The 55198-nt window shown below is 54.1% G+C and carries 57 protein-coding genes and 1 pseudogene (1 of these 58 running past the window's edge); 30 read left to right on the top strand and 28 right to left on the bottom strand.

Annotation, left to right across the window (positions count from 1 at the left end):
* Positions 1–736, top strand: the end of a protein-coding gene (locus ACN0V1_RS03995; RefSeq protein ID WP_417543760.1) for a glycosyltransferase. Its footprint begins 1502 nt before the window's first position; the window shows 736 of its 2238 coding nt (coding positions 1503–2238); its start codon lies beyond the left edge, outside the window; it ends in the stop codon at positions 734–736.
* On the top strand, positions 733–1680 hold the full coding sequence (locus ACN0V1_RS03990) for a YbgA family protein (protein ID WP_417543759.1): 948 nt from the start codon (positions 733–735) through the stop codon (positions 1678–1680). Before ACN0V1_RS03995 ends, ACN0V1_RS03990 begins: the two co-directional genes overlap by 4 nt.
* A gap of 16 nt (positions 1681–1696) precedes the next feature.
* On the opposite strand, the gene ACN0V1_RS03985 is transcribed toward ACN0V1_RS03990, so the two are convergent.
* The 3 genes from ACN0V1_RS03985 to ACN0V1_RS03975 all read right to left on the bottom strand — a co-directional run bounded on the left by ACN0V1_RS03985 (position 1697) and on the right by ACN0V1_RS03975 (position 4370).
* Positions 1697–2446, bottom strand: a complete 750-nt coding sequence (locus ACN0V1_RS03985) for a DUF481 domain-containing protein (protein WP_417543758.1) — start codon at positions 2444–2446, stop codon at positions 1697–1699.
* Between the two features lie 40 nt (positions 2447–2486).
* Positions 2487–3500 (bottom strand): rhodanese-related sulfurtransferase, encoded by a 1014-nt coding sequence (locus tag ACN0V1_RS03980; RefSeq protein WP_417543757.1) that lies wholly within the window; start codon positions 3498–3500, stop codon positions 2487–2489.
* Positions 3501–3638: 138 nt separating this feature from the next.
* Positions 3639–4370, bottom strand: a complete 732-nt coding sequence (locus ACN0V1_RS03975) for a DsbA family protein (protein ID WP_417543756.1) — start codon at positions 4368–4370, stop codon at positions 3639–3641.
* Positions 4371–4498: 128 nt separating this feature from the next.
* On the opposite strand from ACN0V1_RS03975, the gene ACN0V1_RS03970 reads away from it, so the two are divergent.
* Positions 4499–5464: an NAD(P)H-dependent flavin oxidoreductase gene (locus ACN0V1_RS03970; protein ID WP_417543755.1), complete on the top strand. Its 966-nt coding sequence runs from the start codon at positions 4499–4501 to the stop codon at positions 5462–5464.
* On the opposite strand, the gene ACN0V1_RS03965 is transcribed toward ACN0V1_RS03970, so the two are convergent.
* The 3 genes from ACN0V1_RS03965 to ACN0V1_RS03955 form a co-directional block, all read right to left on the bottom strand.
* Positions 5394–5699: a HAMP domain-containing protein gene (locus ACN0V1_RS03965; protein ID WP_417544041.1), complete on the bottom strand. Its 306-nt coding sequence runs from the start codon at positions 5697–5699 to the stop codon at positions 5394–5396. The two genes, ACN0V1_RS03970 and ACN0V1_RS03965, sit on opposite strands and share 71 nt — an antisense overlap.
* A gap of 366 nt (positions 5700–6065) precedes the next feature.
* Positions 6066–6467, bottom strand: coding sequence for a DUF6502 family protein (locus ACN0V1_RS03960; protein WP_417543754.1), 402 nt, complete (start codon positions 6465–6467; stop codon positions 6066–6068).
* Positions 6445–6756 carry a hypothetical protein gene (locus ACN0V1_RS03955; RefSeq protein WP_417543753.1) on the bottom strand — a complete coding sequence of 104 codons (312 nt, stop codon included), beginning with the start codon at positions 6754–6756 and terminating at the stop codon, positions 6445–6447. Before ACN0V1_RS03955 ends, ACN0V1_RS03960 begins: the two co-directional genes overlap by 23 nt.
* Positions 6757–7023: 267 nt before the next feature.
* Between ACN0V1_RS03955 and ACN0V1_RS03950 the strand changes: the two genes are divergently transcribed.
* Positions 7024–7197, top strand: a complete 174-nt coding sequence (locus ACN0V1_RS03950) for a DUF6435 family protein (protein WP_417543752.1) — start codon at positions 7024–7026, stop codon at positions 7195–7197.
* 24 nt (positions 7198–7221) lie between these two features.
* Here ACN0V1_RS03950 and ACN0V1_RS03945 read toward each other — a convergent pair whose 3' ends face one another.
* Together ACN0V1_RS03945 and ACN0V1_RS03940 are read right to left on the bottom strand one after the other, a co-directional pair.
* Complete coding sequence (locus ACN0V1_RS03945) at positions 7222–7566, bottom strand: chaperone modulator CbpM (RefSeq protein WP_417543751.1); 345 nt, start codon at positions 7564–7566, stop codon at positions 7222–7224.
* 15 nt (positions 7567–7581) lie between these two features.
* The gene (locus ACN0V1_RS03940) at positions 7582–8544 is read right to left on the bottom strand and encodes a DnaJ C-terminal domain-containing protein (protein ID WP_417543750.1); all 963 of its coding nucleotides are present in this window, start codon (positions 8542–8544) and stop codon (positions 7582–7584) included.
* Between the two features lie 147 nt (positions 8545–8691).
* On the opposite strand from ACN0V1_RS03940, the gene ACN0V1_RS03935 reads away from it, so the two are divergent.
* Positions 8692–9201, top strand: coding sequence for an acyl-CoA thioesterase (locus tag ACN0V1_RS03935; protein ID WP_417543749.1), 510 nt, complete (start codon positions 8692–8694; stop codon positions 9199–9201).
* An 87-nt stretch (positions 9202–9288) separates the two neighbouring features.
* Positions 9289–9732 (top strand): YtoQ family protein, encoded by a 444-nt coding sequence (locus ACN0V1_RS03930; protein ID WP_144775306.1) that lies wholly within the window; start codon positions 9289–9291, stop codon positions 9730–9732.
* Between the two features lie 36 nt (positions 9733–9768).
* Here ACN0V1_RS03930 and ACN0V1_RS03925 read toward each other — a convergent pair whose 3' ends face one another.
* Both ACN0V1_RS03925 and ACN0V1_RS03920 read right to left on the bottom strand, forming a co-directional pair.
* Positions 9769–10200 carry a DUF3010 family protein gene (locus ACN0V1_RS03925; protein ID WP_417544040.1) on the bottom strand — a complete coding sequence of 144 codons (432 nt, stop codon included), beginning with the start codon at positions 10198–10200 and terminating at the stop codon, positions 9769–9771.
* 20 nt (positions 10201–10220) lie between these two features.
* Entirely contained in the window at positions 10221–10565 is a 345-nt protein-coding gene (locus ACN0V1_RS03920; RefSeq protein WP_417543748.1) for a PBPRA1643 family SWIM/SEC-C metal-binding motif protein, read from the bottom strand.
* 428 nt (positions 10566–10993) lie between these two features.
* Here ACN0V1_RS03920 and ACN0V1_RS03915 point away from each other — a divergent pair, with 428 nt between their 5' ends.
* Positions 10994–12136 (top strand): cytochrome P450, encoded by a 1143-nt coding sequence (locus ACN0V1_RS03915; RefSeq protein WP_417543747.1) that lies wholly within the window; start codon positions 10994–10996, stop codon positions 12134–12136.
* On the opposite strand, the gene ACN0V1_RS03910 is transcribed toward ACN0V1_RS03915, so the two are convergent.
* Entirely contained in the window at positions 12128–12496 is a 369-nt protein-coding gene (locus ACN0V1_RS03910; protein ID WP_417543746.1) for a hypothetical protein, read from the bottom strand. The two genes, ACN0V1_RS03915 and ACN0V1_RS03910, sit on opposite strands and share 9 nt — an antisense overlap.
* Positions 12497–12876: 380 nt before the next feature.
* Between ACN0V1_RS03910 and ACN0V1_RS03905 the strand changes: the two genes are divergently transcribed.
* The 4 genes from ACN0V1_RS03905 to ACN0V1_RS03890 all read left to right on the top strand — a co-directional run bounded on the left by ACN0V1_RS03905 (position 12877) and on the right by ACN0V1_RS03890 (position 17411).
* Positions 12877–14373, top strand: coding sequence for a M17 family metallopeptidase (locus tag ACN0V1_RS03905; RefSeq protein ID WP_417543745.1), 1497 nt, complete (start codon positions 12877–12879; stop codon positions 14371–14373).
* Between the two features lie 82 nt (positions 14374–14455).
* Positions 14456–15463 carry an NAD(P)-dependent alcohol dehydrogenase gene (locus tag ACN0V1_RS03900; protein WP_339782668.1) on the top strand — a complete coding sequence of 336 codons (1008 nt, stop codon included), beginning with the start codon at positions 14456–14458 and terminating at the stop codon, positions 15461–15463.
* A gap of 57 nt (positions 15464–15520) precedes the next feature.
* Complete coding sequence (locus ACN0V1_RS03895) at positions 15521–16141, top strand: flavin reductase family protein (RefSeq protein WP_339782669.1); 621 nt, start codon at positions 15521–15523, stop codon at positions 16139–16141.
* A 61-nt stretch (positions 16142–16202) separates the two neighbouring features.
* Positions 16203–17411, top strand: a complete 1209-nt coding sequence (locus tag ACN0V1_RS03890; protein ID WP_417543744.1) for an MFS transporter — start codon at positions 16203–16205, stop codon at positions 17409–17411.
* A 35-nt stretch (positions 17412–17446) separates the two neighbouring features.
* On the opposite strand, the gene ACN0V1_RS03885 is transcribed toward ACN0V1_RS03890, so the two are convergent.
* The 3 genes from ACN0V1_RS03885 to ACN0V1_RS03875 all read right to left on the bottom strand — a co-directional run bounded on the left by ACN0V1_RS03885 (position 17447) and on the right by ACN0V1_RS03875 (position 20705).
* Positions 17447–19333 carry a monovalent cation:proton antiporter-2 (CPA2) family protein gene (locus ACN0V1_RS03885; protein WP_417543743.1) on the bottom strand — a complete coding sequence of 629 codons (1887 nt, stop codon included), beginning with the start codon at positions 19331–19333 and terminating at the stop codon, positions 17447–17449.
* Between the two features lie 5 nt (positions 19334–19338).
* Complete coding sequence (locus tag ACN0V1_RS03880) at positions 19339–19542, bottom strand: hypothetical protein (RefSeq protein ID WP_417543742.1); 204 nt, start codon at positions 19540–19542, stop codon at positions 19339–19341.
* A 62-nt stretch (positions 19543–19604) separates the two neighbouring features.
* Positions 19605–20705, bottom strand: a complete 1101-nt coding sequence (locus tag ACN0V1_RS03875; protein WP_417543741.1) for a mandelate racemase/muconate lactonizing enzyme family protein — start codon at positions 20703–20705, stop codon at positions 19605–19607.
* Between the two features lie 182 nt (positions 20706–20887).
* On the opposite strand from ACN0V1_RS03875, the gene ACN0V1_RS03870 reads away from it, so the two are divergent.
* The 3 genes from ACN0V1_RS03870 (at position 20888) to ACN0V1_RS03860 (ending at position 24891) form a co-directional block, all read left to right on the top strand.
* Positions 20888–22105: a polyhydroxyalkanoate depolymerase gene (locus ACN0V1_RS03870; RefSeq protein WP_417543740.1), complete on the top strand. Its 1218-nt coding sequence runs from the start codon at positions 20888–20890 to the stop codon at positions 22103–22105.
* Positions 22106–22260: 155 nt separating this feature from the next.
* Positions 22261–23004, top strand: a complete 744-nt coding sequence (fabG, locus tag ACN0V1_RS03865) for a 3-oxoacyl-[acyl-carrier-protein] reductase (protein ID WP_417543739.1) — start codon at positions 22261–22263, stop codon at positions 23002–23004.
* Positions 23005–23097: 93 nt separating this feature from the next.
* Positions 23098–24891: a PHA/PHB synthase family protein gene (locus tag ACN0V1_RS03860; RefSeq protein WP_417543738.1), complete on the top strand. Its 1794-nt coding sequence runs from the start codon at positions 23098–23100 to the stop codon at positions 24889–24891.
* On the opposite strand, the gene ACN0V1_RS03855 is transcribed toward ACN0V1_RS03860, so the two are convergent.
* The 5 genes from ACN0V1_RS03855 to ACN0V1_RS03835 are packed head-to-tail and all read right to left on the bottom strand — an operon-like array spanning position 24888 to position 30157.
* Positions 24888–26138, bottom strand: a complete 1251-nt coding sequence (locus ACN0V1_RS03855) for a diguanylate cyclase domain-containing protein (protein ID WP_417543737.1) — start codon at positions 26136–26138, stop codon at positions 24888–24890. The genes ACN0V1_RS03860 and ACN0V1_RS03855 overlap by 4 nt on opposite strands.
* A gap of 40 nt (positions 26139–26178) precedes the next feature.
* Complete coding sequence (locus tag ACN0V1_RS03850; RefSeq protein ID WP_417543736.1) at positions 26179–27036, bottom strand: ABC transporter permease; 858 nt, start codon at positions 27034–27036, stop codon at positions 26179–26181.
* A complete protein-coding gene (locus tag ACN0V1_RS03845) occupies positions 27033–27914 on the bottom strand; it encodes an ABC transporter permease (protein ID WP_417543735.1) in 882 nt (293 codons plus the stop codon). The genes ACN0V1_RS03850 and ACN0V1_RS03845 overlap by 4 nt, the downstream gene beginning before the upstream one ends.
* Positions 27911–29062, bottom strand: a complete 1152-nt coding sequence (locus ACN0V1_RS03840) for an ABC transporter ATP-binding protein (protein ID WP_417543734.1) — start codon at positions 29060–29062, stop codon at positions 27911–27913. Before ACN0V1_RS03840 ends, ACN0V1_RS03845 begins: the two co-directional genes overlap by 4 nt.
* Positions 29063–29083: 21 nt before the next feature.
* Entirely contained in the window at positions 29084–30157 is a 1074-nt protein-coding gene (locus tag ACN0V1_RS03835; protein WP_417543733.1) for an extracellular solute-binding protein, read from the bottom strand.
* A 212-nt stretch (positions 30158–30369) separates the two neighbouring features.
* Between ACN0V1_RS03835 and ACN0V1_RS03830 the strand changes: the two are divergent.
* The 3 genes and pseudogenes from ACN0V1_RS03830 to ACN0V1_RS03820 form a co-directional block, all read left to right on the top strand.
* Positions 30370–30588: pseudogene (locus ACN0V1_RS03830) on the top strand (hypothetical protein); the annotation flags it as partial.
* Between the two features lie 82 nt (positions 30589–30670).
* On the top strand, positions 30671–31135 hold the full coding sequence (locus ACN0V1_RS03825) for a KUP/HAK/KT family potassium transporter (RefSeq protein WP_417543732.1): 465 nt from the start codon (positions 30671–30673) through the stop codon (positions 31133–31135).
* Positions 31117–31491, top strand: coding sequence for a KUP/HAK/KT family potassium transporter (locus ACN0V1_RS03820; RefSeq protein WP_417544039.1), 375 nt, complete (start codon positions 31117–31119; stop codon positions 31489–31491). Before ACN0V1_RS03825 ends, ACN0V1_RS03820 begins: the two co-directional genes overlap by 19 nt.
* 16 nt (positions 31492–31507) lie before the next feature.
* Here ACN0V1_RS03820 and ACN0V1_RS03815 read toward each other — a convergent pair whose 3' ends face one another.
* A complete protein-coding gene (locus tag ACN0V1_RS03815) occupies positions 31508–33388 on the bottom strand; it encodes a methyl-accepting chemotaxis protein (RefSeq protein WP_417543731.1) in 1881 nt (626 codons plus the stop codon).
* Between the two features lie 382 nt (positions 33389–33770).
* On the opposite strand from ACN0V1_RS03815, the gene ACN0V1_RS03810 reads away from it, so the two are divergent.
* Positions 33771–36203, top strand: coding sequence for a response regulator (locus ACN0V1_RS03810; RefSeq protein WP_417543730.1), 2433 nt, complete (start codon positions 33771–33773; stop codon positions 36201–36203).
* Positions 36204–36247: 44 nt separating this feature from the next.
* Here ACN0V1_RS03810 and ACN0V1_RS03805 read toward each other — a convergent pair whose 3' ends face one another.
* The 3 genes from ACN0V1_RS03805 to ACN0V1_RS03795 form a co-directional block, all read right to left on the bottom strand.
* A complete protein-coding gene (locus tag ACN0V1_RS03805) occupies positions 36248–37366 on the bottom strand; it encodes a hypothetical protein (RefSeq protein ID WP_417543729.1) in 1119 nt (372 codons plus the stop codon).
* Between the two features lie 170 nt (positions 37367–37536).
* Positions 37537–38004 carry a redoxin family protein gene (locus ACN0V1_RS03800; RefSeq protein WP_417543728.1) on the bottom strand — a complete coding sequence of 156 codons (468 nt, stop codon included), beginning with the start codon at positions 38002–38004 and terminating at the stop codon, positions 37537–37539.
* Between the two features lie 50 nt (positions 38005–38054).
* Positions 38055–38816: a hypothetical protein gene (locus ACN0V1_RS03795; protein WP_417543727.1), complete on the bottom strand. Its 762-nt coding sequence runs from the start codon at positions 38814–38816 to the stop codon at positions 38055–38057.
* 93 nt (positions 38817–38909) lie between these two features.
* Between ACN0V1_RS03795 and ACN0V1_RS03790 the strand changes: the two genes are divergently transcribed.
* Complete coding sequence (locus ACN0V1_RS03790; protein WP_417543726.1) at positions 38910–39494, top strand: MarR family winged helix-turn-helix transcriptional regulator; 585 nt, start codon at positions 38910–38912, stop codon at positions 39492–39494.
* A gap of 1 nt (position 39495) precedes the next feature.
* Here the strand turns inward: ACN0V1_RS03790 and ACN0V1_RS03785 are convergent, their stop codons facing one another.
* Together ACN0V1_RS03785 and ACN0V1_RS03780 are read right to left on the bottom strand one after the other, a co-directional pair.
* Positions 39496–40710: a serine hydrolase domain-containing protein gene (locus ACN0V1_RS03785; protein ID WP_417543725.1), complete on the bottom strand. Its 1215-nt coding sequence runs from the start codon at positions 40708–40710 to the stop codon at positions 39496–39498.
* A gap of 43 nt (positions 40711–40753) precedes the next feature.
* Positions 40754–41401 (bottom strand): DsbA family oxidoreductase, encoded by a 648-nt coding sequence (locus tag ACN0V1_RS03780; RefSeq protein ID WP_417543724.1) that lies wholly within the window; start codon positions 41399–41401, stop codon positions 40754–40756.
* 177 nt (positions 41402–41578) lie between these two features.
* Here ACN0V1_RS03780 and ACN0V1_RS03775 point away from each other — a divergent pair, with 177 nt between their 5' ends.
* The 9 genes from ACN0V1_RS03775 (at position 41579) to ACN0V1_RS03735 (ending at position 51491) form a co-directional block, all read left to right on the top strand.
* Entirely contained in the window at positions 41579–41983 is a 405-nt protein-coding gene (locus ACN0V1_RS03775; RefSeq protein ID WP_417543723.1) for a hypothetical protein, read from the top strand.
* 91 nt (positions 41984–42074) lie between these two features.
* Positions 42075–44627 (top strand): hypothetical protein, encoded by a 2553-nt coding sequence (locus tag ACN0V1_RS03770; RefSeq protein ID WP_417543722.1) that lies wholly within the window; start codon positions 42075–42077, stop codon positions 44625–44627.
* Positions 44628–44659: 32 nt separating this feature from the next.
* Entirely contained in the window at positions 44660–45085 is a 426-nt protein-coding gene (locus ACN0V1_RS03765; RefSeq protein WP_417543721.1) for a hypothetical protein, read from the top strand.
* Positions 45086–45428: 343 nt separating this feature from the next.
* Entirely contained in the window at positions 45429–48326 is a 2898-nt protein-coding gene (locus tag ACN0V1_RS03760; RefSeq protein WP_417543720.1) for an EAL domain-containing protein, read from the top strand.
* A gap of 78 nt (positions 48327–48404) precedes the next feature.
* The gene (locus ACN0V1_RS03755) at positions 48405–49298 is read left to right on the top strand and encodes a patatin-like phospholipase family protein (protein ID WP_417543719.1); all 894 of its coding nucleotides are present in this window, start codon (positions 48405–48407) and stop codon (positions 49296–49298) included.
* A 91-nt stretch (positions 49299–49389) separates the two neighbouring features.
* Positions 49390–50058, top strand: coding sequence for a glutathione S-transferase family protein (locus ACN0V1_RS03750; protein WP_417543718.1), 669 nt, complete (start codon positions 49390–49392; stop codon positions 50056–50058).
* Between the two features lie 210 nt (positions 50059–50268).
* Positions 50269–50766 carry a DUF2780 domain-containing protein gene (locus tag ACN0V1_RS03745; RefSeq protein ID WP_417543717.1) on the top strand — a complete coding sequence of 166 codons (498 nt, stop codon included), beginning with the start codon at positions 50269–50271 and terminating at the stop codon, positions 50764–50766.
* A gap of 84 nt (positions 50767–50850) precedes the next feature.
* Entirely contained in the window at positions 50851–51132 is a 282-nt protein-coding gene (locus tag ACN0V1_RS03740) for an alpha/beta hydrolase (protein WP_417543716.1), read from the top strand.
* 161 nt (positions 51133–51293) lie between these two features.
* Positions 51294–51491, top strand: a complete 198-nt coding sequence (locus ACN0V1_RS03735; RefSeq protein WP_417543715.1) for a hypothetical protein — start codon at positions 51294–51296, stop codon at positions 51489–51491.
* A gap of 20 nt (positions 51492–51511) precedes the next feature.
* Here the strand turns inward: ACN0V1_RS03735 and ACN0V1_RS03730 are convergent, their stop codons facing one another.
* Together ACN0V1_RS03730 and ACN0V1_RS03725 are read right to left on the bottom strand one after the other, a co-directional pair.
* Entirely contained in the window at positions 51512–51967 is a 456-nt protein-coding gene (locus ACN0V1_RS03730; protein WP_417543714.1) for a DUF4112 domain-containing protein, read from the bottom strand.
* Positions 51968–51988: 21 nt separating this feature from the next.
* Positions 51989–52447 (bottom strand): GatB/YqeY domain-containing protein, encoded by a 459-nt coding sequence (locus ACN0V1_RS03725; RefSeq protein ID WP_417543713.1) that lies wholly within the window; start codon positions 52445–52447, stop codon positions 51989–51991.
* 303 nt (positions 52448–52750) lie between these two features.
* On the opposite strand from ACN0V1_RS03725, the gene ACN0V1_RS03720 reads away from it, so the two are divergent.
* Both ACN0V1_RS03720 and ACN0V1_RS03715 read left to right on the top strand, forming a co-directional pair.
* Positions 52751–53023, top strand: coding sequence for a CDGSH iron-sulfur domain-containing protein (locus ACN0V1_RS03720; RefSeq protein ID WP_417543712.1), 273 nt, complete (start codon positions 52751–52753; stop codon positions 53021–53023).
* A gap of 67 nt (positions 53024–53090) precedes the next feature.
* Complete coding sequence (locus tag ACN0V1_RS03715; RefSeq protein ID WP_417543711.1) at positions 53091–53684, top strand: NUDIX hydrolase; 594 nt, start codon at positions 53091–53093, stop codon at positions 53682–53684.
* On the opposite strand, the gene ACN0V1_RS03710 is transcribed toward ACN0V1_RS03715, so the two are convergent.
* The gene (locus tag ACN0V1_RS03710) at positions 53659–55125 is read right to left on the bottom strand and encodes a hypothetical protein (protein ID WP_417543710.1); all 1467 of its coding nucleotides are present in this window, start codon (positions 55123–55125) and stop codon (positions 53659–53661) included. The genes ACN0V1_RS03715 and ACN0V1_RS03710 overlap by 26 nt on opposite strands.
* Positions 55126–55198: the final 73 nt, after the last annotated feature.

Raw genomic sequence — 55198 nt, 5'->3', positions numbered from 1 at the left:
TGGCGTTATCGTGCCGACCTACTCAACCGAGGAGTACCTCCGGATGATCGGCGTGAAAACACCCACCTTCGTGCAACCCACAGGGATTGAGTACAAGCGTTTTCAAAGGGTAACGGACGACGAAGTTGCAGAGCTTCGCAAGACTCTGAAGCTGAACGATGAGGTGGTTTTCATCAGCGTGTCGCGGCTGTCGAACGAGAAAAATATTGATTTCATGATCGAAGCGATCAGCGCATTACGCCAGCGCACGAACAAACCCTTTCACGTCCTGGTGATCGGTGACGGCCACCAGAAAGATCGCCTTCAAAACAAGATTCAGGAACTCGACCTTGAAACCTGCATCACTCTGGCTGGCGCGGTACCGCCAGATGACATGGCTGTCTGGTATCGCCTGGGCGACGCCTTTCTGTTTGCTTCCAAATCCGAAACCCAGGGCATGGTTATTCTGGAAGCCATGGCAGCAGGCCTGCCTGTGGTCGCCGTGCGCTCCAGTGGTATCGACGACGTGATACGCCACGGTTTTAATGGTTTCAAAACTCCGGAAAGGCAGGATCAGTGGTGCGCAAAGGTAAAGCACTTGCTGGAAGATGATGACCTGAGGAATACGCTTTCCGCACAGGCTCTGGCATTCGCCAAAGACTTTTCAGTGGAACAGTTTGCCAGTGATGTTCGCGAGATTTACGCTACTACTCTGGCACTCAACGATAAAAAGCTAAGAAAACGGAGAGAAGCGTGAACGGCATTCCTGTGGGAATCAGCACTTGTCTGCTGGGCAAAGAAGTTCGTCACGACGGCGGCCATAAACATTCCCGTTATTGCACGCAGGTGTTATCACAGCACTTTGATTTCCAACCCATTTGCCCGGAACTGGAAGCCGGCTTGGGCGTACCCCGACCGGCCATTCATTTGCGGGAACATCCAGACGGTATGCGCCTGACAGAAGCCAAAGGCACTGCCGACCACACGGGCGCCATGCAGGAGTTCACAAGCCGGATTTTGCCTGAGCTGGCCCACCTGCGCGGTTACATACTGATGGCTAAATCCCCAAGCTGCGGCATGGAGCGCATCAAGGTTCACAACCCGGAAGGCCAGGTGGTTCGGCGTGACGGGCAAGGAATGTTTGCCGAGGCGCTGATGCGGGCTTACCCGTTACTGCCGGTTGAAGAGGAAGGCCGGCTGAACGATGACGCACTCCGGGAGAATTTTATTGAGCGGGTGTTTGCCTATGAGGACTGGATGCAAAATGTTGCTGGCGCGAACCTCTCTGCAAAAGCACTGATCGAGTTTCACACCCGTCACAAGTTCCAGTTACTGGCGCACTCCGAGAAAATCTACCGACAGCTTGGCCCAATGCTGGGTGATCTCAAAGCGGATGCCCTTGAAACCATTGCGAGCCGCTACATTCAGGCGTTTACGGATGCGATGACTCAAAAGGTAAGCCGTGGCTCACACATGAATGTGATGCAACACCTGATGGGTTATCTGCGGGATGCCATGGGGAACGAGGATCGCAAGGTTCTGGTAGAGCAGATTGAAGCTTATGGCCGAGGCGAGGTGCCGCTGGTTGTACCTATGACGTTACTGAGAATGGCACAACGCAGGGAGCCGGTGGATTACCTGCGCCTGCAACAGTACCTGAGCCCCTATCCGGACGAGTTGGGGCTCAGGAACAAGGTCTGAGGCCGTGCGTGAGGGCTCAGAAACCGTATAGCAGTGTGATCGACGTCTCCGTATCCTTAGAGTTTTTGCCCGCCGGCGCGTCGGATACGTGCTTCACTCGGTAGGCCGCTTTCATGGAAAGGCTGCCAACAATATTGGCCTTGATCGCGGTCTCTGACTGGCTGATAGCATTGTTGTCATCCAACCCGATTTCCGTACTCAATTTCTGCTGAAACAGCGCGTTCTCGGAAAGCGCGTAGTTGAGCTGGGCCGCCAGGCGCCCGATCGGCTCCTTTTCAACGTCTTCACCGTCGGAATTCACAACTTCCAGCTTGTTATAGCGATAACCGGCACCGACCGACAGATCAAGGAATGAGCGCTCGCCACGTTGCCAGACACGGTTGCCGTAACCGGTGGTGGCTGTAGATTCAAAATCGTAGCCGGAGAAACGATCTTTCTCGTAGGTGCCGCGCAGAAACCAGTACTGGCTTTCATCAAACTTGTAATTGGTTTCAAGAGCCGCTTTGTACTTCTCAGCTGTGGTTTGGTCCTCGCCCGTCGTGTCATCTTGAGCTTCAGAGTAGTTCGAGCTGAAATCTGCAATATTGCGCCAGTCGACTACCTCATGAATCAGCCCAAGGCGCCCGTTTATATTGGTTTCTTCAGTGTTGCCGGAGGTCATGAGCACACCTAGCTCTGCCTCGCCTTCCCAGTCTTTCGCACCTTGGCCGTAAGCCAGTGGTGCAGCTGAAATAGCAATAATGGCCACTGTTTTCTTAAAACTCATGAACACTCCTTGATAACGGGGTCAGGCCGATTGATTCTGGTTACCGGGCGGTATTTCTGGCTTCACCTTCCAGGCTTTTCTCCGCCTGGCGTTCACGTTCTGATTTTTTGCGTGCCTTGCGTTCAGCAATAAAGCGGGCGGCGTCACCGCCTACATGCGTTTCACCACGGGCATCCGCCAAACGAATCTGGCGCTCTCGCTCTGCAAAACGCGCTTTCTGTTCTTCGCTCAGCGAATCAATGCACCGGTGACAACTCACACCCTGCCGATACTCGGGAAACTGCTTCTCAGCCTCGGTAATCGGGCGGCGGCAAGCATGGCACTGGTCGTAACCGCCGCGCTCCAGACGATGATTGACCGTAACCCGGTCGTCAAATACAAAACATTCACCTTTCCAGAGGCTTTGCTCTTCCGGCACCTCTTCCAGGTATTTCAGAATGCCGCCCTTGAGGTGATAAACCTCCTCAAATCCCTGCTCTTTCAGGTACGCCGTGGACTTTTCGCAACGAATACCGCCGGTACAGAACATGGCAACTTTTTTATGTTTTGCCGGGTCGAGGTTCTGCTTCACATAGTCCGGAAACTCGCGAAAGGTGTCTGTAGAGGGGTTTACGGCATGTTCAAAGGTACCTATTTCCACTTCGTACTGGTTGCGAGTATCAACAAGAAGGACGTCCGGATCGGAGATCAGGTTGTTCCACTCTCCGGGTTCCACGTACGTGCCCACGATGCGCTTCGGATCAATGCCGTCAACGCCCATGGTGACGATTTCCTTCTTGAGCTTCACCTTGGTGCGCTTGAACGGCTGGGTATCTACGAACGATTCCTTGTAATCAATACCGTTAAAGCGCTCATCGGCGGCCAGCCAGGCCTGAACCACGTCAATGCCGCGGCGACTTCCGGCAACGGTGCCATTTATGCCTTCCCGGGCCAGCAACAGAGTGCCGTGCACACCGTTGGCCAGCATAATATCCAGCAATGGCTGGCGAAGGGCTTTGTAATCATTCAGAACAGCGAACTTGTATAGCGCGCAGACAACAACGGTGTTGCTCATGGGGTTCTCCTGCGGGCCGGATCGTAAATCCGGAGCATGGGTTTGTTTATCTGGAAGGTTTAAGCCAGAGAGGGCGCAGATTTTAACCCACTCTGGCTTATGTTCAAGCCCTGACAGATCCGGGCCTGAATCCGTTACTTATTTGCTGGCGCTGGAGAGTTCCCTCTCCACAAGCGCTGAAAGCTGACCCCAACCCGGGCGGGTAAGGCGAATGTTGTCCACCAATACGGTTGGCGTGCTGGTCACTTGCAACTGCATGGCAACGCGACGGCTTGCTTCAACGGCTTCGCGGTGCAGCTCAGTTGTCATGCAACGGCGCAAACGGCGCTCGTCCAGACCCAAATCATTGCCGTAACGCGCGAAGGTTGCCACCGGGTCATTCGAACCACTCCATTCTGTCTGCGAATCGTAAAGGCGTTCGTGCATTTCCCAGTACGCCCCCTGGTCGCCGGCACAACGAGCGGCTTGGGCAGCGGGAAAGGCATTCTGGTGCTGGCGCAACGGCAGGTCGAAATACACAAACCGAACCTTTCCTGCCTCAACATACTCCTGTTTCAGGCGCTTGCTGGCTTCAGAAAATGCTCCGCAAGCCGGGCACTGATAATCCGCAAACTCGCGTACAACAACCTGAGCATTATCAGCACCCACAGAAACGCCGTACTGATCCAGTTGCGCTGGAAAGGCTTCCGCATTGGGCGCGGCAACCGGCAGCTCATCCGAGGTCGGTTTGGGCGCTGCGGTAAGGAATACAACACCCAGAACAATTGCGGCCAGAACCAGCACTGTTACTCCGATTGCCAGAGGCTTTCGGGAATTGGCTTTCCGCGGTGCCGGCGCTCCGGTTTGTTCGCGACGTTTTTTTTCACCCATTACTTACTCCTTGTTGTTTTCCAGACGTAGCCCGATATTTGTTAGCAGGCGAACATTCACACAATCGTTCAGGCAGGCTAAGATCCTTTATATCCTACAAAAGTTCCAATACAAATTAAGGAGATCTCATGTCACGTGCCGCTTTTCGCATGGATTCGCTCAGACTGCCCCTCGTCGCAGCCCCGATGTTCCTGATTTCTGGCCCGGAGCTGGCGCTTGCATGCTGTCGGGAGGGCATCGTCGGCAGCTTTCCAGCGTTGAATCAGCGCACGAGCGAAGGTTTTGAAGAGTGGCTGGTTCAGATGAGTGAAGGTCTCGGGAAGCTCAAGGAAGAGAACCCGGAAGCCAGCATTGCGCCCTATGCCGTCAACCTGATTGTGCACCACTCCAATCCACGCTGGCAGGCCGATCTGGAACTCTGCGCAAAGCATCAGGTGCCCATCGTCATCACCTCGCTGGGTGCTGCCAGCCAGGTGGTAGAAACCGTGCACAGTTATGGTGGCGTAGTGTTCCACGATGTGACCAACCAGAAGCATGCCCGCAAAGCAGCCGAGGCTGGTGTGGACGGCGTTATTGCAGTCGCCGCCGGCGCCGGCGGCCATGCGGGTACCATCAACCCCATTGTTCTGGTCCATGAAATCCGTGAAGTGTTCGACGGCACCATTTTGCTGGCCGGCGGGCTTTCCCATGGCGAAGACATTCTGGCAGCACAGGCCCTGGGGGCAGACCTTGCCTACATGGGAACACGCTTCATCAACACCACAGAATCCCAGGCAGAGGATGCTTATCGCACTATGATTATTGAATCTGTATCCAGCGACATCATCCACACCCCTGCCGTTTCTGGCATCCCTGCAAGCTTCATGCGCCAAAGCCTTGAGGCCGCAGGCTTTCAGATGGACAAGCTAAACCAGTCCGGCGAGATCAATTACGGTGAAAAGCTCAAGCCGATTGATGATGAGGCCAAAGCCTGGAAAACCGTGTGGTCCGCTGGGCAAGGCGTGAGCCAGATTACCGATGTGCTCAGCGTTGAAGCTCTGGTCTCAAGACTGAAGCAAGAGTACCAGGCGGCCCGTACACGGCTTTGCAGCTAAACTGGCGAAACAAGCCTCGTCTCTTGACGTCGGACACCAGTTCCTGAATGCGTGCGATAAACTGGTTAACACTCCGGGCCATTTTCGTGAGCTCATCGTTGCCCTTCATATTCACTCGACGAGTCAGGTCGGCTTCACCGTCCGCGATGCTGCGAATTGCGGAGTTCAGGCGTAAAACCCGAGGCAATACGCTGCCTCCGAGTACCGCGGCCACCAGAACCAGAAGAATAACCATGGAGCTCACAGCCACGAGTGTGAGGCTCGACGACAAGCCCGCGGCGCCTATCAAACGCTCAACCTGATCTGATATGAGCCACTGACTGATCACAACCTGTGCCAGGCCCGCAACAACCAGAACAATAAAACTGGCCGAAACAGCCTGATGGAGAGCAGATTTTTCAGAAACCGAGAGGCCATAAAAACTCCCTCATTCGTTTATTCCGGCACCCGGAACGTTCGTTTTTTATTCATTGAAATGCCTAGAAACACAGTTGTAGCAAAACACGGCAGAAAGTGGGTTTTCTTTATGTAGGGTTTTGTAGCAGGTCTTCAAAAAGATGCAAAAGGGGTTGCCCCGGCTGCTTTGCCGGGGATGTTCGTATCAGATTTCGTCGTTGTGTCGCCGGCCCGCACTTCGTCCCGGGCTGTGCTTTTTCCGCCTCACCTTGGGCGATGATTCAAATTCTGGAACATCATGCACATAGGTGCTCCGCCGGAGCAGAACATGGCCACTCTCAAGTTGCTCGACCACGCCTTTGCGCAACAACTCGTTGAGAATTACAGAGGGGGCATAACCCGGATTAACAGATTGCACGAGTTGGCTGAAGGAGGGCTCACTTTGATTATTCACTGCCAGCAAAACCGGGTGTTGATTCTCATCAAGAAACGCCAAGGCACTGATCCAGTGGCTCACGACTTCACGACCGGGGCCAGACAATATGGTGCTTGCAAGTTCGGTTGGTTCCCAGCGAATAATGAACTCAGGCTGGATACTGAAACTCATGATGTCTTCTCTCTCTTGGAACCGGGCGGGGTACTTCCGTAAAAGGTGCTTCTTCAAAGTAGAAGACACTGACTCCGGTTCGAAACGATTCCTGCGATGCGCCATCAGCCTGGTCGCCAGACACATCGCGAACTTGTGGCCCCAGCCAGGACGCCATGACCTCCGGAGGAATACTGTTGTAAGTCAGCGTGCGCCGGAACAACGGCTGTCGACCGCCTTCGCCACAGACCAGATTGTAATCAACTGTGGTTATGATATCAGATACGTCCTCACCGAAGTTTTGGAGCATTTCTTTACTGTCCCCTGCGGGCACACAGGCTCTTTTGGCCAACTCGGAAAACTCTCCAAAAGGAATGCCGTTACGCAAAAGCAACCTCGCAAGAGGTCGCAGAATGCGAAACAGGCCCTGATGGAGTGGGTTGGTCAACGGGTTATTGATGTTTGGGATTGTATTCCCATATATCTGAATTATCCGGAGTAATACCTGTTTAATTTATGAACTTTCAGACAGACTCAACGTAAAGTTATGAACACAAACGCGAAATGAGACAAAAAAATGCTGGGATTTTTGAAGGGTGACCCGAAGAAAAAGCTGCAGAAAGCGTACGAAGAAAAACTGGCAAAAGCGCTGCATGCGCAGCGCAACGGCGACTTACGGAGCCACGGAACCCTGATGGAAGAGGCTGAAAAGATTTACGCCGAAATCAAGGCACTCGACGAAAATCCGTAAAGCGAGGGTTACCAACCAGACGTACTATTCTCCCGTCAATTGCTGTAGCTGTCGGCTAAGGCGATCCACCTCCCGGCGCATGTCCTGAACTTCATCGAGAAGCTCCAGGGACATGGCAAGGCCCGGCAGGTTCATCTTCAGATCCCGCTGCAAACGTCTTGCCTTGTGCAGCCGGGCCAGCGCTGCCAAATCAAACAGCCATTGGCGCGCTTCAACTGTCGGCTCTACGGGCGCAATAATGCCGTAGCTCACCAGCTTGATTACAAACTCGGCGTGGCACTCACTTCGCTCGCACACTTCGTGAAGGGTGAAGGTGCTGCCATCAGAGTCCATCACTTCAACGGTCAGAATACTGTTGTTATCACTCATCCTTTACTCTCCCCTTCACAGATGGAGTTTGCTGCGTGGGTTGAAGGCTTTCTCCGCCTCGGAAAGCTGCTTATAGAGCTTTTCTGCCTCCGCAGAATGTTGCTCCGGTATGGCTATCTGCAGGATAACAATCTGATCGCCCGGATGCTTGCCCGGCAGCCCCTTGCCTTTAAGGCGAAGTTTGCGACCCGATGAGGTGCCTTTGGGTACTTTTACATTTACCTTTGAGCCCACGGTCGGCACAGTGATTGTCGCGCCCAATGCGGCCTCCCAAGGTGCCACTGGAACGGTAACCACAACATCCCGACCTTCTACACTGAACAGTGGATGCGGCGCCAATTCAACTTCAATCAGCAAATCGCCTGGCGCACCTCCGCCAATACCGGGAGAACCCTGGCCCTTCAGGCGCAGATGCTGCCCCTCGCGCATACCGGCAGGAATTTTCACCTTCAGGGTTTTCTGGCGCACAACGATGCGACCCTGTTCATCCGCCTCATGCACTGCAAAAGAAACCTGTTTTTCGGTTCCGTGAAACACTTCTTCCAGGAACAGCGGCAACCGCGCTCGAACATCCTCGCCGCGCATGCGCACGTTCTGACGAAAGCCGCCACCCGCGCCGCGACCAGAACCTTGCCCCCCACCAAACATTTGCTCAAAAAAATCACTGAACTGGCGGGAATCTGCATCGGTGTATCCACCGCCGCCAAATCCGGATTCACTGTGCCAGCCCGGAGGTGGCTGGAAGGAGCCATCGGCCTGCGCGCCGTATTTACGCAGCTGGTCGTACTCGCCACGCTTCTCCGGATCCTTCAGTACTTCGTATGCCTCGCCAAGATCCTTGAATTTCTCGTCGGCATTACCTTCCTTACTGACATCTGGATGATACTTCCGTGCCAGCTTTCGGTAGGATTTTTTGATTTCCTCGGGGGAGGCAGACTCGCTCACACCAAGCACGGCGTAATAGTCTTTGAAGTCCATTGAACTCCTCGCTTTTGGTCAAAGATTGTTCTCTGGGTCTATATAATTGGCGCAAACGGCAGGAATGCAAGCTCTGCCCGATGCTTTCATAGATGTAGTACCCTCATCAGCAACCTTAGCTTAAAACCAACACAGAGAAAGGATGCCATGCCTGAAAAGCCGTCCAAATCCGTATCCGCATCGGCCATTGAGAAGCACGTATACAAAGTCTTCCCCAATGACATGAACGCTCACGACACCGTGTTCGGCGGCATGATCATGGCAAAATGCGATCGCCTGGCCCTGGTAGTAGCCGAGCGCCACTCCGCTCATGTTTGCGTGACCGCTGCGGTGGATTCCATTCACTTCCGCGCGCCGGCAAAAGGTAACGACACTCTGCTGTTCAGTTTATCGCTGAACCGCAGTTGGGGTTCGTCTATGGAAATTGGCGCCCGCGTAGTTGCGGAAAACAGTTATACCGGCGAGACCCGCCATATCCTCTCTGCCTTTTTCACATTTGTAGCCCTGGACGAGAACGACAAGCCCACAGATGTTCCCGCAGTCGTTCCGGAAGACCGCAGACAGAAACGTCGTTTTGACAACGCAGAAATTCGCCGTGAGGGGCGACTCAAAACACGGGCACAGCTGGCGAAAGTGACCGAGAACGATAAGGATTAACCGGCCTTAGATTCTGTAAAGCGGTGAGCTATGTTAGGGTCTCGCTGATCCAATCCTCCCCTGTCCATCTTATTTTAGGAGAACTCCATGATCTGGACTGTGTATCTCTCTGGCGAAATCCACACTGACTGGCGTGAGCAGATTCAGGCTGGGGCAGAAGCTGCCGGGTTGCCGGTGGAATTCACCGCGCCTGTGACCAACCACGAAGCCAGCGATGCAGCGGGCGACATGCTGGGTAAGCCGGAAGTGGCATTCTGGCGTGATCACCAGTCATCCAAGGTGAACGGTATCCGCACCAAGACCCTGCTTGAGCAATGCGATCTGGCGGTGATTCGCTTTGGTGACAAATACAAGCAATGGAACGCAGCCTTTGATGCAGGGTTCTGTGCCGCTATGGGCACACCTTATGTCACGCTGCACAACGACGACATTATCCACCCACTGAAGGAAGTCGATGCATCCGCCATGGCGTGGGCGCAGACTCCCGAGCAGGTGGTTGAGATTCTGAAGTACGTTACGACGGCGCAGTAAACGCCCGAAGCATCTGGCGAACAGCCAAACCAATGGCTATTTCGCCAGATGCCCCACGTAAGCTGCAATGAACGCAGTCTCCTGAAACACCTTCAGGCCGGTCTCCGCAAACGGCACAGGCAGTGGATTAGAAGCGAGTGTCGATTTGATGGTCGCAGGTGAAAGCAAAGAAACCTCTACATCCGCCGCCGACATCAACTGAATAGCCGCCTCCAGCTTGAAGCTGATCGCACCACCGGCAAACTTGCCTTTGGGCATGCGTTCTTTGATCGCAACCTTCTTAACGCCGTTTTCCATCACAAACTCTGCAAACGACACCTGAAACTGCTGCAGGTCTTCACGCGTGTGATTTTTCTTCAGCGTAATTTTACGAATCTTGCTTTCCGGCAGGCTGAACTGCCCCGTGTCCTTGTTCAGAAGACACACCACGGCATCACTGCCACTCAGCTCAACACCACAAATAAGCATGGGCATTCCTTTTCTGTGGATCAGGCACAGCACTTCTTGAATTTCAGACCACTGCCGCAGCTGCATGGGTCGTTTCTTGAAGGCGTTTTGGCCTGAGTAATGGTTCCGCCCTTATTCAGAATAGCGGTAAGTTCAGCAACAGACTCGACAGCGCCCTCTCGTGTATCGAGTGTGATATCCGCATGCAATTGAGCCTCTGCCACCAGCGCCTCAAGCTCTTGCTGGCGGGCTTCACTGGTCACCACAAGCTTCAAGGGGTGTTTTTTGCTACCACTTTTTTGACTGGCGTTGGTCTGGAAGCCGCCATAGGCCGTGTGATGCTGGCGTGCATCCTGCCGGCCTTTGAAGAAAAACTTGTCTGACATGCTCAAATTCCGGGAAAAAAAGAGCCCTCACAATAACACTGCCTATGGTCTCGAGGCGATCAGCAAAAACACTGGGTAATCGCCGGCTTCCCTCTCGATTATGCTTGCAGACACCACTTCCACGTTTTCAAAGCCTGCGTTATCGACTCGGTCGGGGTTCTATTCGTAGATGTGGGCCTTGTGGGCGAAAAAGTCTTTGCTCATGGGTGCCTCAGCAGTTTTATGTTTTCAGCCCCCTTTATACCCGTTTACGCGGGTTGCGTTCCATACCGGTACGGCCATAGCCGAATTCATTGAAAGCGATCAGTTTACCCGCCATCTGTGGCGAGTAATGCAAATTCTGGACGGTCTTGTTCTTTCGCATTTTTGATTTGATCAATTGCAGTTATGCTGAGCAAGCAACCTATTTTGAAGGCAAAGGAGTCAACATGACAGACCACATGCCGGATGACCTGTCCGCAGCCGGCCGTGACTTGAGGGCTTACACCGATGAGCTGCGCCCGAAACATCCTGTCGTGCGAAATACCAAAGGGGAATGGGTGCTGCTCCGGCACGCTGACGTTCTTGCCGCAGCGCAGGATCACGAGCGATTCTCGAGCCAGGTCTCTCGCCACCTGCACGTGCCTAACGGTCTCGATGGCGAAGAGCATACCCGTTTCCGGGAAGTAATCGAACGACATCTCAGCCCCGACGCGCTGGAGCCGTTTATACCCGTCTTCAAGCAAGTCTCTGCTCAGTTGGTGGCGGAGCTGCCAAAAGGCGTGGTGCTGGACGCGGTAAACGACATCGGCGCTGTGTTTGCGGTGCGTGCCCAGTGCGCATGGCTGGGCTGGCCAAGCGAACTGGAACCGCAGCTGTTGGCCTGGATGAAACAGAACCACGTCGCCACACGCTCCGGTGACCCCGCCCGGACAGCGGAGGTAGCCGCACAGTTCGATGAGATCATCCATTCGGTTATACAGCCGCGACGGGCAGCCGGCGACAAGGCGCCCGACGATCTGACCACAAGACTGTGCCGGGAGACAGTGAATGGCCGCCAACTCTCGGAGCCCGAGGTGGTTTCCATACTGCGCAACTGGACCGGCGGCGACCTGGGATCCATCGCGTTATGTGTTGGCGTACTTATTGCCCACATAGCTCAGCAGCCGGGGCTTGTGGAGCAACTGAGAGCAGCCCCTGATAATGAGGTGGAAGCGATCATTGATGAAGTGCTGCGCATGGACAACCCGTTTGTTTCCAACCGACGCGTCACCACCTGCCCCGTTCAAATTGCTGGCCGGGATATTCCGACTGGTGCACGTATCAAACTGAACTGGACCTCCGCAAACCGCGACGAGAGCGTCTTCGGTAACAACGGCTTCGATCCTGAGCGAAATGCAGCAAACAACCTCGTTTACGGAACGGGAAAACATGTTTGCCCAGGCAGACTGCTGGCCACATGGGAGTTGCGAATCGCGCTACAGACCTTGCTGGCCTCGGTACAAACCATTGAACTTGTGCCGGGCCAACCGCCAGAGCGAGAAGTGGCACCAGTGGGTGGGTATCATCGGGTGCCCGTGGTGCTAACCTAGCGCGTTCGGCACAAGGCAGTTGATCAAGGTAATCGAAACATCCCGAAAAACAGCATCCGAGGCCACAACGCTCGGAAAGCGGTCGTATACTCCACGCCGGCAGGTTGAAGTGCGCGCTTCTGCGCTCTTGACGCAATTCGCATGGGCCTCGGCATCCGCTGCCTGGCCGGTAGCTTGTTCACAAAGCGAGGGAACCTGCGTAATCACCCAGTCCACGGTTGTACTGAGTTTTACGGGATTTGCCTTAAGGTTGGTAAACCGGCTCGCATCCACCGCCTGCGGCTGTTCACGGGTTTGATCCCAGAGCACGAACAGCAGTGCGGCTGAAACCAGAGTGACAGTGACTATGGGAAATTTCATTCGAGTTTTTGACACCCTATTTCACCGCCGGGTCAGATTCAAAAAATCCATAGATAAACCTCGTTATCGAACTGGATAAGGTGACTAGCGCAAAATCCATTCCTATCCTATCACTAAGTGGTTATCAACTATGTAACGCAAGGCGCTCTGTCACAGCTACTGAGCCCACCTATGGGCGATGGCTGATGGGCACTGCGTAAGGCCCAAGCCAACCACGAGAAAGGTCCTCATCATCGCAGTGATATGGGCCGTGATGCTGGCGAATCCCATATGTTCATCGCTGCAAACAATCCAGGCTAAGAACCGAAAGATGTCATTGCCCAGGCTCAAAACAGCTATTCTTAGCCGAGAGCTAATTAAAACCTTTTGGAGCACACCCGATGATAAAACCTGAACTCCCGAAATTTCCAAAGCTAAAACTGGATGTTGGCCAGCGCATACCGGCCTCTTGGGATTTCGACATCGGCGTGGGCCTTATACTTTTGGTGCCTGAAGCAGAACGTAACGCCCTGGCCAAGTCCCCATGGGCTGACTTCCTTAAGCTTCGTCTTGCCGATTTCCCGGCGACTTCCAACCCGATAGTAATTTCAGGCCCCAAAGGAACTCGCACTGTCGTTGCCTTTGTGCAGGATGATATTAGCGGTTTCAAGGCTCTGAGCCAGGCGCGCAAACTGATTGCACCCCTGTTGGCTGAGCGCACCCGGAAGATCAATGTAATATCGCTCCTTCACAAGGCACAGGCGGCCTGCATTATGGCCGAAGCCCTGGTATCGGCAGCCTTTTCAGCACTGTTCCAACTGCCGAAAATTTCCGGCGAAACTCCTGATAAGCCACCCCTGGCAGCTATGAACTTCTTTGGCGAGTTCGATGCGGCTGACTTTCGCTACGCCAAGGCCACTGCCGAAGGCAATAACCTGGCCCGCTGGCTGACCCACCTGCCGGGGAATTATCTGACACCCGGGGTCTATCGCGATTTCGCCGAAGCACTGGCGGCTGTTGAAGGATGGGAAGTCGAGTTTTACGACCTGGACCGGTTGGAACAACTCGAAGCTGGCGCTTTTTTATCCGTAGTTGAGGCCAGCCCCATTCGTGACGCCGGCATACTGCGGCTGAGTTATCGGCCTAAGGGTTCCGCAGAACAACCGCTCGCCCTGGTCGGCAAAGGCATATGCTTCGATACAGGCGGCAGCAATCTCAAGGTGAGCGGCAGCATGCTGGGCATGCACGGCGACATGCAAGGCAGCGCCGTGGCGCTTGGGACTGTGCTCGCCCTCACGCGCCTCAAATTTTCTCACCCCGTGGACTGCTGGCTGGCTTTGGCGGAAAACCACATAGGCCCAAAGGCGGTCAAGTGCAATGACGTTATTACCGCGCTGAATGGCACCACCATTGAGTTGATCAACACCGATGCCGAAGGTCGCATGGTGCTGGCCGACACTCTTGCCCTGGCCTGCCGCGAAAAGCCAAGAGCCATCCTCGATTATGCCACCCTGACCGGTGCCGTAATCTCGGCTTTGGGCCAGCGTATGGCCGGCGCAATCACCAACCGACGACAGTGGGTTGAACCCATTATCCAGGCTGGAGAGCATTGTGGAGAGCGGATCTGGCCCTTCCCCTACGAAGACGATTATGACGAAGATCTGAAGTCTGATGTTGCTGATACACTCCAATGTCGTACAGCAGGAGCAGGCGATCACATCTATGCGGCGCGTTTTCTAGGAAAGTTCGTGGATAAGGACGTTGACTGGGTTCATGTGGACATGGCCTCATCCGGCACCCATAAGGGCGGGCTCGCGCATATCCCCACCGATCTCCAGGGCTTCGGAGTGCGCTTTGGCGTCGAATGGCTAAGCCGCATTGCGCAGGAGTCTCGGTAAACCCACAGGTCAGCTTGCCGTACAACAACGTATTCTGTATGGAAATTCCATACAGAAGCTGAGAAAACTGGAGGCCATTGAAATGAAGCGCATTACTCTTTCCAAACCGGGCGGACTGGACCAACTGCACCTGGATGACGGCCCGCCGCCAGGCGAACCGGGACCAGGCGAGATGCGCGTGCGTATTCATGCCTGCTCCCTTAACTTCCACGACTACGCGGTAGTTGCCGGAGCAATCCCGACTGAAAACAACCGCATCCCCATGGCCGATGGCGCTGGTGTTGTGGAAGCCATCGGTCACGGTGTCACCGAATTCAGGGTTGGTGATCGCGTAGTGTCGACCTTCTTTCCCCAATGGCTGAATGGGCCCGCGCCCATTGACAATTTCACTACCACTCCCGGCGACGGACAGGATGGTTACGCACGTGAGCAGGTGATCCGCCCGACAAACTGGTTTACCCACGCGCCAAAGGGCTACAGCCACGCCGAAGCCGCCACACTCACCACCGCCGGCCTGACCGCCTGGCGTGCATTGGTCATCAACGGAGGCCTGAAAGCCGGCGATACCGTCCTGACCCTGGGTACCGGCGGCGTGTCCATCTTTGCCCTGCAATTTGCAAAAATGATGGGCGCACAAGTGATTTCCACTTCGTCCTCGGACCAGAAGCTGGAACGGCTCAGAGAGCTGGGTGCAGACCACACCATCAACTACAAAACGACACCGGCTTGGGGCGAGAAGGTCCAGAAACTGACCAATAGGCAGGGAGTCGACCATGTCATCGAGGTTGGTGGCCCCGGCACACTGCCGGAATCCATTGATGCCGTGCGCATTGGTGGTCACATCTCGCTGATAGGCGTTCTTACCGGTCGGGCTGGCGATGTGCCAACCGCAAAACTGATGGCCAAACAGGCCCGCCTGCAGGGCCTGATTGTAGGCAGCCGGGCTCACCAGCAAGAGATGATCCGGGCGATCGAAGCCAACAACATGCACCCGGTCCTTGATCGGCCCTTTGCACTGGAAGATATCGCTGATGCCTTCCGGCACGAGGAATCCGGCAAGCACTTCGGCAAAATCTACCTGGAGTTCTAACCCGGGCCAACTTGTAAAACCGGCTTAATTCCTTTGCAGCCCCCTAAAGAGCGCTTTATGCCAGAAGATATCCATTTTTACGAACCCGCCAATGGCCACGGGCTGGCCCATGACCCGTTCAACGCCCTGGTGGCGCCACGCCCGATTGGGTGGATATCATCCAGAAGCCGTGACGGTGTGCTTAACCTGGCACCTTACAGCTTCTTCAATGCCTTCAACTACCATCCTCCCATCGTCGGATTCTCCAGCATTGGCTACAAGGATTCCGTCCGTAATGCCGAAGAAACCGGTGAGTTCTGCTGGAACCTGGTGACGCGCTCACTCAGTGGGGCCATGAACCAAACCTGCGCCGCGGTAGGGCCGGAAGTTGATGAATTTGCCCTCTCTGGCCTGACGCCAAAGCCCTCCCGGGTTATCTCTGTGCCGCACGTAGCGGAAAGCCCGGTAACCTTGGAATGCCGGGTTACCCAGGTACTCCAGCTTGCGGGCGTCGATGGCAAGAAAGTCGATACCTGGATGGTGTTTGGTGAGGTGGTCGGTGTGCATATCGCGCAACACCTGCTTAAAGATGGAATCTACGATACTGCTGCGGCAGAACCGGTAATGCGAGGCGGCGGACCAGCCGACTACTTTACAGTGGACGGGTCACAAAAATTTCAGATGTATCGACCCGGTTAGATCCAGGTAAACCAGAGACAGAGACGGGCAAAGTAATCCAGGAGACCTTTACCAGACCATCATGCAAGCATCAACTACCCACACAGACCCTCGCAGTTTATCAACATTTCTGGTTTTTCTCGGCGCTGCCTTCGCATTCAGCGTCGTGATGATCGGCACCACCATGCCGACTCCGCTCTACCCCATTTATCAGGAAGCGTTCGGGTTTTCCCAGTTGATGATTACCATTATCTTCGCGGCGTACGCTTTCGGTGTGATTGCCGCACTGGTGATCACCGGGCGCTGGTCCGATCAGTTGGGTCGCCGGCCGTTGTTGTTTGCTGGCCTCGCGTGTTCGATCATCAGCGACCTGGTATTATGGCAAGCCGACGGGCTGGCAATGATTCTTGCAGGCCGTGTACTGTCCGGGCTCTCCGCAGGTATTTTTACCGGCACCGCGACCGTCGCCGTGCTGGAACTGGCGCCACCACACTGGCGTGAGCGGGCCACGTTTTTTGCCACTGCCGCGAATATGGGCGGACTGGGCCTTGGCCCTATGCTTGCGGGCGCACTTTCACAACACCTACCCTCTCCACTGGAATTGACCTACCTGATACACATCGCGCTCGCCCTACTGGCACTCATCTGCATCTGGCGGGCCCCGGAAACAGTAAAAAGACCGACACGCCCGAAACTATCACTTCAGCGCCTGAATGTGCCCATGGAAGTGCGCGGTGTGTTTGTACCTGCCGCCATCGCGGGCTTTGCTGGTTTTGCGGTTTGTGGTTTCTTCACCTCGATTGCGCCGGCGATGATGGGCAATGTGTTGGGTTATGACAACCGTCTGCTGGTCGGAGTTGTCGCGGGCAGTATCTTTATTGCCTCAACACTCGGCCAGTTCCTGCAGGATAAGCTGCCGCTGCGCCTGCGTTTACCAATCGGGTGCGCCACCCTCGTTGCCGGCGTGACGCCCGTAGCGCTCGGCATCCATTCTCAGTCGCTCACCCTGTTCATGGTCGGTGCGGTCATCGCTGGCATGGGCCAAGGTATCGCATTTCGAGCCGGCATGGGCGCTATAAACGCGGCAAGCCCGCCGGCGGAGCGCGCCGCGGTAACCTCCACCTTTTTTATTATCGCCTACATTGCCATATCAGTGCCGGTGATTGGCATCGGCTTGATGGCGAGTCTGCTCAGCCTTAAGGCAACCGGTATTATCTTCTCCGTCTTTGTTGGCTTTTTGGCGGCCCTGGCATTGCTGATTCTCTTATGGCGTGATCACCGTACAAACTGATGGGTAATATCCGGGCCGCTAAAACATAATTCTGATCAGTGGTGTTCCGGCGGCGTCCAGACCGGGACATCCGCGCGCTTCGGCTCTTCCCAGTCCCCATCCATGGCGCTACTCAGCGCCTCTTCCAGCTTCATGAACAGCTCACCATAGCGGGGGCTGAAGTTGATACCCTCTTCGATTTCCTTCCATGCCTCGAATAGCTGCTCTTCATGGGCCTGTTCATTTTCGAGAAATGCCCAGGTCATCTGTTTTGCCCGCATCGGGTGCACTCCCATGGCCGTGAGCGCATGTCCGCCAAGTTCCAGAGCAGAATGATAAGTTTCACTCATCACATCGTCAGCACCCGCTTCCCGGAGCTGATAGCCGTGGCCACGGTCAAATGCCCGCGCCAGCACCCAGACACCCGGGAAGAACTTCTTTACATGCTCTACCATCTTCACGGCGCGATCCCGGTCATCAATCGCCACGACCAACAAGCGCGCCTGTTCAATACCGGCTTTTTCCAGCAGATCGGGGCGACTGGCATCCCCGAAGAAACTCTTGATGTTGATCCGACGAACATTTTCAATCTGTTCGAGTTCGTGGTCGAGCACCACAATGGGAACGTTGTTAGCCCGCAGCAAACGGCAGACGATCTGTCCGAACCGCCCCACCCCGGCCACAATCACCGGTGCCTGCTCATCAATGGTGTCGGCTTCCCGTTCATCGTTGCTGGAACGCCGGTACCGTGGCAGCACGATGCGGTCATAAACGATAAACAACAGTGGCGTGAGGAACATGGATAGCGCAACAACCAGCGATAAAATCTGAGAGATGTCTGGCGGAATCACATGGTTTTGCACGCTATAGGTGAGTAACACGAAACCGAATTCACCCGCCTGCGCCAACCCCAGCGTAAACAACCAGCCGTTGCTGCTGCGGATTCCGAATACCTGTGCAAGGACAAGCAGAATCAGTGCCTTGACTGCCATTACGGCCACACCCAGAGAGACAACGGTGCCCCACTCTGCCACCAACACCTCGAAGTTGATTCCGGCACCCACGGTTATAAAGAACAGACCCAGCAACAGACCTTTGAACGGTTCGATGTTGGCTTCCAGCTCGTGGCGGAACTCACTGTTGGCCAATACTACACCTGCCAGGAAGGCGCCGAGGGCCGGCGAGAGATTTACCAGGCTCATGAGCGCAGCAATACCAATAACCAGCATCAGCGCCGTGGCGGTGAAAACCTCCCGCAGCCCGGACTTCACCACATAACGGAACAACGGGCGGCTCAGGTAATAGCCACCAACAATAACCGCTGCAACGGCCCCCACTACAACCAGAGCATGGGCCCAGCCCGGCAGCCCAGTCACCAGGCTCAGACCAGCAGGAAGATCCGACGAAGAGCTGGAATCACTATTCAGGCCCGACAATGCTAACAGCGGAATCAGGGCAAGCATGGGGATAACGGCGATATCCTGAAACAGCAAAACTGCAAACGTATTGCGCCCGCCTTCCGTCTTCGATAACCCTTTTTCATCCAGGGTTTGCAGCACAATCGCGGTAGACGACAGCGCGAAAATCAGACCGACCGTCAGCGCTGTTTGCCACTGAAGCCCGAGCCACCAAGCCACCGCCATTCCGGCTGCCGCCGTCAACGTTACCTGTAAACCGCCGAGCCCCAAAAGACGAACCCTCATAGCCCAAAGTGCCTTCGGGTCGATTTCCATGCCAATCAGGAACAACATCATCACAACACCAAATTCGGCAAAGTGCTGAATGGTGCTGGTTTCCTGCCCCACGAGGCCCATAACCGGCCCGATCACCACGCCGGCAACCAGGTAGCCCAGCACCGAACCCAGGCCAAAGCGTTTTGCCAATGGCACTGCGATCACAGCAGCCAACAGATAAATAAAAGCCTGAATGAAATAGGTGGTCATCTGGATCAGAGCTCGAGGAATCTGGGGGTGAGCATAAGTACAATACCCACAGCCACCAGAGCAAGCGTGTTCGTTACCAGATATGGGTACAGAATCAGGGCAATACCACAGTACCGAGCAACCAGATTCGACTGCCGCCTCCCGTAGATAAAATAGCCGATGCCAATGGAGCTGAAAATCAGCCCCCAAATCAGGTTAGTAGTTTGCATAGCGCAAAAGTCTCCAGCCAAAAAATCCGGCCACTCCAACAGCAGTGTCAAAATCGGCCAAATTACTCATAAACATGAAGCAGCGTCAGCTTCTCCAAATCCGGAGCCACACCCAGCCCCGGGCGATCACTCAGCGTCATCCGGCCGAAAGAAACCTCAGGCGCTCCGGTTGCCAACTGGGAGGTATTGTAATTGTGGAGATCCGTTGTAGTCAGCAAAGCTTTCACCGGAGTGCTGGCTGCCAGATGCGCATAGGCTGCCGTGGCTATTCCACTACCCCATGCATCTTCAATGGTCATGGCTATACCGGCATCCACGCACACGTCGCGAATGATCCGTGACGGCGTAAGACCACCGACCCTACTGACCTTCAGGGCCATGGCGTCCATGGCATCATCGCGCAATGCCCTTTGCACATCGGCCAGGGAGTTCAGGCTTTCGTCCAGTTTGACCGGGTGGCGGATTCGACGGCGAACCGAGAGACACTCTTCATAACTGTAACAGGGCTGCTCAAGATAGATCTCGAGATCTTCAAGCGCCCGTGAAAATCGCACGGCCTCATCCTGCCGCCAGGCCCGATTGATGTCGCACATCCAGATCTCATCCGCATGTTTTGTCTTGCTCAGCGTGCGAACAAGATCGATATCCTCCTCAACACTGTGCCCCAGCTTGATCTGGATACGGCGAAATCCTTCTGATCGAAACTGGCGCAAAGACTCTTCCATCTCATCCGGTTTCGCCAATGGAACATTTCGGTGCAGCGGCATGGACGGAGAAAGCAGCCCACCGAGCAAGGCATATACTGGAAGCCCGGCATGCTTGCCCAGCAAATCACAGCAGGCAATATCAATGGCCGCTTTGGCAACCGCATGCCCGGTCAGCGCCTGATCCATACATTCGTGGATACACGTGAGATGGGTGGGGTCCTCACCTACCACACTGGGCGCCAGCAGCGACAGGCAGGAGGGAATTCCTTCCGAGAAGGCCGCCATATAATTGGGGCCACAAGGGCAGACTTCGCCGTAGCCTTCCAACCCCGTATCCGTGGTCAGCACTACCACGGTGCTGGTAAACACCTGATGCGATCTCCCACCGGCAAACGCATACGCCTTGCCCGTGTACGTTAAGTCGGCGGCATACACCGCAATACTCTGGATACGCATGATGCAACTCCTTGAGCAGCAACGTTCAGTAACTTTTCAGCATAGCCGACACAAACGGGTGGCGCCGATATTCTCAGCCTCGGATTTCGCCTCATCAAAAACATGCTAATGTAACGTTCACGGTTCCCTAAGGCTCACTGGGACGATGCCGCAACCCAGAAGAACTCAAGCAGGAAAAAGCTATGATGTATTTTGCTCACGAGATAGGCCGTGCAGCGCTAACACCTGTACGTATGTTGACCGGTGCTCAGGGCGCCTTGCTCCGGCACCGCCTAAGCCCCTTATCCCGAATTCCCGGGGCACGCAGCATTGGTTCGGCCTACGGGGTATTCAGAGATCTTACCCAGCGTTACCCGAAGCCGGCCTTCAATCTGCACACAACTACCTGTGATGGCGAACAAGTTGACGTCCAGGAAGAGATTGTTTTGCGTAAACCGTTTGCGCAGCTAAAACATTTCCAGCGCAGCGTGACGCGGCCCGATGACCCGAAGCTGCTGATCATCGCGCCGCTGTCCGGGCACTTTGCTTCGCTGCTGCGTGGCACCGTGGAAGCCTTGCTTCCCGAACACGACGTGTACATTACCGACTGGCGCGATGCCTGTAAGGTTCCGTTGTCACAGGGCGATTTTGGCCTCGATGATTACATCGATTATGTCATCGATTTTATCGATCACCTGGGGCCCGACACACACGTTCTGGCTGTATGTCAGCCAGTGGTGGCCGCACTCGCAGCCACTGCCATTATGGCGGAGGATGGCCACCCGGCGGCACCTCGCTCACTGGCGCTGATGAGTGGCCCCATAGACGGTCGCGTAGACCCCACCGCGCCCTGCAAGCTGGCTACCAAACACAAGCTTTCATGGTTCAAGCGTAACCTCGTGCACCCGGTACCCGCGCCTTACCCCGGAGCCATGCGCAAGGTTTATCCAGGGTTCCTGCAATTGACCGGGTTTGTGAACATGAATCTCGGACGCCACGTTAAGGCCTACCGTGAGCTGTTCCGGTCCATTCGCGATGACAAAACCGACAAGGTTATCCGCCACCGCGATTTCTACGACGAATACCTGGCGGTGATGGACCTGCCGGCAACCTATTATCTGGACACTATCGAGCGTGTTTTTCAGGAGTTTCATCTGGCACGAGGCTGTTTCAAACATCGCGGACGCCTGGTGAATCCGGCCGCTATCCACAACACCGCCCTGATGACGATCGAAGGTGAGAAGGACGATATTTCCAGTCCAGGCCAGACCCGGGCCGCCCAGGATCTGTGTATCAATGTGCCGGACTCCCGCCGGCTGCATCACCTGCAGCCGGGTGTTGGCCATTACGGAGTATTCAATGGTAGCCAATGGCGCGAATCCATTGCGCCGCGGTTACGGGACTTCATCCGTGCCGCGTGACGGGTTTTTTACTTGACGCCTTGAGATGTCGCGGGGCCTCTGCTAGCTTCAAATTAGGTCTGCCTATCAGCAGCCCCGCGCGCAGAATTGATGTTTTCGACGGACAACAATAATTAATCAGAGTGAAGTACCAACATCATCTCAAGGAGAGTGCCATGCAAGACCTAAAAGGCAAGGTAGCCATCGTTACCGGTGGATCTCGTGGTATCGGCCGGCATATCGCACTTCAGCTTGCCCAACGAGGCGCCGACGTCGCAATCAACTATCGCTCACGCCAGTCCGATGCAGACGAAACCCTCAAGGAGATTGAGGCGACCGGCGTCCGGGCAATAGCTATCAAGGCAGACCTCTCAAAAATGCCAGAGGCCCGCAACGTGATTAAACAAGTTCACGACCAGTGGGGGCGCATCGACATCCTGGTGAACAACGCCGGTATCACCAAGGACAAGTCCATGAAAAAACTCACCGACGACGACTGGAACGAGGTTCTCGATACCAACCTGGGAAGCGTTTACGCAACCTGCTCCGAAGTGCTGAACATCATGCTGGAGCAGAAATTCGGGCGCATTATCAATATTACCTCCTTCGTCGGCCAGGCCGGCAACTTCGGCCAGGCTAACTACGCGGCCAGTAAGGGTGGCATTATCGCGTTCACCAAAACCATGGCACTGGAAGTGGCCAAGCATAACATTACCGTCAACGCCATTGCCCCAGGCTTTACCGAAACCGAAATGCTCGCTCAGGTGCCCGAGAACATCCGCGAAAAGATCGTTGCACGAGTGCCGATGGGCCGTTTTGGTCAACCCGAGGAAATCGCCCGGGCTGTGGTTTTCCTGGCAGCGGAAGGCGACTACATTACCGGCCAGCAGATTAACGTTAACGGCGGCGTGTATATGTAATACCACGCCGCGGTAGACGCATGGAACAGATGCGTCTACCGCCGTTTCTGACAGATCTGCGGCTCACGTGGCTGCAGAGCGGAGGCCCTGTAAATGTCTGAAAAACCCGTTAAAGCAACACCCAACCCCGAAATTGAGCCCAACGATATACCCCGCTCCCTGAAGCGTGTAAGCGTACACGGTAGCAATCTGCTGAAACGCTCGATAATGCGCCGGTTACGCGGCAGCCGTCCCAATCCGGTCAGCATCAAGAGCATAGCCAAACCCTTTGTTTCCCTGACCGGCAAGCTCGTCACCCAACCGGACACCCTGATCCTCGCGCAAGTGCGGCTTCTCAGGGACACCACCAAATTCTGTGCGGGCCTGGTGTCCAGCCGCATACGCAAAAAGCCACTGGCCGTGATAGAGCCAGAACAGGGTGACAAGCGCTTTCTCGACCCAAGCTGGAACGATGCAATGGCGTTCAATGCCATCAAGCAGGCGTACCTGCTCTCGAATCGCTGGATTATAGACACCATCGCTGATGTGCGCGGGATGGACAAACCTACGAGGCGCAAGCTGCGGTTCTACACCAGCCAGATGACCGACGCTCTCGCCCCGAGCAATTTCGTCTTGAGCAACCCCGAAGTACTGCGCACGACGATCCAGACCCGTGGCATGAACCTGCTGCGAGGGATCGCTAACTTGCTACGCGATCTGGACGAGGGCGAGGGGCCCATGCCATTTCGCATGTCCGACCCAGACGCTTTCGTAGTGGGTGAAAATCTGGCCAATACCCCGGGCAATGTTGTTTTCCAGAATGAGCTGATGCAACTGATTCAGTACAAGCCAACCACCGACACCGTGCACCGCCGGCCGCTGCTGGTGATACCGCCCTGGATCAACAAGTACTACATCCTCGATCTGGGAGAGAAAAAGTCGTTCATCCGCTATTGGGTAGAACACGGCCACACGGTGTTCGTGATTTCCTGGATTAATCCCGGGCCGGAACTGGCGCACAAGAGCTTTGAAGATTACATGCTTGAGGGTCCCATCGCCGCCATGGACGCCATTGAGCAAACCACCGGCGAGCGTGAGCTCAATACCGTCGGCTACTGCATTGGCGGCACCCTGCTCGGCTGCACTCTGGCCTGGCTGGCCGCCCGCGAAGACGACCGCGTTAAAAGTGCGACGTTTCTCAACAGCATGATGGATTTCTCCGACGTCGGTGACCTGGAAGTGTTCATCAATGAGGATTCCGTCAGCAAACTTGAGAAAGCCATGGACAAGCAGGGCTATCTCGACGGCGCCTCCATGGCGACCGCCTTCAACATGCTGAGGGCCAACGGCCTGATATGGTCATTCTTCATTAACAATTACCTGCTGGGGCGCGATACCGCACCCTTCGACCTGCTGTATTGGAACGCAGACGCCACCCGAATGCCTGCGGCCATGCACAGCTTTTATCTGCGCAACATGTACATGCACAACCGGCTGCGTGAACCCGGCGGCATTGAACTGGCCGGCACCCCGATTGATTTGGGAAAGATCAAGGTGCCGAGTTATTTCGCATCGGCCATCGAAGACCATATCGCCCCCTGGGTTTCCAGTTATGAGGGCTCCCGCTGTCTGGCCGGCCCGGTGCGCTTTGTACTCGGCGGCTCAGGACACATCGCTGGCATCATCAACCCGCCAGACCGGAAAAAATACGGCTACCGCCTCAACGATGACAGCAGCCTGGAGCCGGATGCCTGGTTAGCGGGCGCTGAACAGTTCGAAGGTTCCTGGTGGCCAGACTGGATCACCTGGGCTCAAAAGTTTGGTGGTGGCAAGGTAAAAGCCCGCAAGGCTGAGGAAGGAAAACTGCCGGTAATCGAGCCGGCGCCCGGAACCTATGTGCAGGATTAGTCTGCGGAGAAAAAACGAATACTGTTGGTGCCCGAGCTTTTGGCGGCATACATTGCCGTATCAGCATTTCGGATTAAATTAACGGATGTGTGTCCATCGGCAGGGAACATGGCAATGCCGATGGACACTCCAACCTGGAGCACTTCACCAAGAACCTCTACCGGTTCGTTAATCGAACGGACGATACGGTTCGCAACATTCGTAATTTCATCTTTTCCCTGCGGATTATTAAGGATGAATATGAACTCGTCGCCGCCCACTCGGGCCACCGTATCTGATCCTCGCACCAACGCCTGCAAACGTTTCGCCACCTTTTTTAACAGGTCGTCCCCAACGTTATGACCCAACTGATCGTTGACGAGCTTGAATCCGTCAAGATCAAGGAACATCAATGCAAAATGGCTCTGTTCGCGTTCGGAATGAAGAAGTTTCTGACCAATCCGATCCATCAGCAACGTACGATTAGGCAGGTCGGTCAGGGCATCGTGAAAAGCCAAGTGCTTGATGTGCTCATCTTTACGCCAGAGCGCCGTAATGTCGCTGAATACCGATACATAGCGCACAGGCTTGCCATCCTCACCGGGCACCATGCTTATGGTCATACGTTGCAGGTATAGTCCTCCATCTTTACGACGGTTCCATATCTCGCCATACCAGCGACCATTGGCTTTTATCTCCTCCCACATCAAGGCATAGAAGGCTTTGTCGTGCTGCCTGGATTGCAAAATACGAGGAGTTTGTCCGACAGCCTCGACAGCTGTGTAGCCCGTTATCTCTGTGAACCCGGGGTTAACCGACAGGATGGTTCCATTGACATCTGTGATCAGAACGCCATCCAGTGTGTTCTCAAAAACACACGCGGCCAGTTTGAGTTTCGCCTCGGTTTCCTTCAGAAGCGTCACATCGTTGGCCTGAATAGAAAACCCCCTCACCTTACCATCAGCACCAACATCAGGAATGTAGTGCCCGATGATATGCCCCTGGCTTCCATCGGCTTTATTCAGAGTGCGCTCAAAGCGTTGTGGTTCGCCAGCCAGGGCTGCGCGAATATGAGGTTCATTCAGGGCGAACAACTGCTCACTTACCAGATCCTGAAACCGGATCCCGATGATCTCCTCGGGCGGCATTCCAAACCACTCGCTGTAGGCAGCGTTAGCATAGCGGCAGCGTAAGTCTCTGTCCCAATAGCCCATCATATTCGGCGCACTATCAATGATGGTTCTTATGAATTCCTCACCTTTGATCATAGCCCTGGCCTGCGACCAGGCCGATAACTGCGAGTATCCATCACTGTTTATCCGGGCGCTGCGCAAACAGAGACACCAGAGCCAGACACGCCGATCCCACCATCAGCAATACCGAAACCGCATTTAATACCGGCGTTGAGCCTTCCCGCAGCCGATCAAACATGGCTATGGTGAGCGGAGCGTCGGAACCCACCAGCATCAAGGTGGTGTTGAAGTTTTCAAACGACATCAGGAATGCCACCACACCGGCACCAAACAGCGCGGGCTTCAGGAAGGGCAGAGTCACGGTTGCGATGGCCGTCAGCCGGTTGGCGCCAAGGTTCATAGCGGCCTCCTCCTGGGTAATGTCGAATTTGCGCAGGCGTGCGGAAATCACCAGGGTAGCAATGGTTGTGATGAAGGCAAACTGACCGAGAGTGACTAACACAAGGCCCGGCCGCAGAGTTTCGAAGTCGTAGTCAAATTGCACCTCAAACCAGTTAGCCACAGTACTGCTGAACACCAGAATAGAGACACCAAGTATCACCCCCGGCACTACCAGCGGCATCAGCATAAGCACATAAAGAAAGTTCTTGCCCGGAAACTGCTCCCGCTCGAACAAAAAGGCATTGCAGGTCGCCAGCACCAGGCTTGCCAGCGTGGTCACAACGGCCACCTGAACACTAACGCCAATGCTCTCAAGCAGAGCGTCATCATGGAGCAAGCCTAGCCTGGGCGCACGTTCACCCAGGTACCAGTCCAAGGTAAAACCATTCCACGGCAACGATGGGAACAGTGAATCGTTAAACGAGAATGCCGCCACAACCAGCAGTGGCGTGATCAGAAAGATAAAAAACAGTACCACGTAACACAGGTAAGACACCCGATAAAAACGGCTGCTGGAAATCGAGGGGATCATGACATCACCCGTGTAAACGACTGTTTGGTAATTTTAAGACCCAACCAGACAATGAACGACGACAATATCAGCAGCAAAATGCCGAAAGCGGCACCCTGCTCCCAGTTAAAACGGGTAATGAACTGGGTGTAGATCTGTTCGGTAAACCACAAACTGTCTTTGCCCCCCAGAAGCGTCGGGGTCAGATAGTTCCCGAGCGTCAGCATAAACACCACGATGCAGCCGCTCATAATGCCGGGCATGGCGTGGGGAATAACAATGCTCCTCATCACATGCCAACTGCTTCCGCCAAGGTCGTAACCGGCTTCAATCAGGCTGTTATCCAGGCTGTCGAGCGTGGTGACCAGTGGCACCACCATGAACAGCATGGACGTGTAAATCAGCCCCACCATAATGGCGACATCGTTATACAGCATTTCAACAGGCTGATCGACGAGCCCCAACCACTGCAACGCGCCACTGATCAGCCCGGTTTCCCGCAGTAAAATCATCCAGCCATAGGTACGTACCAGCTCACTGACCCAGAACGGAATCAGGCACAAGATAAACAGCGCTAGTTTCGGCCTGCCGGTAAGCACCTTTGCGATATAAAACGACACGGGGAAAGCAATAATCAATGTGAGCAGCGTGGCAATAACAGACATTACCGCGGTGCGAACGAAGGTATTCCAGTACAGCGGTTCGGTAAAAAATGCGGTGTAGTTACTGAAACTGAAACCGTATTCCCGCGATGCGATGCGCTCCCTCAGGGACACCAGCACCATATCGATGTGCGGCAGGATAATCAGCAAACCAAGCCAGAGTAAAATCGGCGCCAGCAACAGCCAAAAGCCAAGGCGGTATTGCGTGCGGTTGACGTTGCCGGCCTCGGCGCTCATTGCACAGCCTCCGGCTGGATCTCCGCCGAAACAGGGAAGCACAGACACTGACTAGCCTGCCAACTTACATACACCGAACGGCCAGGCTCAAGGGCATGAAAGTCCGCGGTTTGGGGGAGTGCAACGGTGAGCGCAGCACCTTCGGCGGTTTCCACCTGAAGCTGGCTGCGAGCGCCATCAAACAGCAGACGCAAGATAGTGACTTGCAGGCAGTTATCCGGCTCAGCCTCTGGCCGGGATGTGCTGATTTGCATCACCTCCGGCCGGACGAACACAGTAACGGCAGAGCCCAGAGATATTGGCTGCCCACCATGGCTCAAAAGCCGCACGCCGTGCTCAGTCACAACGATATTGAGCTGGCCTGATTGCTCCTTTACCGTACCCGCGTATTGATTGCTGTCGCCAACAAAGCTCGCCACAAAGGCCGTTTTTGGTTGATAGTAAAGCTCCTGCGGCGTACCCACCTGCTCAAACCGGCCATTGTTCATCACCGCCACCTGATCGGACATTACCAGCGCTTCTGACTGATCGTGGGTGATGTACACAAACGTCGTGTTGAACTCCCGCTGCAGCCTTTTGAGCTCAATTTTCATTTGCTCGCGAAGCTTCAGGTCCAGTGCACCCAATGGCTCATCCAGTAATAACACGGCGGGATTTAACACCAGGCATCGGGCTATCGCTATGCGCTGTTTCTGCCCACCTGAGAGTTGATCAATTCGCTTGTCTCCGTAGCCAGGCAACTGAACCTTGGCCAATACTTCATCAATCAGGGTAGCGTGTTCGCGTTTCGGAACACCTTTGCGCTTAAGCCCGTAGGCAATGTTCTGGGCAACCGACATGGTGGGGAACAACGCCAGATGCTGAAAAACCATGTTTACCGGGCGCTTGTTCGGGGGGGTATGCAGTACGGAACGGCCTTTAATCAGAATATCGCCGGAATCCGGTTGCTGAAAACCGGCCAGCATCCGCAACAACGTTGTTTTACCGCAGCCAGAGGGGCCAAGGATGGAAAAAAAGGCCCCGCGGGGGATGCTGAACGACACTTCATCAACTGCGCTGAACTCGCCAAAATGTTTGCTCAACAGGGTGCAAGCGAGATCTTCCTGCACCCCCGCATCGACATCCATGGCAAATGCTTGATCCGACATAGACTGCAACCTCAGTCGTATTTAGTTAGCGGCTTTCACCCGATCGAGTACCCGGCCCTCCATCTCTTCCAGGCCGGCCGGAACGGGGGGGTACCAGTTGATGTTATCGAGATCGGCTTCTGGAAAGCTCTCCTTGAACTGAGCCTTCAGGGTGTCATTAACAAAATCGTCACTGCCTTTGGCGGCTGTAAAGTTACCGGCAGATTCGGTAATACGGGCAGCGACTTCCGGCTGCATAACGAAGTTGATCCATTTGTACGCGGCATCGTCTGCTTTGGACTTGCGGGGCAGAACAAAGGTGTCGATCCAGCCCAGAGCACCGGATTTGGGCGCCACAAAGGTGATGTCCGGATTTTCTGAGTTCAGCTTCCAGCCACCAGCATCCCACGCCATTGCCGCAGACACTTCCCCTGAGCGCACCAGATTCAGAAGAGCATCGCCACCAGACCAATAGGCTTTAACATTGCTTTTACAGTCGATCAGTTTTGATTCCACCTTATCCAGAATGGCCTGGTATTTTTCCGTATCGCCATAGGCCGCGAACGGGTCTTCGCCAAGTGCAAAGGCAAAACCAATCAGGGTTGGGCGCTTAAGACGATATGACACGGAGCCACTCAGCGCATCATCACACAGGTCGGTGTAATCCTTTACCGTGGCGGCGGCCTTCCGGTTAACGATCAGCCCGCTGGTGCCCCAAACGTGAGGGACGCCGTACACTTCGCCTTCAAATTCTGTGTTCTTTTTGGTCGCCGCCAGCATGGACGGGATGATCTTTGCCGTCTCGATTTTGCTCAAATCCATTGGCTTATATATATCAAAATCGGCCTGAGCACTCACGATTCGGTCCTGGCTTGGCTGGGCCAGATCGAAGCCGGCGCCACGGGTGGCCCGCAACTTAGAAATCATGTCTTCGTTATTGGAGAGGGTGACTTTGACCTCAATGCCGGTTTCTTTCTCAAACTGCTCAACCACGTCCTGTGGCGCGTAACCGCCCCAAGTGAGCAGTCGGAGCGTTTCAGCCTGTGCTGAAACCGAAAATGCCGCAGTTACGGCAGTCACCATTGTCAGATACTTGAATTGACGGAAAGATCTCATAGCGTGGCCAGTCCTTATGAACGACGAGAAGCAATCTCGGGGAATTCATGACCTTAAATGTAGTGTGTTACAGGTTTTTGACAAGGTGCTGACTTGTTTCGCTCACTGACCAAAGCGCTGTAACTGCATTTCCTGCAAGCGACTCAGAGTGCGGCGGAACGGGAAAGCCAGCGCACCTGTGCTGTAGAGCTCGTTCAACGGCACCATAAAATATGCGGGCTGCGCTGCACTACCTTGATCTCACGGTGCCCAAGTCGCAAGGGCTCGCTGTGAGCCGGCTGCGGCCCCTTATTGAGCAATTTATTAAATGTGACTTTCAGAGCCCGCGGCTGGTTAACCCAATAGCGTTGCTGCCGTTCTCCCGGATGCAGGCGGTTATCATTGTCATCTCTCTGAAATACATGATTTTTATCCTCCGCGCCAACAACCATGGCGAGGGCGGCATCTTCGCGTTGCTGGCTCTGTTGCGGCCAGATCAGGATCAGGACAGCCGGTACCGCCAAGGTAGGGGCGATGTTTGGCCCAATCATGGTGGCCTGGTTTCTGACCCTGGCAGCGCTGGGACTGAACAGCATTATCGGGCATCCGGAAGTGCTCAAGGCCGTGGCACCCTGGTACGCGGTGCAGTTTCTCGCGAGCAATCACTTGGTGGGCCTGGCGACGGCGGCGACCATCATTGCCTCACAGGCAGTGATCACCGGTGCCTTCTCTCTCGCCCGGCAGGCGGTGCAACTCGGTTTTATGCCACGCCTGCAGGTTCAACAAACCTCCGAGTATCCCCACGGCCAGATTTACATGCCGGGTATCAACTGGTTTCTGATGATCGCGGCGATTGCCCTGGTGCTGACGTTCCGCTCATCCAACAACCTGGCAGCTGCATACGGTGTCAGTGTAAATGCCACCATGCTGGTGACCACCATTCTGGCCTTCAATGTGGCCCGGGAGCGAGGCGGCTGGAGTTGCCTGAGACAGTCGTGATCGTCAACGTGAAAATGGCGCGTAATCCGCGAGTACCCAATGATGAGCGCATGCAGGTCAAGGCATTCGGTCAGGGCCTGTATGAGGTCAAACTCAACTACGGCTTCATGCAGGGATTCAATATCCCATCGGATCTGTCCTACTGCATTGAACATCGCAGTTTACCGATAGATCTGGACGACACGACCTATTTCGTGGGCCGGATATCGGTGATTGCTGACCGGAAGAAAGACGGCATGATGGCTTGGCGCGACAAACTCTTTGCGTTCATGATCCGCAATACCCTGCATGCGACATCGCTTTACCGAATTCCCTCTGGCCGGGTGATTGAAATCGGGCTACCGTTGGGTATTTAATTGGCGCCAGTGCCGGTTAGACATTGAAGCGCCGTGTGCTTTCAGCAATCACATTGGCCTGCTCAGACAAGCGCTGGTTCTGCCTGCCAAGCTCTGCACCAATGGCCTGTGTTTCGGCACTTTGCCCGCGAATCTCTTCCATTTTTTTCGCGATGTCTTCAGTGGTGACGGAAATCTCCTCAACGGCGACAACGACCTGATCCATTTCTGAGTTAAGTGTATTGATGGATTGGGTCACCCCACCCATGGCGTCCGCAATCTGCGACGCGTGGTGTTCACCTTCTTTGGCAATCTCAAGCCCGTTATTCACCAAAGTATCCATGCTGGCAGTTTGCAAGTTGAGCTCGTCGATAATAGATACAATATTGGTAGTGGCGGAAACTGTTTTTTGCGCCAGGGTGCGCACCTCGTCGGCCACCACTGAAAATCCACGTCCGGCTTCACCAGCCCGAGCGGCTTCGATCGCGGCATTCAGCGCCAGCAGGTTGGTTTGATCGGCCAAGCTGTTAATGACGCCGATAATCCCGCTGACTTTGGAGCTGGCCTGATTGAGCAATTTGACATGGCCATGGGTATCCTGAATAAGACCCGACAACAGGCGCATGGAGGTCACACTGTCTTCAACCACGCGAGCGCCGGACTGGGCCGAGTCGTTGGCGGATTGTGTAGACACGCCCACCTGCGAAGTGCGTTCGGCAACATCGTTCAAGGTGACGGATATTTGCTGACTGGCTGTAGCTGCAAGAATGGTCTGGGATTCAACCATTTCGCTGTTCTGCGCCAGTCGAACCATGGTTTTTTCGAGCTCGCCATGAACCTCGATCAAATCCTGTGTACCGGCAATAGACTCCCGCATAAGCATGCCTATGTTATCGATCATCTGATTGGTGGCACTGCCCAGAATGTTGAATTCATCGTTAGGGTTGTCGCCGAGTGCCAGCTTCTTGGTGAGGTCACCTTCCGACACCCGCGACAGTAACTCACCCACCCGGTTGAGCTGGCTAACCAGAGCCCGTGAGGTGAGGAACAAAACCAAAGCCAGCAAGGGTGCAAACAACAAAATGGAACCAACACTGACCACCTTGGCCGACGATTCGGCGTTGTCAGCGCTCTGGATGGTACGGGCAATGAGGCCAGACTGCAGGGCTTCACTTTGCGCGATGACATTCTGCTGCAGGCTTTTGCCGGCTTGCGCTGCGCTGTCTGAAGCGGCTGCGATTTGCTTCAGAATTGCATCAGTTTGACTGAATACATCACGGTACTGCCTCGTAGTTTCGCCAACCACATTGTCCTGCCAATCGTATTGTATGACAACGTCTTCCAGCACCGTAATGGCTTGGCTTGCGCGTTCCGCCAGCGCAACATCGCGACTGTTAATGTAAGCATAGTTGCTGCTGTCGATTTCACGGATAGCGTCATCAACCATGCTCAATGACAGTTCCCGGAGTTCTACCATAGCTTTAGCCAGTTCCTGGCGAACCCCCACGGCTTCGGACAGGCCGAGTGCATTCATCTGCTGGAGCCATTCCCGACGCATTGCCACATAGCGTTCGGTATCCGCCTGAATGGACTCGGCGAAGCGGATACTGTCGGGGTCGCCCAGCAGGTTGGCTTGGCGTTGTAGCGTTTCAGCATCTGATGCCAGGCCCTCCAGCTTCGCCAGAAGTTCGCTCTGATTATCCTCGGAGAGGTTGATAAGGTGGTTTTCTACAGCGTTCCATTTGGTGGCAAGATTCCCGGACCTGTTTTCGTAACGGGATACCTCATAGATAGACTGGTAAGAAGATGAAACCGTTTCCAGCCCCCAGAAAACGGCGCCGGCAACAATTGTCAGCCCAGTGAATGTTCCGATGGTGAGCATCAGGAACTTCTGACGCCAGGAAAGGTTGAGTTTCACAGAAGAGTCTCCATTGTTATTAGTTAAAAAAGCGTATATGAAAACGACATATAAGCCAACATTTCGATTCGGCAAGTACTGAAATCGCCCTTGTGCCAACAAGATATCGGCATCGTGAGGAATAACTTGAGCTTCTCCAACGACCTTGCTGACGTTTCGACACTTGCCTGAAAAGGGATGCTTATGCATCAGAAAAGGTCTGTCCCGTTTTCTCCGGGATAGGGGGTAATATTGCTCAGGAAGCGAGCAGAATTATCGCCCCGGGGTAACTAAAAAGGGAAATTTGAGATACGCTTCACAACTCTCCTGTCGGGCAAATGCGGCCATTTGATGATCCCCCCAAACTGCCCAGAGAGCAACTCACGATACAAAAGGTGCAGCAATGTCGGAAGCCAGTCCCGGACAAAAGCTCCAAGAACTCAGAACCCGTTACATTGCCGGCCTGCCCAACCGCATGGGAGAACTTGGAGATTCGTGGAACCGACTCCTGCACGTCAGCTGGAACCCAAAGGCGCTGGAGTTCATGCACCAAAGCGCCCACAAGCTGACCGGTAGTGGCGCCACCTTTCAATTTCCTGAGATCAGCAATACAGCACGAATACTTGAAGAACAGCTACAGGTGTTACTGGCAAAATCCGATGCCACCTCCACGGAGCGTCAGCAAATCGAAAACTCACTCAAAGCGCTCGAACGCGCCATTGAGGATGCCTCTCGCGCTGGCCCCGACAATGAGATGCCCGTTTTCGTGTCAAAAACCGTCATCGAGAAACACCAACCGCTCCGCATCGCCGTTATTGAAGACGACGAAAACCAGGCCGCTTACCTGAAGAACTGGCTGGAACAACAAGGTTATTACGCTGAAACGTTTGAGGACCCAGAGACCTACACTCGGCGAACCGACGGCCACTTTCATCACCTGATTTTACTGGACATCAGCTTTCCCCAAGGCGCCCTGGAAGGTATCGGCTGGCTGGAGCGCATGAAATGCCAGGCAGGCACCAATACTCCAGTGATTATGATGTCCACCAGAAGCGATATGGTCGCGCGCATGCGGGCGCTCCGCGCTGGCGCAGACATCTACCTGACCAAACCTATCGACATGGGGGTACTCGAAAAGCGCATCCACCAGTTGCTGGAGAACGCCCGTCCCGCTCGGCCAAGGGTGCTCTGGGTGGACGATGACACCGACCTTCTCGCCTACTACGAATCCATACTGTCCGAGGAAGGCTATGAAGTAGAGGGCCTGAGCCAACCGGTGCGCGTTTTGGAGCGCATCGAACAATTCCAGCCGGACGCCATCATACTGGACCACGACATGCCCGGCTGCCAAGGCATAGAGTTGGCAAAAGTGCTCAGGCAGGATGCCAACTACATGACGATCCCGATTCTTTTCGTATCGGCCTCGCCAGAAGCACGGGATCTGCTCGAACAGCATAGTATTGCAGGCAACGATTTCTTTCAGAAGCCGCTGGACATTGAACTGTTCCTGAGCTCACTACACCGTCACCTGACAAATGCCAAACTTATTGCGGCACGCATCAACCTGGTCAGCCAGCGCAAAGAATCCCGTGGCCTGCAGAACCACGACTACTTCCTGACTGAACTCGTGGACCTGCTGGCCAGAATCGAAAGCGACCAGGCAGATCAGGCGCACTACCTGGTGCAAGCAAGCGTAGACCGGCACGAGTATCTAAGAGCCCAGCATGGTGCCCGCGCCATGGCGAACCTGAGCGCCCGCATGGAGAAACATTTCGCGGAGCAGCTCGCCGTTGGAGATTCGGGTTGTGCTCTTGGAGGCGGCAGCTTCCTGTTTTGGGTGACAGCGCATGCCGCCGATGATGGCAGGGCCGCCCTCGAGCGCTTCCATTACAACTTGAACAACCCCGCATGGACCTTAGAGAATGCCCCCGATCCAGTCACCCTGAGTCTGGGCGTGCTAACCCTGAACCATGCCATGGATGAAGACAAGGCACTAATCGAGGCAGAAAAAGCCTGTAGCGAGGCCATGCAGTCCGGTAGCAATAAACTGATATGGCAACAGGCGCCCGAACGGCCACCCGAATCCAAATTGAATGAACGCATCACAGAATTGCTAGCGGCACAGGCGTTCAAGCTTTACTACCAACCCATCGTCAACATGGAAACGGGCGACACCCTTTTTGAGGCACTGGTGCGATTGGTAGACGAAGACAACGCGGTGTATTTACCCGGCCAATTCCTGCCGTGGTTACCTGAGGGTAGCAGGGGGCCATTCTACGCGCTGGATCGCTGGGTGATTCAACATGCTGTAGAAGACCTCACACATCTGGAAGGCAAAGCCTCCGCCAGCTATTCGGTAAGCGTAAAACTGTCCTCCCCCATGGTTGATGTGGAACATTTGCTGACGGTACTCAGTGGCGCGATACGCGAAAATCGCATTAAGGGCAATCGCCGCATCTACCTGGCGTTGTCGAGTCCAACCGTATTAAAAGATGTACCCAGGGCAAAAAAGATAGCGAAACTGGTTCAGTCCATGGGCTGTGGGCTGGTCATCGAACACGTTGCCACGGACACCGCCTCGGTAGACCTGATAAAAGAACTGGATTCGGTAGATCTCGTGAAGCTGGCGCCGACACTCGGCGCCAGCGACCAACAAACTCCAGCGCTGGAGGATCTCTTGAGTCAACTCAAGGCCGCCCTCAGCTCCAGCCAGAAAATTGTGGTAACCGGCGTAGAGGATGCCAAAGTGCTGTCCTGGTTCTGGGAGCAAGGCATTCGCAACTTCCAGGGGTACTTCATCCAGGAACCGAAGGGGGCCATGAGTTACGAGTTATGATTTCGCATAGAGCCGCTAACGCGCCAGGTGTTGGGCCAGAAACATCAGATCGGGTAGCGGGAAATCACAGCGAGATCATGAGCCCCTGGGATATCCGCTTTGCGAACGGCCATCACCTTGGCACCTGAGCGGAGTGCTCTGCCAGCAATTTCATCGACCACGCCATAGTTGATGGCATCGCCCTGGTTTCCGAATATAACTTCACCGGTTTCATCGTCGACAAAACCGTCGACCACACTGTCAATATCGATCAGAAGCCTGTCAATTCCGCCGAAGGTAGCCAGCCGCGCTGCATCGGAAATATCGGTAGTCGTCCGGTTCTGGCCGGCTCTATCGTCGAACAGGCGGTGGAATTCCTTGACCTGACCTGCATAGTGTTCATCAAGCACAGGCCTTGCGGCGCTCGCCAACTCAGCCTCGCTCATATGTTCGGGGTTACCGGAAATGACGCCGGGGAGCGCTGGGATGGCGCTCATCGAACGGAACAGGGCTTCCAAAGGCCTGGTCGTCGCCAATATCAGCGGGCGATCCGAGCGCATAAGGGCGGGACGCAGTACGGCATTGATCTTGCGTACATAGCGCGCAAGATAGGAACCATGCTCCTGAACGCCGTGCCGGTGACCGGTACCCGAGTAATCCTTGTTCGTCGCTTTGCCGACAACGGTCGTAAGATCTTCCGGCATATCCGGCACCTTGATTTCTCTGGCCGGTAGATCAGCAGACACCTCAATCAATCTCACTGCGTTCTCTGAAAGAGCCAGAATATGCGCAGCATGAGGAAAGGTAATGGCGCGCAGTAACGGCTTGAGGTGAAAGCGATCAGACACCTCAACAATATCGCTTAGCTTGTTCGCCATGCGGTATGTACGCAGCGACTCAGGCGTTGCCAGAATCGCCAGGCTGTTAGCCTGGTGGCTCCAAAACTCATCATCCGCCAGCAGGTCATCAAACTGTTCCTGCAATAACAAGATGCGGCGCTTATCGAAGCCCGAGGCTTCAAGCTGACTCCCGGCCTTTTTCACCAGGTTGCCGAGATTGATCCGGCTCGGGCCAACTTCACGGCTAAGCGGTGTGGTCTGCAGGTAAATCGAGATGGCTGCATCAGAGCGAGTCAAATTGAGGTCGCCAATTTCCTTGGCGCTTGGCATATCTACGTAGTACATAAAAAGCCTCCTGCAAGTTCAAAACGCTGGACAAGCGGAGTCGCCAGTACCAGTACAAATAACTACCTTACCTTCCTGCAATTCGATTTGCACTTCGACAAGAGCAACCTGGTTTTTCATTACTTTATCGGCGTCCCAGTAGCACATGGCGGAGCAAGGAGGTCGCCACCCTACACCAACAGTTGTCCGATCATATTACCCACTTGCATGTCGCTTACGCTTCCCAAATGCGTATAGCGGATTACCCCATCCTTATCAATCAGCACCAGCGAGGGTGTGCCCTGTAAATTCAGTTTTTTCATCATCACCGGAATGGGTCCGGAATCCGAAGGCATGTCCATCGCAATGGGAAATTGCAATCGATACTCATGAACAAAGACTTTGAGCGCATCAAACGTCATCACGTGGTGATGCTCAAACACTGAATGCAGGCCAATCACCTGCACCTCATCACGGCGATACAGCTCATGAATTGTGGCGGCCTGCGGTAAACCATGCGTCACACAACCCGGGCACAGCATCTGGAAAGCGTGCAGCACAACCACTCGGCCGCGTAGTTTTTCCAGCTGCAAGGGTTGGTTTGTATTCAGCCAACTGGCAACCACTAATTCCGGGGCCTTAACGCCTCTGCTGATCATGCCTGTCACCTCCTGTCGCTGGCTCTACCGCTAATCCTGCACTGAGATTGTTATTGATTAACACGGCCCGGCAAACTCAAATCGCCGGAGGCCACATCCATCACGTCAACCACGCACAACAAGGGTGCGTGGGCACTTTCGTTAACTCTCAGTCCTGCTGTAACACCGTCAAACATGCCCTTTTCCACAGCCCCGATATCGGCAAAAGCTACCCGAACCTCAACGTCGTCGTCCGTGAAAATCGGTTGCCACCCCGGACTATCCAGCAAGATCGGCAGGCCGGGCCAGGTGATTGGCAAGCGCGGTTTCACACCCTCAGCAATATCAACCACCCCCAGCGCACCCTTTCCACACTGCTCGTTTGGCTGTAACACCACCCAGTGGCTGTGCCAGACATTGCCGTCATTTGCGGTGTCACCATCACCGTTTTCATCGAATAACGGCGTATCATCAAAATCCGGATGCGCGGTGACCGCGAGCGCTAAAATACCTGCCTCACGCTCAAACCCCACTTCATAACTATCAATCGTAGTCGGCCATACATAAGAAAACACGTCGCTGCCCGCCAATTTGCCGGTTGCGGCAGGCTTGATCTGTCCCGCCTTGGCCGACACCTCCATATGAAACACAGCGCTATTGCCCTCGGTACTAATGCGGGTATGCACAATATCGAAACTGCTTGACGCCACATCGCCCTTGGCGGAAGAAAGGCCATTTTCATGCCCATCACTCGCTTGCACTGTGCCATTCAAACCCACGCCAGTAATGCCCAAGCTGATCAGTGCCACCGCCATAAATTGAGTAGTGTTCATGACTCTCTCCTTCATTTAGTTTCGACTCGAAACTAAATATCACACACCCACCAACCCATTGTCAACACTGTTTCGATTCGATACCATCAAACTATGAACGCATCACAACTACAGCAATTATTAGAGCGCCTCAGCAGTCTGCTGCAAAGTGAAAACCGTGCCCGTCTCAATCAATACGGTTTGCAAACGGTTCAATTCGAAGCGCTGCACTACCTATCCATTTGTAATCGTTATTCCAACACCCCCAAGGCTGTCGCTGAGTACCTGGGGTTAACCAAAGGCACCGTCTCACAATCCATCAAGGTTTTGGAAAATAAAGGTTTGCTGATCAAAGAACAGGACCGCAAGGACAAACGCATTACCCGCCTGCAGATAACAGCGTCTGGTGATGATCTGGTTAAATTACTGACCCCTTCGCCACTGCTAGCAAGCTACTGTGAGCAGGCGCAACAGGGAGAACCGGAGGCCATTATTGAAAACCTGACGTCACTGTTGCGTCAGATTCAAACACAGCATCAGCACAAAACCTTCAGCCAATGCCATAGCTGTCGTCACAACCAAAAACTGGGCGAAGGAAAGTTTTTCTGTCAATTAACTCAGGAGCCGCTATCCGCGACTGAAGTGGAGTTGATCTGCCGAGAGCATGAGCCCAAAGCCCGGAATTATGGGGCTCAGTAGATCACACCAACGCTCCATTAACGATGGCCCGCAACTCCTGACGGATCGGGTAAGACGACGAGGGGATCAGTTGCGTCATGAAGATCATCACCAGCTCCTCGACCGGATCGATAAAAAAGTTGGTGCTCGCCAGACCACCCCAACCGTACTCGCCGACCGATCCGTTAGTGTGGGATTTGGCAACGTCAGTCTTTACCGAAAAGCCCAGACCAAAGCCACTCCCCGCATAAGGTGTCTCGCTGAACGCACCAACGGAGAGGCCCGGCAGATCCTGATTGCCCGGCAGGTGGTTGCTGCGCATGAACTCCAGCGTTTTGCGACCGATAATCCGCTGCCCCTGAAACTCCCCTCCTTGACAAAGTGCCTGGGCAAAATGGAAATAATCGTCAATGGTGGAGACCAGCCCGCCGCCACCAGAAAGAAACTTCCCCTTGCGCCGGAAAGGTGAGGTCTCCGGATCGTCCTGAAGTTCGAACTGTTCGCCAGGCGCGTACTGATAACAGGCGGCGAAACGTTCAAGTTGATCATCACGGACGTGGAACCCGGTGTCGGGCATATCCAATGGGTCAAAGATATGCTCGCGCAGATAGTCATCAAAAGGCTGGCCCGACAGCAACTGCACCAGATACCCCAGCACGTCCGTGCTGACGGAATAGTTCCAGGCCGTACCCGGTGAGAACTCCAGCGGCAATTCCGCCAGCTGATTGACCAGTGTCTCCAGTGTCAGATTACGGCTGCCATCCAGCCCCAATTCCCGATAAGCAGCGTCAACGTTGGTGCGATTCATAAACCCATAGGTCAGGCCTGACATATGGGTGAACAGGTCGCGAATGGTCATGACGCTGGTTGCAGGTGTAGTCAGGAAATCGGGATAGACACCGCTTTTATAAACCCGCCGGTTTTTCCACGCCGGAATATACTTGTGCACCGGATCGTCCAGCAAGAACCGCCCCTGCTCATAAAGCTGCATCATGGCGATCGACGTGATCGGTTTGGTCATGGAGTAAATACGAAAAACAGTATCCCGGCGAACCGACTTGTTGCGCTCCACATCCATCAGCCCCTGGGCTTTTACATAGGCAATCTCCCCTCGCCGAGCCACCAGCGTTAGCGCACCAGGCAATTTTCCGGGCTGGATATAGCGACGGTCAATATGGGCTTCAATGTTAAGAAGCTGGTTCGATGAGAGGCCAGCAACCTGCTTAAGATCCGTCATAGAAGAGGCACCTTCCTGTGTGGTTTTGGACTTATTACGCCGTTCAGTCAGATTCCGCACCAATCTCCTGAAACGCCTGAACCAGGGTATCGGGCTCCTGGGCTCCGGAGATAAGATACTTTCCGCTGACTATATACGCCGGCACACCCGTAACACCCGCCTTCTGATAAGTGGCTTCGTCTTCTCGCACCGCCGCCGCGTACTGGTCAGAATCCAGCACGGCTTTGGCTTTTTCTGAATCCAACCCGAGAGATTCAACGCATTTGATCAGAACATCTCGGTCGGAGACATCTTCTGCCCGGCCGAAATAGGCTTCGAACAGAGTTTGTTTCATTCCAGTCTGCTGGCCCTGCTCGCCGGCCCATTTGACCAACCGGTGGGCATCGAAGGTATTACAAGTGAGTCGCTCCTGTATTTTTTCGAAGTTAATGCCGAGATCCTTTGCGATCTTCATCATCTGATTCTGATTAGAACGCATCTCTTCCTCACTGCGCCCGTACTTTCGGGCCAGAGCCGGCAGAATCGGCTCACCCGCTCCGCTGTGCTCCGGATTCAGTTCAAACGCATGCCATTCAACGGTGAACTTGCACTCCGGCGCCAGCTGCCCCATGGCAATCTCCAGGCGGGCATAGCCAATGGCGCACCATGGACAGGCGATGTCGGAAACAATATCAATGTGCATCTTCTTCATAGTGAGCCCCAAATAAGTGGATGCAAAGACTTCGATAACTCAAACCCCAACTGCTGCAACCAACCCTTTCACCTTCAAAATCTGGAGAATTGTCATTTTAGCTCCTATAGTTTCCAAGTCTGACAAGTCATCGAATTCTAACAGCAGTACCAACAACCAGCACAAGGGAGAAGTGTTATGTCAGCTTGGTACCATGTCTATATAAAAAACCATACCACCTACGATTTTATGTACATGGAAGGGTTCGTCCGACCAGCCGCGACTCTTTTCGGTGACACCGCCAGTTGGAATAGAGCGCCGGATGACATCAAATCCCAGCTGGGAGCCATTGACAACAATGCCTATGCGTTTGACTGCAAGGGGTCGAATGGCTGCGAGGGAAGTGCCATCTATGCCATTCTGGATACCGAGGAGAATACAAAAATCGGGACTCTGAAACTGAACTGGCTTGTCCGCGCCATCGGCAGTTCCTCTGTTTCTGCTTCTGTTGATAGCGATGCTGTCAGGATTACAAGGGACGACCGGGACGAGCAGGGCATGGAGGAAGTAGTGCATCACGTAGAAGTGAAACAGGGAATATAGTCAGTGTGAGCCGGAAGGCTTATTACCCAAGAGCAGTTTGGAGGTAATAGCTCGGCCCGAAAAAGAAACCACCTACGAAAGGGTTTCATGCGTGAGTGAGATAAATAGCTATGACTTCAGGCCAGGCCTGGACGGATTAGACGGACAATCCGATAAGGCGCCGCTGGTATCATCATACTCGTTCTCCGAATTGTGCTACCACGGTTTTGCCTCGGTGGCTTACAAGTTCCCGCAAAATCCGAAGAGCGAGCAAGCCGGTGCAGGAACAGGGGGCGTCAGTCAGGATGCTATACAAAAGGTTGAAACATTCGCGGATATTGTGCCGGAGTCGCAACAAGAGACTATTCAAGACCTGCTAAAGGAAATAGACGCTTTTAAGGCGGCGATCGATGCTAAGGAGACTCCTTATACCAATCACGTCAAGCACCTCAATGCCCTGCAGAACAAATTAAAACACTCTGCGAGTGATCGTATTGTTAATAAAACGCCCCAGGAATACATTGGATATCTTAAAAAAATTCGTGAGCAATACACCAAGAAGTTGGCTCTGAAAGGAAGTGAGCAAAAACCTCCCGTAACTGAGGACGATCCCGGGCAAACGAGCGCGGGATCCGGTGAAGGAAAAGGAGTGCCCGCCAGCAGTGTCCCTGATAAACCTGAACATGCCCATCCAACATTGCAGAATATTACCCAGTCAGGATTGCTACAGCCAGCCACCAGCTCCGGTGTGCAGGGCGGCATGCTGGGCTACGGCGTTTTAAAGACGTACCAGCAAGACTGGAGAAAGCTGGGAATTTGCCTCGGCCGTCTGATCAGCACCATTTGCCTTGCCCCTGGGGAAGTAACCAGGCTGGCAATTATAGATTGGCAGCGAAAAGCTTCAGGAACGAGCCATGAAGCCATTGATCAAACGGATATCAACGAGGAGTTCTCTGACCAATCCCGGCAAATTGATGAAATCAAAGCAGGCACTGCCAGTAAAATCCAAGAGGCTAACAGCAGCAATACCCAGATCGGCAGTAACACGACGGTGAGCGCTGGGGTCAGCACCCCTACCTGGCACGCTGGCGTAAAAAGCTCGCTGAATGTCAGCCATGGGGTACAGGCATCTTACGCGTCTGCCACATCAGATCTGCAAGCCACTGGCAGTAATCGTGTTGCTCAGATCACCCGGGAAATGGCACAAACGCAACGTTCAAAGCGATCCACCATCGTAAGAGAAGTAACGCAATCAGAGGCTGAACGGCTCTCAACCCGCATTGTCGCCAACTATAATCAGCAGCATTCTCTAAACCTTGAATACTTTGAAATTCTTCAGAAGTACCAAGTCGCGACCGAGAATCGAAGCTCTCAGGGATGCGTGTTTGTGCCCTGTCATCCATTGAATTTCAATTCAGCCAACGTCAAAGCTGCTTTCGCGCCTCAGCTGTTTTCAATCTTTCAGGAAGACCCAGTTTTATCGGAGCGAACGGCTGATCTCATTCAGTTTATCTATGGTGATGGAACAGAACAGGATGAATTAATAAAGGGTATTCAGGAAGCGATCCATGCGGATGAAAAATTCATAAAAGACCGTCAACGTGATCTGGACATCCTGGATAGCGTCCTTGAAAAGCTAAACGATCTGCGCCTTAAAATAAGCAACCGATCCTCTCTGAACGAGTCCCTTGCATCGCTCAAGCCGATAATTTCGGCTGCAGATTATCGCGAGCTCGTTCGCAGCTTAGGGAATGGTAACAGCGTCGACTATTACACATCGGCTGTACTCAAGCTTGGTGAGAAGTACGAAATCTCCAGCAAAGAACTGGTCCGCTCGATCGAAGACAGGCGATTAAAGATGCAGTCTCGCAGGAGGCGACTGCGTAATCAGCAGGTATCAATCAAGAACATTTTTGCCATGAACGGGGGCTACTTCACCCAACAAGCAGTCATGCGCATGGACCCTACGGAGCTGTTTTGTTTTCTCGCAAAGGTCAAAGTGACTGAGGCTGATTCACAGAGCAGCCTCACCCTCGCCGACCTGGGGGTTCAGCCAATTCCCGTGGGCTACTCCGGAAATATGATTGCTTTTCTGTTCAACCCTCCGGAATCTTCTGCGCATGCAACGTCCAGCGGATTTGTGAAGCGACTGCTTAGCCTGCTGGACGGCAACGCAAAGAACAATAGTGCAGAGCAAAGCATCGTAACTCTGCCTACGTCTGGCGTGTTTATGGAAGCGGTTCTCGGATCATCGATGGCTGCCGAACACGTTGGTAGTGAATATAGGGACTGGAGGAACCACGAACACAGCATTCCAATCCTGCCACCGGACATTGATAGCCTGACGTCACGAGATCGCAGCCAGGAGACACTCACTCTGGAAGAGTCGGGGTTTGGCGCTCAAATGCAGTCAATGCGACAGCGAGCGCTAGAGAGCATTTCGAGCCTGACTGATTTCGTTAGTCATCTGGATGTGAGCCCTTCCTTGCCGGGCGCGCCCTCCAGCAACACGAAAGCGGGTGCTGAGCCGGATGACGATAAGCCGTATGCAACTCCGTCTGAGGAGCCGAAAGAAACCGGCGCAACTGGAGGTGGCGATGGCGATGGCGATGGCGATGGCGATGGCGATGGCGATGGCGATGGCGAGAATATTGAAACCATCTAGTGACTGGTATTTTTGAATATAGGGATATAGTTATGGCTAAGCATCTGAAATGTGAAAAAGATCCGGACGGTAAGCACCTGAAAGATCTGAAAGCCCGCGCAAAAAACAAGGATTTTTTTGGCGGCATGAAAAATTACAAAAATATGACGGAGTTCGATAACCGATATGCTGCAGATGGCGCAACCGACGACAAGAAAACTGACCATGCACTATTCTGGATAAAGTGTTACTCAGGAAAGAACAAAGAAAAGCAGAAGAAAGTGTACCTGGCGGAGTATGAGAAAGAGCACAGCGCCTGGATGAAACGACGCCTTAAGTTAATGAAGAGTGGGCACCCCCCCTACATGATGACTGGAGTAGTGGGCGGCATTTCTGCAGATAATCCGCCGACGGTCTATCTCTATGAAGGGTATGAAAATGCGCCCTCAGAATGCAGACTTTGGGTGTTTACTCCTTAATAACATCGTGGAGGCAGGGCTGACAAAACCTGCCGACCGTTAGATCAACGCGGTAAGCTCAGCCAGATGCCATAACTGCAGCCCTCAACAACCTTAAGCAAGGAATTGAAGGCCATGGGAAAATTGCTTTCCGCAAACCTGTCCAACACTCGGCTCCGCCCCGCAACCTGCTTGAACTTCACGCCAAAAGGATCAACACTCTATCAATAGACTTCTTGTCTCTGAGAGCCGCGCCATGTCTACATTTTTTGATAGTAAGGCAGATCGAAAAAGAAGGCATCCTGACGCGCCGGCTATAACCCCAGGTACCTCAGCGAATGCCCGCATTCACAGACTAACCCAAATGTACCGGGCACTTAGCGAAATAAACCAAGCCATTATTCGCATCAGTAATGAAGAAGAACTGTTTCCTCTCGTTTGCCGGATCGCAGCCGATCTCGACGGTATCAGCATGGCTTGGATTGGAGTTGCTGATTCTGAACCGGAAGGTCACCAGCCATCAGCGACGGCCTATTTCCCCATCCAGCGGAATGGCCAACCTTTTGGGGTTTTGTCGGTTTATCATGAGGTGGAGGACTTTTTCGACAGTGAAATGACTGGACTTCTCGACGAACTTGCCCAAAACATCACGTTCGCCCTCGACAACTTTGATCGTGAAAGAGAGCGCCGTGGCGCCCTGAAAGCTCTCCGTGCCAACGAGCAGCATTTCCGGGCCTATTTCGAGCGCTCCATGTTTGGCATGGCGGCCAACAGCCCGGATAAAAGCTGGATAGAGGTCAATCAGGCGCTTTGCGACATGCTTGGTTACACAGCCGAAGAAATCATGGCCACGACATGGGCGGACCTGACCCATCCTGATGACTTGATCGGTAATAATGCTCTCTTTCAGCAATTGATCGACGGCTCCATCGATGAGTTGTCCGTTGAAAAGCGGTTTATCCAAAAATCTCGCGACATAATCGATGTTCATCTGGCCGTGCGTGCCGTTCGCAATGCTGACGGCAGCCTCGCGTATACGGTATCGCTGGTTGAGGACATTTCACTCCGAAAGCTGGCAGAACGACGCGAGAAAATGCGGCGGCGCACTCTGGAAAAAGTCGCCAGAGGCGGCTCTTTGAAAGAGATCATGTTGCAGATCATCAAATCGGCCGAATCGATTTACCCCAAGTCCATGTGCTCGATTCTTCTCATGGACCATGAAGGAAAACACCTTCTGAGTGGTTCAGCTCCAAGCTTGCCCGACTTTTTCTCCAGGGCCATCAGTGGCGTAAAAATTGGTATGGGTGTTGGCTCTTGCGGAACCGCTGCCTTTTCAGGACAGCGCATTGTTGTCGAAAACATCGCCTCTCATCCCTACTGGGAGAACTTCAAAGAACTTGCAGCCACGGCAGGTCTTGGTTCGTGCTGGTCAGAGCCCATCCATTCTGCATCAGGTAGGGTATTAGGTACCTTTGCTATTTATCGGGCAGAACCAAGCTTTCCTGATGAACAAGAAATTTCATTAATAGAAAACGCGGCCAATCTGGTTGGTATTGCCATCGAGAGAATCCAGGCGGAAGAAGAACTCCACCTTGCATCGTCCATCTACCACAACAGCACGGAAATCGTGCTGGTGACCGATACCAACAACAGAGTCGTTGCACTCAACCCCGCCTTTACCAAAATAACCGGTTACACACTTGACGACATCCGGGGCAAAGACCCCTCTCTTCTTCACTCTGGACGCCACCAAGCCGATTTCTTCCAGGCTATATGGCAAGAAGTATCTCGCCAGGGTTTTTGGCAGGGCGAGGTCTGGAGTCGCCGTAAAAATGGCGAAGCCTTTCCGGCATGGCTCACCGTTAATGTCATTCGCAATGATAAAGGGGAGACCCAGCGTCATGTCATCATGGGCTCTGATATCACCAACAAACTCCGCTCAGACGAACTGATTTGGCGCCAGGCAAACTACGATTTTTTGACCAGTTTGCCAAACCGGTACATGTTTCAGGATCGTCTGGAGCAGGAAATTCGAAAATCTTTACGCCAAGGCTCATTACTTGCCCTGCTATTTATTGATCTTGACCACTTTAAGGATGTTAACGATACCCACGGGCACCCTGTGGGCGACCAGTTGCTAATCAAAGCAGCGGAACGAATTAACGGTTGTATAAGGGGCTCCGATACCGTGGCCCGCATGAGCGGTGACGAGTTCACCGTGATTCTGCCCCGACTCGCGAATACTATCGATGGCGAAGCGGTGGCGGAGCAAATCATCAGCGCGCTCGCAGAGCCTTATTCCATAGATGGCGAAACCCTCTATGTACAGGCCAGTATCGGCATCACCTTCTGCCCGGGTGACGCTTGTGAGGCTGGCCAGTTAATCAGTAATGCCGACCAAGCCATGTATGCGTCTAAAACGTCGGGGCGAAACCGCCTAAGCTATTTTACCCAGTCCCTGCATGATGAGGCCCAGAATCGCCTGAAACTATTAAATGATATGCGCTCGGCGGTTGAGAACCGGCAGTTCGAGCTTCATTTCCAGCCCATCATTAATCTCACGACCGGAAACGTCAGCAAGGCAGAAGCGCTGATTCGCTGGAATCATCCAGAGCGCGGAATGATCAGCCCCGCTGAGTTTATTCCTCTGGCGGAAGAGACCGGCTTGATCGTCGGAATCGGCGACTGGGTATTTCGTGAGGCAGCGGCCAAGGCAAAACGCTGGTGTGAGTTGTTTAATACCGTCTTACAGATATCGGTAAATATGTCGCCGGTGCAGTTTCAGAGTGACGCCCTGAATATGACTGATTGGCTGGCCTACCTGCAAGCTCTTGGCTTGGAAGAAAAGCACCTGAGCATCGAAATTACCGAAGGCCTGCTGCTAAATGCCAGCGATGGAGTTAAAGATAAGCTACTTCGGTTCCGGGATGCAGGGATTCAGGTTGCCATCGATGACTTTGGTGTAGGTTATTCCGCACTGTCGTATCTCAAGCGGTTCGATATCGACTACCTCAAAATAGATCAGTCGTTTATTCAAAATCTTGAAACTGAGCAGAACGACCTGGTGCTTTCCGAAGCCATTGTCATGATGGCTCACAGGCTCGGCCTGGAGGTCATTGCAGAAGGGGTCGAAACGGAGGCGCAATGCCGTCTGTTGCTGGAAATCGGGTGTGATTATGGCCAAGGCTACCTTTTCTCCAGGCCCCTGCCCGCGTCAGAGTTCGAAGGTTTCCTCACAACCTCGGTTTTTCCGCAACTATAATGTTGAGCTTGGGGCCCGGCCAAGCCTGTTAGAATCGGCCCGAAGTTTTCCCCTTGAAACATCCTCAGGCCCTTATGTATGAAGCTCAATCCCTTTAATACCCGAATCGGTTTGGCTCTGGGGGGCGGTGCTGCCAAGGGTATTGCCCACATTGGCGTTTTAAAGGCTTTCGAGGAAGAGCAAATCCGGATTCATTGTATTTCGGGTACGAGTGTGGGCGCACTGGTCGCCAGCTATTTCGCGTTCGGGCGCCCAGCAGAGTCCATACTTTCCATTGGCTCAACGTTGAATCTGTCCAAGATACTCAATTTTACCCTGGAGCGCGGTGGTTTGTTCAGCACGCAAGCCATTCGGGAAATGATCCACCGGGATCTGGGAGACTGTCGAATCGAAGATGCCGATATTCCCTTGGCTATTTGTGCAACGGATATCGAAACTGGCCAGCAACTGGTATTCCGGAAAGGTAATCTGGCGGAAGCCGTTTGTGCATCCATGGCTGTGCCCGGCCTGTTTGTGCCAGTGGAGGTGGATGGGCGGATTCTGGTAGACGGAGGGCTGGTCGAAAATGTTCCGATCTCGCCGCTCGCCAAAATGGGCGCGGGTATTATCGTCGCCGTTGATCTGAGCCATGTCAGCCAATACCCGAAACCGGACGATACATTTGATGTGATCAGCAACGCCATCAACATCGCTATCGATTTCAATACCCGCAAGCAACTGAAAAAGGCAGACATAGTGGTGCCACTGGACTTAAGCCGTTACAGCCTCACCAACAACGCCAAATTCGTGCAAGAACTCTACATGGAAGGCTACCACCCCATGAAGGATAAGATTCGCCGCGTGTTCTGGTACAAGCGGATGAATGTTGTTATTTACCTTTTAAAGGTGGTCCGGGGCTTATTGCCCCTCAAGGTGCCCGAGATCATTAAAGAACTTAAAAACCATGCCGTTGCCATCCGTAATCGAAGGTAGCGACTTAAAACACAATGGCGGTGAACCAAAAAGCCATTTGCAGACTACTCTCTTAACCTGCCCATTCTTTTGAAGCGAACGGAGTCTCTGCATGATCACAGTCCATCACCTTAATAATTCCCGCTCACAACGCATTCTATGGATGCTGGAAGAGCTGGGAGTACCCTACGAGATCCAGCGTTACGAGCGTGATCCGAAAACCATGTTGGCGCCGGCAAGTCTCAAAAAAATACACCCGCTGGGCAAATCACCGGTTATCACCGACGGTGGCCTGGTGGTGGCGGAGTCGGGTGCCATTATTGAATACCTTGCCCACACCTACGGCAAAGATACCATGCTGCCAGAGGGCGGAGGCCAGGCGTGGCTTGACTACACCTACTGGCTGCATTACGCCGAAGGCTCATTGATGCCGCCGCTGGTTATGCGCCTGGTATTTGAAAAGGTAAAAACCAGCCCGATGCCGTTTTTCATCAAGCCAGTAGCAAAAGGCATCGCAGACAAAACCAATGAGATTTTCATCGGCCCGATGATCAAAACCCACCTGGATTTTGTGGAATTCCACCTCGCGAAAAGCACCTGGTTTCTCGGGGACAATCTCAGCGCAGCGGATATTCAGATGAGTTTTCCGCTGGAAGCCTCAGTAGCCCGGGGGATCGTCGGCAAAGCCCGGCCTCATATCACCGAGTGGGTGAAGCGAGTGCACGCCAGGCCCGCTTACCAGAGCGCCCTTGAAAAAGGCGGAGAATACGATTTTGCTTGAGCAAAGAAGTATTGTCTGGGCGATGGTGTGGCAAAAGAAGAACAGATTGACACACCCGTGTTTGCCGTCTGCATGAGCAGCGGCATTTTCGGAGTGGCCGTGCCATTGGTGCTCAAACGTAAACATGTCTCGATTGCCTGCACTTTTATTTCGCCACAAGCCCCCAACATATCAACGTAATCTCGACAACCCTCCCCGCAGGACATCACAATGAACGCTATTATCAAGCAGTTCCTTTTTGTTTCAAGCATCTATCTTCTGGCCCCGACCGCTGGCGCGTTCAGCCTGAATGATGCCTTATCCAGCGGGACACAAGCCCTCTCTTCAGCAACAGAAGTCAGTGGAGAAGCCCAACAACTGGTAGGCACGCTCCAGAACCAGCTTGGCATCACCGAAACTCAGGCGGTTGGTGGCACCGGTGCATTATTGCAGCTGGCGAAAAATGAGCTTGGTTCCAGCACCATGAGCGCTCTGACCAGCAAAGCTTCGGGCTTGCCCGGTCTGTCCGGAGGAAACAGCGGTCTGGGCGAAAGCCTGCTCTCCAATATTTCGTCCATGAGTGGTGTGCAGTCAGCCTTCTCGGCGCTGGGCATGGACAGCGCCATGATCCAACAGTTTGTACCGATTATTATGGGCTTCCTGGGAGATCAAGGGGTTGGTTCTTCACTGCTTGGACAGTTGCAAAGTCTGTGGGCGCCTGCCGGCTGAGCCCGGATAGACAGGGACACGCGCTTTAAAAAACCGCTCGACTATCCTTTCGAGCCGCACTACGTTGATCTCGACAGCCTGCGAATGCATTACGTGGATGAGGGGCCTGCGCATGCCAGCCCGATTCTCATGCTGCACGGGGAGCCTTCCTGGTCTTATCTCTATCGCCACATGATTCCCGTATGCGCGGCGGCTGGCCATCGGGTGCGACCGATTACCCGTGGCGGTGCCGCGTACATGCAAAAACGGATTCCGGGTGCGAAGGATCAGCCCCATGTCACCCTCAAAGGCGGCCACTTCCTCCAAGAAGATTCGCCGGTGCCCTTTGCCCGGGCGATTAACGACCTACTTGTCACTCTGTCCTGAGGGTTTCGCGTGCATCCCGGCTTTCAAGAGAGATATGCGGCTCGCAAGCTATCGTTCCGGCGCAGCCTGAAGCTGCTGGAGCACGATGGCACGATCAACATTGACGGATCGCCCTGCGGCATGCCTGAATGTAAGATATATCACTGGGTGGAGGAACAGACATGAAGTGGATCGTGCTTATCATTATTGGTGCTGCTCTGGCTTTTTGGCTTTATAAGGGCCGTCGCAGGAACAACATCGAAGATCCTGATATGAAGACATTCGAGGAAAAGGATTACTACCTCACACCGGATGACAACTCATCCGATGATCACTCACCCGACGACAACTCCTCTGGTGACAGTAATCCGCGCCACTGAGTTGTTTCTTGTCCAGTTTGTCAAAAAAACAGCATCAGACCAGCCGTAATAACTCCAAACAGGATGGACAGCCCGATCAAGGTCTTCCAGGGAAAGGGTGGCGGAGGCGGCTCCACGGCAAGCTGCTCTTCCAGATAGCGTCTCAGCAATCGAGTATTGCGAGTATTGGCTTTGTAAATGGCATCAAAGGCATCTCCCACCACTGGCACCAGGCCACCGACAAAATCGATACCCATATTGCGCAGGATAAGCAGCTTCACATCCTTGCTGGCCCCAGCCCGCTGAGCTTCGACCAGCACATAGCCCGATAACACCAGGCCTGCGGCGTCGCCCACCACCGGCACCAGGCCAATAATGGCCTCAGCTCCGATCTGGAATCGAGTGAAGGGAATACCGATACTGTTATCGGTAAAGCGGCTGAACTTATCCAGCCGCTCAAGTATCGCCCGCTGCCGGGCTTCGGTGGGCTTTGCCATAACGTATCCCAAAAAACCTGCTTACCCTTTGGCCAGCGCGGCCCGCACCTTCTTGCCCAAGTGGCCCATTTCGACCCGACCCAGTACCTGGGGGCGCAGCTCGTTCATCACACGCCCCATGTCCTGCATTCCATGGGCGTCGGTTGAGCTGATTGCCTCACGGATCAGGCCGTCCAGATCATCCTCAGTAAGTGCGGCGGGCATGAACTCTTCAATGATCACCATTTCCGCCCGCTCTTTGTCGCCCAGTTCCTCGCGACCGGCATCGTCGTACTGACGGGCGGAATCGCGGCGCTGCTTGAGCATTTTGTCCAGTACCTTCAGAACGTCCTCGTCATTCAGGTCGCGGCGCTCGTCGATCTCGATCTGTTTGACTGCAGCCTGAGCCATACGCAGAGTGACAAGCCGGAGTTTATCCCTCTTACGCATCGCGTCTTTTACCGCGTTAGTCAGTTGTTCCTTAAGTGATAATTCCGCCATTGCCGGTCTCCTGTTCCAAGGGTTAAGAGAGCTGATTTCGCATTGAGAGTGGGGCCAGGTTTAATGGAAAACCTGCGCAGGTTCAACTGCCAAAAAAAACAACTATAAAACCAACAACCTGAAAAATGGAAAAGTTATTGTGTGATTTATTTCGCCACTAGAATCTAGCGGCCTGTCGGATGTCGGGTTTGTGAACCAAAGAGTCGTTTTCCGACTACTCTATTAACCTGTTCGTTCTAAAAACCAGCCCAATCTGCATCAAGGGCAGAACCGTAAATTATATCAACAACAAGGAGACGATCTATGAGCAACCCCATCATTGCAGACAACAAGCCAAAAAAAGTCACGCTGGAGAAAGGCAAAAAATACATGTTCTGCGCCTGCGGGCGCTCCAGCAACCAACCCTTCTGCGACGGTTCTCACGCAGGTACGGGTTTTAGCCCCAAAAGCTTCGCGGCAGAAGAAGACGGCCACGCGTTCCTGTGCCAGTGCAAACACACCGGCAATGCGCCTTACTGTGATGGCACCCACTCTCAATTCGACAAAGATCAGGTTGGCAAGGAAGGACCCGGTTAGAATCCAAAGACGAGGCAGATACCGCAGAATAGACAGGCCGTCAGCGGACAACAAAGGACAACGCTCTGTGACACCCAAACGCTGGAAGCTCAACATGCGGCCCCATGAGCTACCTTTCCGACGTCGCCTTGCCCGGGCCTCTGTGGCTTTAATCTATCGACAGACCGAAGACGGTGGGGTGGAGTTGCTGTTTATCCAGCGAGCCCGTCGGGCAGGAGATCCCTGGTCCGGGGACATGGCCTTTCCCGGAGGGCGTATGCAACCGGAGGATGCCACACCCCGGGCGGCGGCCGAGCGGGAAACCCTTGAAGAAACCGGTGTCGACCTTGTTCGCCATGGCCACTTTCAGGCCCGGTTGTCTGATCTTATTACCCGCCAACACAGCCGCTTACGACCTATGGTCATCACACCTTATGTTTATGAGTGGCGGGGAGCACAGGCGGTATCGCCGAACCACGAAGTCGCGCAGATGGTCTGGATTTCCCTTGACTACCTCGCAGCAAAAGAGAACCAGAGCAAACTTCTCTGGCGTACCCGTCTCGGCACCTTAAAGATGCCCTGTTGCCGATATCAGGGTTACTGCATATGGGGGCTGAGTTATAGCATGTTACAGGAACTGCTGGCGCATCAAGGTATCAATCTACGTCTTGCTCCGGAATAATAAAATAGCGGTCCAGTAAATTCGCGTCATCGAAATGCCTTCTGCCCTGAAACGCCGTGGCGTGATGCCCCCACTCACGCATCGCACCGGCAGAAGGCACCCCCATCGGCCACAGAAGAAACCGCTCTGGCCGCTCAGACCCCATTACCAAACCGGTGGGCGAAAACAGCCGATGGCCTGATGGTGACGGTGTTAGCAGCGACGCATAATCACGCCATTCATAAACCTGGCTATCCAGCGCTGAATGGTCGTGTTCATGGCCGTAACCCCAGGGCCGAATACCCACCAAGTAATGACTACCGGCCGCGATACTCAGCGCGGGATGCCGAAGCTCGCGCCGCAACGACATACCAATAGCCGGCTTCTCCCCGCTGATATCACGGGATGGCCGGGGACTCAGCTGACCCCGAACCGGAAACCAGAGGTGGAAACACCCACAGGGGTGAATGCTGTCATAGAGCATTGGTTTGCCCTGCGCATCCAGTGTTACGCGCCACAAAAGCCCGTCCAGCTCGCCGGCCAGGATATCCCATGACCCACTGGCAGTACGGCGAGGGAACCAAATCAGATAGCTGAGTTGAGGCAGGCTGAGCGAGCCCCAGCGGGTATAACTCAGTTTCTGGTAAACCACCGGTAAGGGCTCAAACTCCAGCCCGTCCTCCCCGCGACCCGGTATTCCGATCCGGTCATCGTCACCTCGCTGTTCAACCACCCAGACAGGCGCAAACGTGGCGAAAAGGGTCGCACGTTCATCAGGACTGAAACGGGGAATGCCCAGCGCACTGCGCGAACGAGAAGCCTTCATAAGGGCAGTGAGTTGACTGTCACTGTATTGAGGCTCCTGGCTGGGCTTATAGACAATTCGGGGATACTGCGGCCGATAATCTTCAAACGCGTCCAGCAGTTCAGCAAACAGATTGTCGGTTCGGAACCTTACCAGTGGCATCACGACAGGATAAAGGCCAACGGCACGTTGCCAGGTCACATAGTCATCCGGTACATGGACCGACTTTGCCATTGCCAGAAACGCGTGCCGATCGGCGCTCAACATTGCTAGTCCAGCCTCGGCGCAGGTAACCAAAGGGGCAATGTCGGATTCCGGTCTACCAAGATTCGCCGCTTCCAGAAGCCATGCCTGCCTTGCATTGCGCCATGCTGCCGCTAACCACTCATTACGCTGAGACGAATTCAGCCGACTGTGATCAAAGCTGGCCAGGAAACGGTTCACCCTCAGATAAGGAAATCCTGGCACCGGTGTGGTTGTGGCCTCGAAGGCCCTGGCATCCGTCACCTGATGCTGCCAGTTCTGCAGCATCGTTTGGCACGACTGAGAGACAACGGCGTCCGGCAATGGCGACGCACGGTAACCATGTACAGCGCATCCTCCCAGCAACATCGCCAGAACAAGGAACAAACTTTTGCCACCAACGGAAAGCACCATCGCACGCATCCTACCAACTTACTCCCCGATCACCATTTTAAAGCGATCCGGCCATGGCAACCAATGAAAAGAT

Source organism: Marinobacter sp. (assembly GCF_048266785.1).
In the GTDB taxonomy this organism is placed as follows: domain Bacteria; phylum Pseudomonadota; class Gammaproteobacteria; order Pseudomonadales; family Oleiphilaceae; genus Marinobacter.
The sequence above is the reverse complement of the archived record's forward strand: the minus strand, read 5'-3'. Positions and strand labels throughout refer to the sequence as shown.

What these genes read in the sequence shown, in the direction of transcription:
- ACN0V1_RS03825 (WP_417543732.1), top strand. Translation starts at nt 30,671, where the DNA reads ATGTTTGGCCCAATCATGGTGGCCTGGTTTCTGACCCTGGCAGCGCTG.
- ACN0V1_RS03740 (WP_417543716.1), top strand. Translation starts at nt 50,851, where the DNA reads ATGCATTACGTGGATGAGGGGCCTGCGCATGCCAGCCCGATTCTCATG.
- ACN0V1_RS03745 (WP_417543717.1), top strand. Translation starts at nt 50,269, where the DNA reads ATGAACGCTATTATCAAGCAGTTCCTTTTTGTTTCAAGCATCTATCTT.
- ACN0V1_RS03835 (WP_417543733.1), bottom strand. Translation starts at nt 30,157, where the DNA reads ATGAGATCTTTCCGTCAATTCAAGTATCTGACAATGGTGACTGCCGTA.
- ACN0V1_RS03875 (WP_417543741.1), bottom strand. Translation starts at nt 20,705, where the DNA reads ATGCGTATCCAGAGTATTGCGGTGTATGCCGCCGACTTAACGTACACG.
- fabG (WP_417543739.1), top strand. Translation starts at nt 22,261, where the DNA reads ATGCAAGACCTAAAAGGCAAGGTAGCCATCGTTACCGGTGGATCTCGT.
- ACN0V1_RS03935 (WP_417543749.1), top strand. Translation starts at nt 8,692, where the DNA reads ATGCCTGAAAAGCCGTCCAAATCCGTATCCGCATCGGCCATTGAGAAG.
- ACN0V1_RS03810 (WP_417543730.1), top strand. Translation starts at nt 33,771, where the DNA reads ATGTCGGAAGCCAGTCCCGGACAAAAGCTCCAAGAACTCAGAACCCGT.
- ACN0V1_RS03790 (WP_417543726.1), top strand. Translation starts at nt 38,910, where the DNA reads ATGAACGCATCACAACTACAGCAATTATTAGAGCGCCTCAGCAGTCTG.
- ACN0V1_RS03915 (WP_417543747.1), top strand. Translation starts at nt 10,994, where the DNA reads ATGACAGACCACATGCCGGATGACCTGTCCGCAGCCGGCCGTGACTTG.
- ACN0V1_RS03800 (WP_417543728.1), bottom strand. Translation starts at nt 38,004, where the DNA reads ATGATCAGCAGAGGCGTTAAGGCCCCGGAATTAGTGGTTGCCAGTTGG.
- ACN0V1_RS03710 (WP_417543710.1), bottom strand. Translation starts at nt 55,125, where the DNA reads ATGGTGCTTTCCGTTGGTGGCAAAAGTTTGTTCCTTGTTCTGGCGATG.
- ACN0V1_RS03880 (WP_417543742.1), bottom strand. Translation starts at nt 19,542, where the DNA reads ATGCAAACTACTAACCTGATTTGGGGGCTGATTTTCAGCTCCATTGGC.
- ACN0V1_RS03895 (WP_339782669.1), top strand. Translation starts at nt 15,521, where the DNA reads ATGCCAGAAGATATCCATTTTTACGAACCCGCCAATGGCCACGGGCTG.
- ACN0V1_RS03890 (WP_417543744.1), top strand. Translation starts at nt 16,203, where the DNA reads ATGCAAGCATCAACTACCCACACAGACCCTCGCAGTTTATCAACATTT.
- ACN0V1_RS03730 (WP_417543714.1), bottom strand. Translation starts at nt 51,967, where the DNA reads ATGGCAAAGCCCACCGAAGCCCGGCAGCGGGCGATACTTGAGCGGCTG.
- ACN0V1_RS03735 (WP_417543715.1), top strand. Translation starts at nt 51,294, where the DNA reads ATGAAGTGGATCGTGCTTATCATTATTGGTGCTGCTCTGGCTTTTTGG.
- ACN0V1_RS03940 (WP_417543750.1), bottom strand. Translation starts at nt 8,544, where the DNA reads ATGGACTTCAAAGACTATTACGCCGTGCTTGGTGTGAGCGAGTCTGCC.
- ACN0V1_RS03920 (WP_417543748.1), bottom strand. Translation starts at nt 10,565, where the DNA reads ATGTCAGACAAGTTTTTCTTCAAAGGCCGGCAGGATGCACGCCAGCAT.
- ACN0V1_RS03725 (WP_417543713.1), bottom strand. Translation starts at nt 52,447, where the DNA reads ATGGCGGAATTATCACTTAAGGAACAACTGACTAACGCGGTAAAAGAC.
- ACN0V1_RS03945 (WP_417543751.1), bottom strand. Translation starts at nt 7,566, where the DNA reads ATGAGTGATAACAACAGTATTCTGACCGTTGAAGTGATGGACTCTGAT.
- ACN0V1_RS03910 (WP_417543746.1), bottom strand. Translation starts at nt 12,496, where the DNA reads ATGAAATTTCCCATAGTCACTGTCACTCTGGTTTCAGCCGCACTGCTG.
- ACN0V1_RS03905 (WP_417543745.1), top strand. Translation starts at nt 12,877, where the DNA reads ATGATAAAACCTGAACTCCCGAAATTTCCAAAGCTAAAACTGGATGTT.
- ACN0V1_RS03750 (WP_417543718.1), top strand. Translation starts at nt 49,390, where the DNA reads ATGATCACAGTCCATCACCTTAATAATTCCCGCTCACAACGCATTCTA.
- ACN0V1_RS03960 (WP_417543754.1), bottom strand. Translation starts at nt 6,467, where the DNA reads ATGAGTTTCAGTATCCAGCCTGAGTTCATTATTCGCTGGGAACCAACC.
- ACN0V1_RS03975 (WP_417543756.1), bottom strand. Translation starts at nt 4,370, where the DNA reads ATGGGTGAAAAAAAACGTCGCGAACAAACCGGAGCGCCGGCACCGCGG.
- ACN0V1_RS03955 (WP_417543753.1), bottom strand. Translation starts at nt 6,756, where the DNA reads ATGCTCCAAAACTTCGGTGAGGACGTATCTGATATCATAACCACAGTT.
- ACN0V1_RS03765 (WP_417543721.1), top strand. Translation starts at nt 44,660, where the DNA reads ATGGCTAAGCATCTGAAATGTGAAAAAGATCCGGACGGTAAGCACCTG.
- ACN0V1_RS03845 (WP_417543735.1), bottom strand. Translation starts at nt 27,914, where the DNA reads ATGAGCGCCGAGGCCGGCAACGTCAACCGCACGCAATACCGCCTTGGC.
- ACN0V1_RS03840 (WP_417543734.1), bottom strand. Translation starts at nt 29,062, where the DNA reads ATGTCGGATCAAGCATTTGCCATGGATGTCGATGCGGGGGTGCAGGAA.
- ACN0V1_RS03775 (WP_417543723.1), top strand. Translation starts at nt 41,579, where the DNA reads ATGTCAGCTTGGTACCATGTCTATATAAAAAACCATACCACCTACGAT.
- ACN0V1_RS03855 (WP_417543737.1), bottom strand. Translation starts at nt 26,138, where the DNA reads ATGATCAAAGGTGAGGAATTCATAAGAACCATCATTGATAGTGCGCCG.
- ACN0V1_RS03885 (WP_417543743.1), bottom strand. Translation starts at nt 19,333, where the DNA reads ATGACCACCTATTTCATTCAGGCTTTTATTTATCTGTTGGCTGCTGTG.
- ACN0V1_RS03780 (WP_417543724.1), bottom strand. Translation starts at nt 41,401, where the DNA reads ATGAAGAAGATGCACATTGATATTGTTTCCGACATCGCCTGTCCATGG.
- ACN0V1_RS03760 (WP_417543720.1), top strand. Translation starts at nt 45,429, where the DNA reads ATGTACCGGGCACTTAGCGAAATAAACCAAGCCATTATTCGCATCAGT.
- ACN0V1_RS03970 (WP_417543755.1), top strand. Translation starts at nt 4,499, where the DNA reads ATGTCACGTGCCGCTTTTCGCATGGATTCGCTCAGACTGCCCCTCGTC.
- ACN0V1_RS03860 (WP_417543738.1), top strand. Translation starts at nt 23,098, where the DNA reads ATGTCTGAAAAACCCGTTAAAGCAACACCCAACCCCGAAATTGAGCCC.
- ACN0V1_RS03950 (WP_417543752.1), top strand. Translation starts at nt 7,024, where the DNA reads ATGCTGGGATTTTTGAAGGGTGACCCGAAGAAAAAGCTGCAGAAAGCG.
- ACN0V1_RS03980 (WP_417543757.1), bottom strand. Translation starts at nt 3,500, where the DNA reads ATGAGCAACACCGTTGTTGTCTGCGCGCTATACAAGTTCGCTGTTCTG.
- ACN0V1_RS03795 (WP_417543727.1), bottom strand. Translation starts at nt 38,816, where the DNA reads ATGAACACTACTCAATTTATGGCGGTGGCACTGATCAGCTTGGGCATT.
- ACN0V1_RS03985 (WP_417543758.1), bottom strand. Translation starts at nt 2,446, where the DNA reads ATGAGTTTTAAGAAAACAGTGGCCATTATTGCTATTTCAGCTGCACCA.
- ACN0V1_RS03755 (WP_417543719.1), top strand. Translation starts at nt 48,405, where the DNA reads ATGAAGCTCAATCCCTTTAATACCCGAATCGGTTTGGCTCTGGGGGGC.
- ACN0V1_RS03720 (WP_417543712.1), top strand. Translation starts at nt 52,751, where the DNA reads ATGAGCAACCCCATCATTGCAGACAACAAGCCAAAAAAAGTCACGCTG.
- ACN0V1_RS03785 (WP_417543725.1), bottom strand. Translation starts at nt 40,710, where the DNA reads ATGACGGATCTTAAGCAGGTTGCTGGCCTCTCATCGAACCAGCTTCTT.
- ACN0V1_RS03870 (WP_417543740.1), top strand. Translation starts at nt 20,888, where the DNA reads ATGATGTATTTTGCTCACGAGATAGGCCGTGCAGCGCTAACACCTGTA.
- ACN0V1_RS03900 (WP_339782668.1), top strand. Translation starts at nt 14,456, where the DNA reads ATGAAGCGCATTACTCTTTCCAAACCGGGCGGACTGGACCAACTGCAC.
- ACN0V1_RS03925 (WP_417544040.1), bottom strand. Translation starts at nt 10,200, where the DNA reads ATGCTTATTTGTGGTGTTGAGCTGAGTGGCAGTGATGCCGTGGTGTGT.
- ACN0V1_RS03965 (WP_417544041.1), bottom strand. Translation starts at nt 5,699, where the DNA reads ATGGTTATTCTTCTGGTTCTGGTGGCCGCGGTACTCGGAGGCAGCGTA.
- ACN0V1_RS03930 (WP_144775306.1), top strand. Translation starts at nt 9,289, where the DNA reads ATGATCTGGACTGTGTATCTCTCTGGCGAAATCCACACTGACTGGCGT.
- ACN0V1_RS03805 (WP_417543729.1), bottom strand. Translation starts at nt 37,366, where the DNA reads ATGTACTACGTAGATATGCCAAGCGCCAAGGAAATTGGCGACCTCAAT.
- ACN0V1_RS03850 (WP_417543736.1), bottom strand. Translation starts at nt 27,036, where the DNA reads ATGATCCCCTCGATTTCCAGCAGCCGTTTTTATCGGGTGTCTTACCTG.